The sequence below is a fragment of the Streptomyces sp. NPDC014656 genome, from assembly GCF_043084305.1.
Lineage (GTDB): Bacteria > Actinomycetota > Actinomycetes > Streptomycetales > Streptomycetaceae > Streptomyces.
In genome coordinates, this window is the sequence record NZ_JBIBZN010000003.1 from 511,926 (window position 1) to 565,016 (window position 53,091).

54 protein-coding genes and 1 riboswitch (2 of these 55 running past the window's edge) are annotated in these 53,091 nt (G+C 75.0%); of the genes, 15 read left to right on the top strand and 39 right to left on the bottom strand.

Annotated elements, in window-relative coordinates; translation table 11 throughout:
• The 10 genes from ACF1ED_RS09555 to hsaA (ACF1ED_RS09600) form a co-directional block, all read right to left on the bottom strand.
• Window positions 1–289, bottom strand: partial view of an alpha/beta hydrolase gene (locus ACF1ED_RS09555; RefSeq protein WP_391758301.1) — the 5' end (the start) only. 626 nt of this gene lie to the left of the window's left edge; 289 of the gene's 915 nt are visible here — the first part of the coding sequence; it begins with the start codon at window positions 287–289; its stop codon lies beyond the left edge, outside the window.
• Window positions 286–1,050, bottom strand: a complete 765-nt coding sequence (locus ACF1ED_RS09560) for an SDR family NAD(P)-dependent oxidoreductase (RefSeq protein ID WP_391758303.1) — start codon at window positions 1,048–1,050, stop codon at window positions 286–288. Before ACF1ED_RS09560 ends, ACF1ED_RS09555 begins: the two co-directional genes overlap by 4 nt.
• Window positions 1,050–1,853, bottom strand: a complete 804-nt coding sequence (locus tag ACF1ED_RS09565) for a glucose 1-dehydrogenase (protein WP_391758305.1) — start codon at window positions 1,851–1,853, stop codon at window positions 1,050–1,052. The genes ACF1ED_RS09560 and ACF1ED_RS09565 overlap by 1 nt, the downstream gene beginning before the upstream one ends.
• Window positions 1,850–3,520: an FAD-dependent oxidoreductase gene (locus ACF1ED_RS09570; protein WP_391758307.1), complete on the bottom strand. Its 1,671-nt coding sequence runs from the start codon at window positions 3,518–3,520 to the stop codon at window positions 1,850–1,852. The genes ACF1ED_RS09565 and ACF1ED_RS09570 overlap by 4 nt, the downstream gene beginning before the upstream one ends.
• A 45-nt stretch (window positions 3,521–3,565) precedes the next feature.
• Complete coding sequence (locus ACF1ED_RS09575) at window positions 3,566–4,435, bottom strand: MaoC/PaaZ C-terminal domain-containing protein (RefSeq protein ID WP_391758309.1); 870 nt, start codon at window positions 4,433–4,435, stop codon at window positions 3,566–3,568.
• Window positions 4,435–4,917, bottom strand: a complete 483-nt coding sequence (locus ACF1ED_RS09580; protein ID WP_391758311.1) for a flavin reductase family protein — start codon at window positions 4,915–4,917, stop codon at window positions 4,435–4,437. The genes ACF1ED_RS09575 and ACF1ED_RS09580 overlap by 1 nt, the downstream gene beginning before the upstream one ends.
• A complete protein-coding gene (locus ACF1ED_RS09585) occupies window positions 4,905–5,798 on the bottom strand; it encodes a VOC family protein (protein ID WP_391758313.1) in 894 nt (297 codons plus the stop codon). Before ACF1ED_RS09585 ends, ACF1ED_RS09580 begins: the two co-directional genes overlap by 13 nt.
• Window positions 5,799–5,828: 30 nt before the next feature.
• A complete protein-coding gene (gene hsaD / locus ACF1ED_RS09590) occupies window positions 5,829–6,698 on the bottom strand; it encodes a 4,5:9,10-diseco-3-hydroxy-5,9,17-trioxoandrosta-1(10),2-diene-4-oate hydrolase (protein WP_391758315.1) in 870 nt (289 codons plus the stop codon).
• Window positions 6,699–6,711: 13 nt separating this feature from the next.
• Window positions 6,712–7,878 carry a 3-hydroxy-9,10-secoandrosta-1,3,5(10)-triene-9,17-dione monooxygenase oxygenase subunit gene (gene hsaA, locus ACF1ED_RS09595; protein WP_391758317.1) on the bottom strand — a complete coding sequence of 389 codons (1,167 nt, stop codon included), beginning with the start codon at window positions 7,876–7,878 and terminating at the stop codon, window positions 6,712–6,714.
• Window positions 7,879–7,983: 105 nt separating this feature from the next.
• A complete protein-coding gene (gene hsaA, locus ACF1ED_RS09600; protein WP_391758319.1) occupies window positions 7,984–9,153 on the bottom strand; it encodes a 3-hydroxy-9,10-secoandrosta-1,3,5(10)-triene-9,17-dione monooxygenase oxygenase subunit in 1,170 nt (389 codons plus the stop codon).
• A gap of 193 nt (window positions 9,154–9,346) precedes the next feature.
• Between hsaA (ACF1ED_RS09600) and ACF1ED_RS09605 the strand changes: the two genes are divergently transcribed.
• Window positions 9,347–10,246, top strand: a complete 900-nt coding sequence (locus tag ACF1ED_RS09605; RefSeq protein ID WP_391758321.1) for an IclR family transcriptional regulator — start codon at window positions 9,347–9,349, stop codon at window positions 10,244–10,246.
• Here ACF1ED_RS09605 and ACF1ED_RS09610 read toward each other — a convergent pair.
• The 8 genes from ACF1ED_RS09610 to ACF1ED_RS09645 form a co-directional block, all read right to left on the bottom strand.
• Window positions 10,230–10,676 carry an SRPBCC family protein gene (locus tag ACF1ED_RS09610; RefSeq protein WP_391758323.1) on the bottom strand — a complete coding sequence of 149 codons (447 nt, stop codon included), beginning with the start codon at window positions 10,674–10,676 and terminating at the stop codon, window positions 10,230–10,232. The genes ACF1ED_RS09605 and ACF1ED_RS09610 overlap by 17 nt on opposite strands.
• 25 nt (window positions 10,677–10,701) lie before the next feature.
• A complete protein-coding gene (locus ACF1ED_RS09615; protein ID WP_391758325.1) occupies window positions 10,702–11,478 on the bottom strand; it encodes an SDR family oxidoreductase in 777 nt (258 codons plus the stop codon).
• Window positions 11,479–11,587: 109 nt separating this feature from the next.
• Complete coding sequence (locus tag ACF1ED_RS09620; protein WP_391758327.1) at window positions 11,588–12,646, bottom strand: 2Fe-2S iron-sulfur cluster-binding protein; 1,059 nt, start codon at window positions 12,644–12,646, stop codon at window positions 11,588–11,590.
• Window positions 12,627–12,866 (bottom strand): hypothetical protein, encoded by a 240-nt coding sequence (locus tag ACF1ED_RS09625; protein WP_391758329.1) that lies wholly within the window; start codon window positions 12,864–12,866, stop codon window positions 12,627–12,629. The genes ACF1ED_RS09620 and ACF1ED_RS09625 overlap by 20 nt, the downstream gene beginning before the upstream one ends.
• Before the next feature lies 1 nt (window position 12,867).
• Entirely contained in the window at window positions 12,868–14,025 is a 1,158-nt protein-coding gene (locus ACF1ED_RS09630) for a Rieske 2Fe-2S domain-containing protein (protein WP_391758331.1), read from the bottom strand.
• A 26-nt stretch (window positions 14,026–14,051) separates the two neighbouring features.
• Complete coding sequence (locus ACF1ED_RS09635; RefSeq protein WP_391758333.1) at window positions 14,052–14,192, bottom strand: hypothetical protein; 141 nt, start codon at window positions 14,190–14,192, stop codon at window positions 14,052–14,054.
• A 247-nt stretch (window positions 14,193–14,439) separates the two neighbouring features.
• On the bottom strand, window positions 14,440–15,351 hold the full coding sequence (locus tag ACF1ED_RS09640; RefSeq protein WP_391758335.1) for an SDR family oxidoreductase: 912 nt from the start codon (window positions 15,349–15,351) through the stop codon (window positions 14,440–14,442).
• Window positions 15,352–15,367: 16 nt separating this feature from the next.
• Window positions 15,368–16,147: an SDR family oxidoreductase gene (locus ACF1ED_RS09645; RefSeq protein ID WP_391758337.1), complete on the bottom strand. Its 780-nt coding sequence runs from the start codon at window positions 16,145–16,147 to the stop codon at window positions 15,368–15,370.
• A gap of 79 nt (window positions 16,148–16,226) precedes the next feature.
• On the opposite strand from ACF1ED_RS09645, the gene ACF1ED_RS09650 reads away from it, so the two are divergent.
• The 4 genes from ACF1ED_RS09650 to ACF1ED_RS09665 are packed head-to-tail and all read left to right on the top strand — an operon-like array spanning window position 16,227 to window position 19,685.
• Window positions 16,227–16,982: an enoyl-CoA hydratase family protein gene (locus ACF1ED_RS09650; protein WP_391758339.1), complete on the top strand. Its 756-nt coding sequence runs from the start codon at window positions 16,227–16,229 to the stop codon at window positions 16,980–16,982.
• 14 nt (window positions 16,983–16,996) lie between these two features.
• Window positions 16,997–17,845: a CoA transferase subunit A gene (locus ACF1ED_RS09655; RefSeq protein WP_391758753.1), complete on the top strand. Its 849-nt coding sequence runs from the start codon at window positions 16,997–16,999 to the stop codon at window positions 17,843–17,845.
• Window positions 17,842–18,624, top strand: a complete 783-nt coding sequence (locus ACF1ED_RS09660; RefSeq protein ID WP_391758341.1) for a CoA-transferase subunit beta — start codon at window positions 17,842–17,844, stop codon at window positions 18,622–18,624. Before ACF1ED_RS09655 ends, ACF1ED_RS09660 begins: the two co-directional genes overlap by 4 nt.
• On the top strand, window positions 18,621–19,685 hold the full coding sequence (locus ACF1ED_RS09665; RefSeq protein ID WP_391758343.1) for an NAD(P)H-dependent flavin oxidoreductase: 1,065 nt from the start codon (window positions 18,621–18,623) through the stop codon (window positions 19,683–19,685). Before ACF1ED_RS09660 ends, ACF1ED_RS09665 begins: the two co-directional genes overlap by 4 nt.
• A 174-nt stretch (window positions 19,686–19,859) precedes the next feature.
• Here the strand turns inward: ACF1ED_RS09665 and ACF1ED_RS09670 are convergent, their stop codons facing one another.
• Genes ACF1ED_RS09670 through ACF1ED_RS09685 form a run of 4 tightly spaced genes read right to left on the bottom strand, consistent with a single transcriptional unit; the run spans window position 19,860 to window position 23,588 of the window.
• Window positions 19,860–21,017 carry an acetyl-CoA C-acetyltransferase gene (locus ACF1ED_RS09670; RefSeq protein WP_391758345.1) on the bottom strand — a complete coding sequence of 386 codons (1,158 nt, stop codon included), beginning with the start codon at window positions 21,015–21,017 and terminating at the stop codon, window positions 19,860–19,862.
• Between the two features lie 2 nt (window positions 21,018–21,019).
• On the bottom strand, window positions 21,020–21,640 hold the full coding sequence (locus ACF1ED_RS09675) for a TetR/AcrR family transcriptional regulator (RefSeq protein WP_391758347.1): 621 nt from the start codon (window positions 21,638–21,640) through the stop codon (window positions 21,020–21,022).
• On the bottom strand, window positions 21,637–22,425 hold the full coding sequence (locus tag ACF1ED_RS09680) for an SDR family oxidoreductase (protein WP_391758349.1): 789 nt from the start codon (window positions 22,423–22,425) through the stop codon (window positions 21,637–21,639). The genes ACF1ED_RS09675 and ACF1ED_RS09680 overlap by 4 nt, the downstream gene beginning before the upstream one ends.
• Window positions 22,422–23,588: an acyl-CoA dehydrogenase family protein gene (locus ACF1ED_RS09685; RefSeq protein WP_391758351.1), complete on the bottom strand. Its 1,167-nt coding sequence runs from the start codon at window positions 23,586–23,588 to the stop codon at window positions 22,422–22,424. Before ACF1ED_RS09685 ends, ACF1ED_RS09680 begins: the two co-directional genes overlap by 4 nt.
• Window positions 23,589–23,633: 45 nt before the next feature.
• On the opposite strand from ACF1ED_RS09685, the gene ACF1ED_RS09690 reads away from it, so the two are divergent.
• From ACF1ED_RS09690 to ACF1ED_RS09705, 4 genes are all read left to right on the top strand, one after another.
• Window positions 23,634–24,491: an enoyl-CoA hydratase gene (locus tag ACF1ED_RS09690; protein WP_391758353.1), complete on the top strand. Its 858-nt coding sequence runs from the start codon at window positions 23,634–23,636 to the stop codon at window positions 24,489–24,491.
• Window positions 24,491–25,660 carry an acyl-CoA dehydrogenase family protein gene (locus ACF1ED_RS09695; RefSeq protein ID WP_391758355.1) on the top strand — a complete coding sequence of 390 codons (1,170 nt, stop codon included), beginning with the start codon at window positions 24,491–24,493 and terminating at the stop codon, window positions 25,658–25,660. Before ACF1ED_RS09690 ends, ACF1ED_RS09695 begins: the two co-directional genes overlap by 1 nt.
• Window positions 25,660–26,646 carry an acyl-CoA dehydrogenase family protein gene (locus ACF1ED_RS09700; RefSeq protein WP_391758357.1) on the top strand — a complete coding sequence of 329 codons (987 nt, stop codon included), beginning with the start codon at window positions 25,660–25,662 and terminating at the stop codon, window positions 26,644–26,646. Before ACF1ED_RS09695 ends, ACF1ED_RS09700 begins: the two co-directional genes overlap by 1 nt.
• 120 nt (window positions 26,647–26,766) lie before the next feature.
• Window positions 26,767–27,873: an acyl-CoA dehydrogenase family protein gene (locus tag ACF1ED_RS09705; RefSeq protein ID WP_391758359.1), complete on the top strand. Its 1,107-nt coding sequence runs from the start codon at window positions 26,767–26,769 to the stop codon at window positions 27,871–27,873.
• Here the strand turns inward: ACF1ED_RS09705 and ACF1ED_RS09710 are convergent.
• The 5 genes from ACF1ED_RS09710 to ACF1ED_RS09730 form a co-directional block, all read right to left on the bottom strand.
• On the bottom strand, window positions 27,863–28,519 hold the full coding sequence (locus ACF1ED_RS09710) for a hypothetical protein (protein WP_391758361.1): 657 nt from the start codon (window positions 28,517–28,519) through the stop codon (window positions 27,863–27,865). The two genes, ACF1ED_RS09705 and ACF1ED_RS09710, sit on opposite strands and share 11 nt — an antisense overlap.
• Window positions 28,520–28,603: 84 nt before the next feature.
• Window positions 28,604–29,602 (bottom strand): type I glyceraldehyde-3-phosphate dehydrogenase, encoded by a 999-nt coding sequence (gap, locus tag ACF1ED_RS09715; RefSeq protein ID WP_030757959.1) that lies wholly within the window; start codon window positions 29,600–29,602, stop codon window positions 28,604–28,606.
• A gap of 125 nt (window positions 29,603–29,727) precedes the next feature.
• Window positions 29,728–30,684 (bottom strand): GlxA family transcriptional regulator, encoded by a 957-nt coding sequence (locus tag ACF1ED_RS09720; RefSeq protein ID WP_391758363.1) that lies wholly within the window; start codon window positions 30,682–30,684, stop codon window positions 29,728–29,730.
• Window positions 30,685–30,725: 41 nt separating this feature from the next.
• On the bottom strand, window positions 30,726–31,766 hold the full coding sequence (locus ACF1ED_RS09725) for an NAD(P)-dependent alcohol dehydrogenase (RefSeq protein ID WP_391758365.1): 1,041 nt from the start codon (window positions 31,764–31,766) through the stop codon (window positions 30,726–30,728).
• A 685-nt stretch (window positions 31,767–32,451) separates the two neighbouring features.
• Window positions 32,452–32,865, bottom strand: a complete 414-nt coding sequence (locus ACF1ED_RS09730) for a Fur family transcriptional regulator (RefSeq protein ID WP_391758367.1) — start codon at window positions 32,863–32,865, stop codon at window positions 32,452–32,454.
• Between the two features lie 265 nt (window positions 32,866–33,130).
• Between ACF1ED_RS09730 and katG the strand changes: the two genes are divergently transcribed.
• Entirely contained in the window at window positions 33,131–35,356 is a 2,226-nt protein-coding gene (gene katG / locus ACF1ED_RS09735) for a catalase/peroxidase HPI (RefSeq protein WP_391758369.1), read from the top strand.
• 335 nt (window positions 35,357–35,691) lie between these two features.
• On the opposite strand, the gene ACF1ED_RS09740 is transcribed toward katG, so the two are convergent.
• The 3 genes from ACF1ED_RS09740 to ACF1ED_RS09750 all read right to left on the bottom strand — a co-directional run bounded on the left by ACF1ED_RS09740 (window position 35,692) and on the right by ACF1ED_RS09750 (window position 38,515).
• Entirely contained in the window at window positions 35,692–36,534 is an 843-nt protein-coding gene (locus tag ACF1ED_RS09740) for an SDR family NAD(P)-dependent oxidoreductase (protein WP_391758371.1), read from the bottom strand.
• Between the two features lie 127 nt (window positions 36,535–36,661).
• Window positions 36,662–37,498 carry a ketose-bisphosphate aldolase gene (locus tag ACF1ED_RS09745; protein ID WP_391758373.1) on the bottom strand — a complete coding sequence of 279 codons (837 nt, stop codon included), beginning with the start codon at window positions 37,496–37,498 and terminating at the stop codon, window positions 36,662–36,664.
• 93 nt (window positions 37,499–37,591) lie between these two features.
• Window positions 37,592–38,515, bottom strand: a complete 924-nt coding sequence (locus ACF1ED_RS09750; protein WP_391758375.1) for an SIS domain-containing protein — start codon at window positions 38,513–38,515, stop codon at window positions 37,592–37,594.
• 149 nt (window positions 38,516–38,664) lie between these two features.
• Here ACF1ED_RS09750 and ACF1ED_RS09755 point away from each other — a divergent pair, with 149 nt between their 5' ends.
• The gene (locus ACF1ED_RS09755; protein ID WP_391758377.1) at window positions 38,665–39,471 is read left to right on the top strand and encodes a DeoR/GlpR family DNA-binding transcription regulator; all 807 of its coding nucleotides are present in this window, start codon (window positions 38,665–38,667) and stop codon (window positions 39,469–39,471) included.
• A 185-nt stretch (window positions 39,472–39,656) separates the two neighbouring features.
• On the top strand, window positions 39,657–41,690 hold the full coding sequence (locus ACF1ED_RS09760) for a phosphocholine-specific phospholipase C (RefSeq protein ID WP_391758379.1): 2,034 nt from the start codon (window positions 39,657–39,659) through the stop codon (window positions 41,688–41,690).
• A gap of 18 nt (window positions 41,691–41,708) precedes the next feature.
• Here ACF1ED_RS09760 and ACF1ED_RS09765 read toward each other — a convergent pair whose 3' ends face one another.
• Entirely contained in the window at window positions 41,709–42,308 is a 600-nt protein-coding gene (locus ACF1ED_RS09765; protein WP_391758381.1) for a hypothetical protein, read from the bottom strand.
• Window positions 42,309–42,641: 333 nt separating this feature from the next.
• Window positions 42,642–42,828: riboswitch (cyclic di-AMP (ydaO/yuaA leader) on the top strand.
• A 4-nt stretch (window positions 42,829–42,832) separates the two neighbouring features.
• Here ACF1ED_RS09765 and ACF1ED_RS09770 point away from each other — a divergent pair.
• Entirely contained in the window at window positions 42,833–43,726 is an 894-nt protein-coding gene (locus tag ACF1ED_RS09770; protein WP_391758383.1) for a transglycosylase SLT domain-containing protein, read from the top strand.
• Here the strand turns inward: ACF1ED_RS09770 and ACF1ED_RS09775 are convergent.
• The 3 genes from ACF1ED_RS09775 to ACF1ED_RS09785 all read right to left on the bottom strand — a co-directional run bounded on the left by ACF1ED_RS09775 (window position 43,720) and on the right by ACF1ED_RS09785 (window position 46,965).
• A complete protein-coding gene (locus ACF1ED_RS09775; RefSeq protein WP_391758385.1) occupies window positions 43,720–45,024 on the bottom strand; it encodes a phosphoribosyltransferase family protein in 1,305 nt (434 codons plus the stop codon). The two genes, ACF1ED_RS09770 and ACF1ED_RS09775, sit on opposite strands and share 7 nt — an antisense overlap.
• A 114-nt stretch (window positions 45,025–45,138) precedes the next feature.
• Window positions 45,139–46,053 (bottom strand): universal stress protein, encoded by a 915-nt coding sequence (locus tag ACF1ED_RS09780; protein ID WP_391758387.1) that lies wholly within the window; start codon window positions 46,051–46,053, stop codon window positions 45,139–45,141.
• A gap of 147 nt (window positions 46,054–46,200) precedes the next feature.
• The gene (locus tag ACF1ED_RS09785; protein WP_391758389.1) at window positions 46,201–46,965 is read right to left on the bottom strand and encodes an alpha/beta fold hydrolase; all 765 of its coding nucleotides are present in this window, start codon (window positions 46,963–46,965) and stop codon (window positions 46,201–46,203) included.
• 214 nt (window positions 46,966–47,179) lie between these two features.
• Here ACF1ED_RS09785 and ACF1ED_RS09790 point away from each other — a divergent pair, with 214 nt between their 5' ends.
• Complete coding sequence (locus ACF1ED_RS09790; protein WP_391758391.1) at window positions 47,180–49,789, top strand: SpoIIE family protein phosphatase; 2,610 nt, start codon at window positions 47,180–47,182, stop codon at window positions 49,787–49,789.
• Between the two features lie 143 nt (window positions 49,790–49,932).
• On the top strand, window positions 49,933–50,181 hold the full coding sequence (locus ACF1ED_RS09795; RefSeq protein WP_391758393.1) for a type B 50S ribosomal protein L31: 249 nt from the start codon (window positions 49,933–49,935) through the stop codon (window positions 50,179–50,181).
• Window positions 50,182–50,274: 93 nt separating this feature from the next.
• On the opposite strand, the gene ACF1ED_RS09800 is transcribed toward ACF1ED_RS09795, so the two are convergent.
• The 5 genes from ACF1ED_RS09800 to ACF1ED_RS09820 all read right to left on the bottom strand — a co-directional run.
• The gene (locus ACF1ED_RS09800; protein WP_391758395.1) at window positions 50,275–50,772 is read right to left on the bottom strand and encodes a peptidylprolyl isomerase; all 498 of its coding nucleotides are present in this window, start codon (window positions 50,770–50,772) and stop codon (window positions 50,275–50,277) included.
• Between the two features lie 118 nt (window positions 50,773–50,890).
• On the bottom strand, window positions 50,891–51,103 hold the full coding sequence (locus tag ACF1ED_RS09805) for a hypothetical protein (RefSeq protein WP_242483824.1): 213 nt from the start codon (window positions 51,101–51,103) through the stop codon (window positions 50,891–50,893).
• 81 nt (window positions 51,104–51,184) lie between these two features.
• On the bottom strand, window positions 51,185–51,688 hold the full coding sequence (locus ACF1ED_RS09810) for an NUDIX domain-containing protein (RefSeq protein ID WP_391758397.1): 504 nt from the start codon (window positions 51,686–51,688) through the stop codon (window positions 51,185–51,187).
• An 83-nt stretch (window positions 51,689–51,771) separates the two neighbouring features.
• Window positions 51,772–52,518: a response regulator gene (locus tag ACF1ED_RS09815; protein WP_391758399.1), complete on the bottom strand. Its 747-nt coding sequence runs from the start codon at window positions 52,516–52,518 to the stop codon at window positions 51,772–51,774.
• On the bottom strand, window positions 52,515–53,091 hold the 3' end of the coding sequence (locus ACF1ED_RS09820) for a sensor histidine kinase (protein ID WP_391758401.1). It continues 680 nt past the right edge of the window; 577 of the gene's 1,257 nt are visible here — the last part of the coding sequence; its start codon lies beyond the right edge, outside the window — the gene reads right to left on this strand; it ends in the stop codon at window positions 52,515–52,517. The genes ACF1ED_RS09815 and ACF1ED_RS09820 overlap by 4 nt, the downstream gene beginning before the upstream one ends.

The window sequence follows — 53,091 nt, forward strand, 5'->3', positions numbered from 1 at the left end:
GGCAGAAGGCGTCGTGGCTGTCGAGGTCGCAGAGGACGAAGCCGCCGCCGTGGCAGAAGAGGACCACGGGGGCGTCCTCCCGGGTGCCCGGCTCGTAGACGCGGACGGGCACGCCGTCGGCGTCCCGGTCGGTGACGCGGGCGACGGGGAGCGGGGGGCCGGCGGGCCGGGGGCGGGCGGCGAAGAAGGCCCGCACCTCGGCGATGTCGGTCATGGTGGTGCCCAGCGGGGGGAACTGGCCGGCGGCGAGGTCGATGAGGGCCCGGACCTCGGGGGCGGGCGGGTTCACGCGTCGGTCTCCTTCGGGGCCAGGAGGGGCATGCGGCCGGCCGACGCGCCGCCGTCGACGGCGAGTTCGGCGCCGGAGAGGTACGAGGAGTCGTCGGAGGCGAGGAAGGCGACCAGCCGGGCGACCTCCTCGGGTTCCCCGACCCGGCCGAGCGGCGCGGCGGGGTGGGAGGCGGTGCCCAGGTGGGCGGTCATGGCGGTGGCGACGGCGCCGGGGTGGACGGAGTTGACGCGGATGGAGTCAGGGCCGAGTTCGAGGGCGGCCGTCTTCGTCAGTCCGCGCAGTCCCCACTTGGCGGCGCCGTAGGCGCCGTGGCCCCAGATGCCCTGGAGGCCGGCCTGCGAGGAGATGTTGACGATGGACCCGCCGCCGCTCGCGCGCAGCGCCGGGGCGGCGGCGCGGATGCCGAGGAAGGGGCCGGCGAGGTTGACTCGCAGGAGGGTGTCGAGGCGGGCCGGGTCCTCGTCCTCGATGGGGGACGTGGAGTAGACGGCGGCGTTGTTGACGAGGACGTCGAGCCGGCCGAAGCCGTCGACGGCGGCGGCCACGGCGGCGCTCCAGGACGCCTCGTCGGTGACGTCGTGGCGGACGAAGCGGGCGGCGGCGCCGAGGGACGCGGCGGTCGCCGCGCCCTCCTCCTCCCGCACGTCCGTGAGGACGACGCGGGCGCCGAGGGCGGCGAAGAGGCGGGCCTCGGCCTCGCCCATGCCGCGCGCGGCGCCGGTGATCAGCGCGACCTTGCCGGTCAGGTCGACGGGCATCAGCGGTCCTCCCGGGGAGCGGTGGTGGGGGCGGTCCTGAGCACGGGGCCCGTGGTCCAGCCGCCGTCGACGGCGAGTTCGGCTCCGGTGACGTAGGAGGCGGCGTCGGAGAGCAGGAAGACGACCGCGCGGGCGATCTCCTCGGGTGCGCCGACCCTTCCCATCGGGGCGGCCGGGTAGCCGCCCTCGCCGGTGCCGAGGCCGAGGTGGGCGGTCATGGGGGTGTGGATCATGCCGGGGTGGACGGAGTTGACCCGGACGCGGGCGGCCGCCAGTTCCACGGCGGCGATCTTGGTGAGGCCGCGGACGCCCCACTTGGCCGCTCCGTATCCGGCGGTCCCGGCGAGGCCCATGAGGCCGGCGGCGGAGGAGACGTTGACGACCGATCCGCCGCCGGACTCCCGCATCGCCGGGATCACGGCCCGCAGGCCGAGGAAGACCCCGGTCAGGTCGATGTCGACGACCCGGCGGAAGGCCTCGGCGGTCTGTTCCTCCAGGGCGTGGGAGCCGCCGGAGATCCCGGCGTTGTTGACCAGGCCGTCGACCCGGCCCCAGGTGGCGGAGGCGTGCGCCACGGCCGCCCGCCAGTCGTCCTCGGAGATGACGTCGTGCCGGAGGAACCGGGCGCGGTCGCCGAGCTCCCCGGCGAGCACCCGGCCCTCGTCCTCCAGGATGTCGGTGACCAGCACGCGGGCCCCCGCGGCGACGGCCGCGCGGGCGGCCGCCGCTCCGAGTCCCCGGGCGCCGCCGGTGACGATCACCGTGCGGCCGCGCAGCGCCGTGTCCGTGACCGGGCCGGTCACGCGCGGTGCTCCGCGATGTCGTTGACGGCGAGCCAGCTGAAGGTCATGGCGGGGCCGATGGTGGCGCCGGGGCCCGGGTACGTCTCGCCCATGACGGCGGAGGAGACGTTGCCGGAGGCGTACAGGCCGGGGATGGCGGTGCCGTCCTCGCGCAGGACGCGGGCGGACGCGTCGGTGACGAGGCCGCCCTTGGTGCCGATGTCGCCGGGGTGGACCGGGACGGCGTGGAAGGGGCCCTTCTCCAGCGGCGCCAGGTTGGGGTTGGGCAGGGTCGGGTCGCCGTAGTACCGGTCGTAGACGCTGTCGCCGCGGTGGAAGTCCTCGTCCCGGCCGGCCCGGGCGTGGCCGTTGAAGCGGTCGACGGTGGCGCGCAGCCGTTCGGGGGTGGCGCCGATGAGGGCGGCCAGCTCCTCCACGGTCGCGGCCTGCTTGACGAAGCCGCTCTCCCGCCACGGGGCGGGGAAGGGCTGTCCGGGGAAGAGCCCCATGAAGAGGTACCGGGACTTGGCCGTGGCGTCGAGGATCAGCCAGGACGGCACGGCGGTGGCTCCGCCGCGGGCCTGGTGGGCGTACATGGCGTCGACGAACTCGTGGTAGGGGGCGGCCTCGTTGGCGTACCGCTCCCCCGCCGAGTCGACGATCACCATGCCGGGGATCCCCCGGTCGGCGACGAGGAAGAAGGGCTTGTCCCCCGGGGGCACGACGGTCGGCGCGCCCCACACCCGGTCCATCAGGTCGAGGGCGGCGCCGAGGGCGAGGGCGGGTTCCAGGGCGTCGCCGGTCTGGCCGTCGGCGGCGGCGCTCCAGGCGCCGGAGGTGGGGGCCGGCAGGTACTTCTCGCGCAGGGCCTGGTCGTGGGAGAAGCCGCCGGAGGCGAGGACCACGCCGCCGGTGGCCCGGACGGTGAGCTCGCGGCCGTCCTTGCGGATCCGGATGCCGGTGACCCGGCCGTCCTCCTCGACCAGGCCGGTCAGGGGTGCGGAGAGCCAGAGTTCTCCGCCGAGGCGGTCGAGGGAGTGGCGCATGCGGGCGATCAGCGCCTCGCCGAGGGAGAGCGGCCGGCGGCCGGTGGCGAGGGCCTTGGCGGCGCGGACGCCGACCTTGACGGCGGTCCGGCGGCCGGCCCAGGTGCGGCCGACCATGTTGAGGTCGTGGAAGTCCTTGGAGGTGATGGTGAGGCCGTGGGTGGGGAGGCCGGCGCGGCGCATGGTGGCGCGGCGTTCGGGGGCGAGCTTCTTGAGGTCGAAGACCTCGGGTTCGACGGAGCGGCCCTGCGGGTAGCCGCCGAGGCGCTCCGGGTAGTAGTCGGAGTAGCCGGGGGTGTAGACGAAGCGGACGTCGGTGCGGTCGTGGAACTCCCGGACCATGCGCGGTCCGTACCGCACGTAGGCGTCCTTGCGGGCGTCGGGGACGCGGTCGCCGACGGTGGCGTCCAGGTAGGCGCGGGCCTTCTCCGGGGTGTCGCCGAGTCCGGCGGCGTCCAGGTGGAAGTTGCCGGGCACCCAGACGGCGCCGCCGGACAGGGCGGTGGAGCCGCCGTAGGCGCCGGTCTTCTCCACCACCAGGGCGGTCAGTCCGCGCAGCCGGGCGGTGAGGGCCGCGGCCAGGCCGGCGGCGCCGGAGCCGGCCACGACCACGTCGTAGGTGTGGTCCCAGGTGCTGTTCATCGCGTTCTCCCTCGTGTGGTCTTCGCTCCGGCGGGCGGCGCCGGTTCAGCGGGCGGTGACGCGGGCGTCGGTGAGGACGGGGGCGTCGTCGCGGTCCGCGGCGGTGGCGATCAGCCGGTGTCCGTCGGCGGTGTGCCAGATCCGCAGCCGCAGCGTCTCGCCGGGGAAGAACACCCCGGCGAAGCGGGTGCGGCAGCCGGTGACCGCGCCTGCGTCGCCGTCGAGCAGGTGGTCGGTGACGGCCTTGACGGCCATGCCGAAGGTGCACAGGCCGTGCAGGACGGGCCGGTCGTAGCCGGCCCGGCGGGCGGTGGCGGGGTCGGCGTGGAGCGGGTTCCAGTCGCCGGTGAGCCGGTAGAGCAGCGCCTGCCGGCGGAGCGTGGGGAGCTCCAGGACCAGGTCGGGTTCCCGGTCCGGGGCGGGGAGGCGGTCGGTGGGGCCGCGGTCGCCGCCGAAGCCGCCCTCGCCCCGGGCGAAGACGTGGTTGCGCTGGGTGAGGAGGGGTGCGCCGTCCTCGCCGAGGAGGGTGGACTCCTGGACGAGGACGGCGCCGCTGCCCTTGTCGTACACGTCGGTGAGCCGGGTGACGGCGGTGGCGCGGGCGGCGGGCGGCAGCGGGCGGTGCACGGTGATCTCCTGGCCGCCGTGCAGGACCCGCGCGAGGTCGAGGTCGACGCCGGGCAGGTCGAAGACCTGGAAGCCGACGCCTCCGGTGCCGCCGGCGACGACGCCGAAGGTGGGCAGGGTCCGGAGGCCGTCCGGGTGGCCCTCGTACACGTACCGCAGTTCGCGCGGGTCGGTCTCGGGGAGGCCCGCGCCGAGCGCCAGGTGGTAGAGGCGCACGGCGCGGTCGTCCCAGGAGACCTCGGTCCGCACCGGGGGCGCGGCCTTCGCCCTCTCGGGGTCGAGGGGCATCAGAAGGCTCCGACGGCGTAGCGGCTGCGGTAGTAGAGCAGCGGCCGGCCGTCCTCGCCGGCGTCGAGGGCGACGACGTGGGCGGTGACCAGGTGGTGGTCGCCGGCCTCGTACACCTCGTGCAGGGCGCATTCCACGTGGGCGAGCGCGCCGTCGACGCGGACGGTGCCGTGGTCGCTGACCCGCCAGGGCACGCCGGCGAACTTGTCGGGGCCGCTGCGGCCGAGGGCGGCGCAGGTGGTCCGCTGGTCCTCGGCGAGGATGTTGACGCAGAAGCGGCCGGCCCGTTCGATCCTCGGCCAGCTGGTGGAGGACCTGCCGACGGCGAGCATCACCAGCGGGGGGTCGAGGGAGAGGGAGGCGAAGGACTGGCAGGCGAAGCCGACGGGTCCGCCGTCGTCGAGCCCCGCCACCACGGTGATGCCGCTCGCGAAGCGTCCGAGGACGTCCCGGAAGCGGGCGGGGTCGATCAGCCGTTCCACCGGTGGCCCCAGACGCTGTCGGCGGTGATCTCCTTGGCGACCCAGGTGGCGGGGTCGACGATCAGGCCGTCCCAGCCGTACTCGACCTGGAAGCCGCCGGGGGCCTGGGCGTAGAAGGACACCATGCGGTCGTTGGTGTGGCGGCCGAGGCTGGAGGCGATGGGGATGCCGGCGGCCTGCGTGCGGTCGAGGCCGAGGCCGACGTCGTCGAGGGTCTCCAGCTCCACCATGAAGTGCACGATGCCGGGGGGCAGGGCGCCGGGGTAGAGGCCGAGGCTGTGGTGGCGGCGGTTGGGGCTGAGGAAGTGCATCCAGTGGAAGTCGCGCTGTTCGGCGGCGGTGGGGACGGCCTGCGGCGGCAGCTTCATCGAGTCGCGGAGCTGGAAGCCGAGGAGCTTCTCGTAGAAGTCGAGGGCGGCCTCGATGTCCGGGGCCGGCAGGACGACGTGGCCGAGGCCGAGGTCTCCGGTGACGAAGCGGTTGCCGTAGGGGGTGGCCAGCGGGGTGTGGTCCTGGGCCTGGCCCCAGTAGAGCTCCAGCGGGTTGCCGCACGGGTCCGTGAGGTGGATCAGGCCCTGGACGCGGCGCTCGGCGAGCTCGTCGGCGTCGGCGGTCTTGACGGCGACTCCGGCCGCCTCCAGTGCGGCGGCGGCCTCGGCGAGGGCGGTGGCGTTCGCGAGCTCCCAGCCGGCGGCGAGCAGCCTGTCGCCGTCGCCGGCCCGGATCGCGATGCGGTGGGCGCGGTCGTCGACGCGCAGCAGGAGGGTGGTGTCGGTGGATCCGGGGGCCTCGGCCATGCCGAGGATGTCGAGGGCGTAGCGGCGCCACTCGTCGAGGCGGGTGGTCTCCAGGCGCAGGTAGCCGAGTGCGCGAACGTCCATGGGGCACCTCTGGGTTGGGTGGGAGGGAGGTCAGTGGGTGAAGAAGTCGACGGCGAGGCGGTTGAACTCGTCGGCCCGTTCGGTCTGGGCCCAGTGGCCGCAGTGCGGGAAGACGTGCAGGCGCGCGTCGGGGATGGTCTTGAGGGCGACGAGGGCGCCGTCGAGCGGGTTGACGCGGTCCTCGCGGCCCCAGGTGAGCAGCACCGGCCGGGTGATCCGGTGGGCCTCGCGCCAGAGCATGGCGGCCTCGGCCCACTCGGGTTCGGCGAAGGAGGCGGCCATGCGGGCGGCGCCGAGCCGGGTCTCGGGGTCGGTGGCGGAGGCCCACCGCTCCTCGACCAGCGCGTCGGTGACGACGGACTGGTCGTGGGCCATGACGGAGAGGAAGGCGCGGAGCTGTTCCTTCGTCGGCTCGGGGGCGGCGTTGAACTCGAAGAGCCGCTTGATGCCTTCGGTCGGGTCCGGGGCGAAGAGGTTGACGGAGACGCCGCCGGGGCCCATGAGGAGGAGCTTGTCGGTCTTCCCGGGATGGTCCAGGGCGAGCCGGACGGCGGTCCCGCCGCCGAGCGAGTTGCCGACGAAGTGGGCGCGCTCGATGCCGAGTTCGTCCATGAGGGCGGCGACGGCGTGCGCGCTGTAGCTGAAGTAGTCCCGGTCGAGCACGGGCTTGTCGGAGCGGCCGTAGCAGGGCTGGTCGACGAGGAGGGTGCGGAAGTGCCGGGCGAGGACGGGGAGGTTGCCGCCGAAGTTGCTCCAGCCGGAGGCGCCGGGCCCGCCGCCGTGCAGCATGATCACGACGGGGGCGTCGGGCCGGCCGGGGGGCGCGGCCTCGTGGTAGTGGAGGGTGAGGCCGGCGGCCTCGGCGGTGCGGGAGGTCGACGCGTGGGTGAGCTCGGTCATCTGCGGCTGCCCCTCAGGCCATGGTGTCTTGGATGTCGATGCCGAGGGCGCACTGTCCGTACATGAGGAGGGCGCGCTCGGGGTCGTTGGCGGCGTGGCCGCGGCCGGTGTGGGCGTCGCGCCAGGCGCGCTGGACGGCGTGCGGGCCGGTGCGCATGGCGTTGCCGCCGGCGTTCTCCATGAGGAGGTCGACCGCGCCGACCGCGCGTTCGGTGGCGAGGACCTGGTCGCGGCGGGTGCGGGTGCGCAGCTCCATGGGGATCTCCTCGCCGCGTCCGGCCAGGTCGTACATGGCGCCGACGTTGCGGGTGAGCTGGAGCCAGGCGGCGTCGATGTCGCCGGCGGCGCGGGCGATGCGGACCTGGGCGAAGGGGTCCTCGGCGACCTGCTGGCCGTAGGAGACGCGGAAGCGCTTCCGGGTGGCCTCGGCATAGGCGTCGTAGGCGCCCTCGGCGATGCCGACGATCGGGGTGGCGATGGTGGTGGTGAAGACGCCGGCGTAGGGCAGCCGGTAGACGGGTTCGGGGTTGAGCGCGTGGCCCGGCACGTCCAGGGCGGTGACGGGGCCGAAGCTGAGGGCGCGGTGCCTGGGGACGAAGACGTCGTCGACGACGATGTCGTTGCTGCCGGTGCCGCGCAGGCCGACGGTGTCCCAGACGTCGTCGATCCGGTACTCGGCCCGCGGGATCAGGAAGGTGCGCATGTCGACCGGCTTGCCCTCGGCGTCGGTGACGAGGCAGCCGAGGAGGGCCCAGCGGGCGTGGTCGCAGCCGGAGGAGAAGTGCCAGCGGCCGGAGAGGCGGAAGCCTCCGTCGACGGCGGCGGCCTTGCCGGTGGGGGCGTACGAGGAGGCGATCCGGGTCCGGGGGTCGGTGCCCCAGACCTCCTGCTGGGCGCGGGGGTCGAAGAGGGCGACGTGCCAGGGGTGGACGCCGACCACGGAGGCGACCCAGCCGGTGGATCCGCACGCCTTGGCGATCTCCTTGACGGCCGTGTAGAAGACCACCGGGTCGGCGGCGGCGCCGCCGAAGGCCTTCGGCTGGAGCAGCTGGAAGAAGCCGGTGTCCTCCAGTTCCTTGACGGAGGCGTCGGGCACGCGGCGCGACTCCTCGGCCTCGGCGGCGCGTTCGCGCAGGACGGGGGCGAGGTCGCGGACGGCTGCCAGGACGTCGTCGGCCATGGGGGCATCCCCTTTCGGGTCGTGGTGGGGGAATGCCAGGACCGTACGGGGAGCCGTCGCCGGGGTGAACGCGCCGCTCCCACTGAGCGGGAAGGGCGCGCGGGTTCAGAGCATGGGGTCCTGGACGTCGAGGCCGACGGCGTCCCGGCCGAAGAGCGCGAGGGCGCGCTCGACGTCGTTGGCGGCCTGGCCGCGGCCGGTGTGCAGGTCGCGCCAGGCGCGGGCGAGGACGTCGCCGCCGCTGCGCAGGGGGCTGCCGCCGGCGTTCTCGCGCAGCAGGTCGACGGCGGTGAGGGCGCGTTCGGTGGCGAGGGCCTGGTCCCGGCGGGTGCGGGCGCGCAGCGCGCGGGAGGGGTCGCGGCCGGCGCGGGCCGTCTCGTACAGCTCGGCGGTGTTGCGGGCGAGCTGGAGGCGGGCGGCGTCGATCTCGCCGGCGGCGCGGGCGATGCGGACCTGGGCGAAGGGGTCCTCGGCGACGCGCCGGCCGTGCGGGAGGGCGGGGTGGGCGCGGGCGCCGTCGACGTGGTGCTCGTAGGCGCCCTCGGCGATGCCGACCATGACGGTGGAGACGGTGGTGGTGAAGAGGGCGGCGTAGGGCAGCCGGTAGACGGGCTCGGGGTTGGCCTCGTGCCCGGGGCAGCGGAGCGAGGTGACGGGGGCGTAGCCGAGGGTGCGGTGGGCGGGGACGAGGGCGTCGGTGACGACGAGGTCGTTGCTGCCGCTGCCGCGCAGGCCGACGGTGTCCCAGACGTCGTCGATCCGGTAGTCGGTGCGGGGGACGAGGAAGGTCCGCATGTCCAGCGGGCGGCCGTCGGCGTCGCTGACGAGTCCCCCGAGCAGGGCCCAGCCGGCGTGGTCGGCGCCGGCGGCGAAGTGCCAGCGGCCGGCGAGCCGGTAGCCGCCGTCGACGGGGGTGACGGTGCCGGTGGGGGCGTGCGAGGAGCAGATCAGGGCGGAGGGGTCGTCGCCCCACACGTCGTGCTGGGCGCGGGGGTCGAGCTGGGCGACGTACCAGGGGTGGACGCCGAGGAGGGCGGCGGTCCAGCCGGTGGAGCCGCAGGCCCGGGCGAGTTCGTGGACGGCGGTGTGGAAGACGTCGGGGGCGGCGGCGAGTCCGCCGTGGGCGCGGGGGCGCAGCAGCCGGAAGAAGCCGGTGTCCGCGAGTTCCTTGACGGAGGCGTCGGGCAGTCGGCGCAGCTCCTCGGCCTCGGCGGCGCGCTCGCGCAGGGCGGGGGCGAGGGCGCGGACCGCCACGAGGACGTCGTGGTCGCGCATGGGGTGCCTCTCGGATCCGGGGCCCGGACCGTGGGCTCCTCCTGGGGTGACGAGAGGGAACCTACGCGTTACCGTTCCGAGACGGAACACCCCCTTCCCGTACCCGCGCCCCTCTGGCAATCTCCACGCAATACCGGAGATTACGGACGCGGCTCGGCCTCGGGCCGCCGCGCCGTCCGTGGGGGAGGTGTCGATGACGACCCGTGCCGCCGAGCCCGTCCTGGCCGCCCAGGACGACGGTGCCGCCGTGCCGCCGCTGTCGCTGCTGGAGAAGGCGGCGAAGGTGCTCAGCGCCTTCCAGAGCGCGGGCCCGCGCCTGACGCTCACCGAGGTCGTGCAGCGGTCCGGGATCCGGCGGTCCTCCGCGCACCGCATCCTGGACCAGCTGGTGCAGCTGCGCTGGCTGGAGCGCGAGGGGCGCGACTACCGGCTGGGCATGGGCATGCTGGAGCTCGGCGCGACGGCCTCGCACCACAACCGGCTGCGCCGCGCCGCCCTGCCCCATCTGCACGCCCTGCACGAGGCGACCGGGCACCTGGTGCACCTCACGGTGCTGGACGGCCCCGAGGTGGTCTATCTGGAGCGCATCGGCGGCTCGGACGACTCCGTCGTGCCCTCGCGGACGGGCGGCCGCCAGCCGGCGTACTGCACCGCCTCGGGCAAGGCGATCCTGGCGTTCAGCGACGCCGCCGTGGTGGAGCAGGTCATACGCGGTGGGCTGCGGCCCCGCACCCCCCGGACGATCACCCGCCCCGACCCCTTCCGGGCCGAGCTGGCCCTGGTCCGCGAGCGCGGGGTGGCCTTCGACCAGGAGGAGGGGTTCCGGGGGGTCTTCTGCGTGGCGGCGCCGCTGCGCGGCGCGGGCCGGGCGGTCGCGGCGGTCTCGGTCTGCGGGCACGGCGTGCACCGGGAGCTGGAACGGATCGCGCCGGTGGTGCGCGGCTGCGCGCGCTCGGTGTGGCAGTCGATGTTCGGTCCCGGCCGGCTGCCGGAGCAGCGGCCGCAGCCGGTGGGGGCGACGGCCGCGGCGGGTGTGCCGCAGCCGTCGATGGACAACATGATGGCCTGGCTGCGGTTCAGCGAGTGGATGTGAGGCGTTCTCGGAGCGCGGCGAGGCCGGCGGCGTAGACGCCGTCGCCGAAGCCGGCCTCGACCCGGGCCGCCACCTCGTCCGGGGCGGTGTAGACGGCGGACCAGCGGACCTCGGCGCCGTCGGGGTGCGGGACGACGGCGAGCGTCGCCACGTACTCCTCCACGGGCAGCGCCCGCGGGTCGAGGAGCCGGTAGCGGTAGTGGCGGGCGGCGGGGTCGTGGGCGAGCAGCAGCTCGCGGGCGACCACCGCGCCGTCCAGGGCGAAGGCGCGGACGGCGCCGGGGACTTCGGGGTCGGCACCGTCCTCCACCGTGAGCGGCGGCAGGTGCGGGTGCCAGTCGGCGAGGCCGGCGAAGCCGCCGGCCACCGCCCAGACGGCGTCCGGGTCGGCGGCGATCACGACGGAGCGTTCGAGGGTGCGGGGACGCATGGGTGCCTCCGGGGCGGGGTCGCCGTCACCAGCCGCGGTCGCCGCGCAGGACGGCGTCGGCGCCGCCGTCCGCGAAGACGATCTGGCCGGTGACGAGGGCGTTCTCGGGCGAGGTGAGCCAGGCGATGAGCGGGGCGAGCTGTTCGGGCCGGGAGTGGCCGTGCAGGGGCATGGGGACGGCCCGTTCGACGAGGGCCAGGGTGGCGGGGTCGTCGAGGAGGGGGCGGGTCAGCGGGGTGAGGACGACGCCCGGGGCGACGGCGTTGAGCGGGATGCCCGCGCCGGCCCAGGCGTCGCCGGGGGCGGTGCGGCGGACCCAGCGGGAGACGGCCGCCTTGGAGGAGGAGTAGACGAGGTGGCCCTCGCCGCGGTCGACGGCAGCCCGGGCGGCGGCCACCGCCGCGGTCTCGTCGTGCGCGTCGGCCGCCGCCACGATCGCCGGGTCCGTGGGGTGCACGGCGTCGACGGAGCCGACGACGAGGGCCCTCGGCCGGCTGCCCCCGGCGAGGAGCGGGCGCAGTCCTTCGAGGGTGGCGACGGCACCGAAGTGGTTGACCCGGAGGGTGACCGGGTCGAAGTGGGCGACGCCCGCGCAGGCGACGACGGCGTCGAGCCGGCCGCCGGTGAGTTCCCCGGCCCGGGTCACGAGCGCGGCCCGGCCTTCGGGGGTGGACAGGTCGGCGGCGATGTCGCCGCCCGCCAGGTCGGCGGCGAGGACGGTGTGGCCCTGGCGCCGCAGCAGGGCGGTGGTCGCCGCTCCGATGCCGGAGAGGGCTCCGGTGACCAGATAGGTACGGGACATGGGGACGCTCCTCGTCGGGGGCGGGGGTTGGGGTTGGGGTGGGGGCAGGGGTCCGGGCGTCCGTCGGTTTCCGGAGGCCGGGAGCTCCGGGCGCTCCGGGCCCGGGGGTTCAGGAGTAGGTGATCCCGACGCGGTCGGTGAGCGGGAGGGACTGGCAGGCGAGGACGTAGCCGTCGGCGAGGTCCCGGTGGTCCAGGACCTCGTTGCGGGCCATCCCCACCTCGCCGGTGACGACCCGGCAGGTGCAGGCGCTGCACGCGCCCTCGCGGCAGGAGTACGGCGCGTCCACCCCGGCCGCGAGGAGCGCGTCGAGCAGCGGGGTGCCCGGCGGCCAGGGGACCGTACGGGTCTCGCCGTCCAGCTCCACGGTCACCTCGCCGCCGCCCCCGTCCGGTGCGGCGACCGGGCCGGGGGCGTCGAAGACGTCCCCGGACAGGGAGAAGAACCGCTCCCGGCGGATGCGTTCGCCCGGTGCGCCGAGCGCGCGCAGCGCCCGCTCCACGGCGTCCATGAGCGGGCCCGGCCCGCAGACGAAGGCCTCCCGGCCGGCGTACGGCACGAGCGCGGCGGCGAGCCGGTCCGGCACCGGCAGGCCCTGGAGCGTCTCCAGCCAGTGGAGCACCAGGAACCGCTCGGGGTGGGCGGCGGTCAGGGCGCGCAGTTCGTCGCGGAAGATGACCGAGGTCTCGTCGCGGTTGGCGTACAGCAGGGTGACCCGGCCTCGGCCCGCCGCGAGCACCGATTTGGCGATGGAGAGGACCGGGGTGATGCCGCTGCCTCCGGCGACGAGCAGCAGGTCGCGGTCGAGGGAGTCCGGGGTGAAGGTGCCGGCCGGGGGCAGCGCCTCCACCTCGTCGCCCGCGGCCAGGTGGTCGCAGACCCAGTTGGAGCCGTATCCGCCGGCCACCCGCTTGACGGTGACCTTGAGCGGTTCGCCGGTGTGCGGCGAGCTGGCCAGGGAGTAGCAGCGGGCGACGGGGCCGCCGTCCGGGCCGGGCAGCCTCAGGGTGAGGAACTGCCCGGGCCGGTGGGCGAAGCGGTCCGCGCTCTCCGGGGCCGGCTCCAGGACCAGGCTGCGGGCGTCGGGCGTCTCGGCGACGACCTCGACGATCCGCAGCCGGTGGGTGCGGCCGGCCGGGGCCTCCGGCTCAGACGTCGACACGGACATCGCCGGCCTCCAGGGTCCCGTCGGCGACCGCGCGGTCGATGCTCGCCCGCAGCGACCGGCAGGTCCGTATCCGGGCGCTGCTCGCGCCCTGTCCGACGCGTTCGCGGAACTCCGCGCAGACGACGGCCGCGTCGGCGGTCCACTGCACGGACGTGTGGGCGGGGCTGAACTTCTCGCACAGGACCTGGTTGCCGCAGGCCGCGCACTGGACCGGTCGCATGTCAGGGGGCTCCGGCTTCCGTCTCCGCCGCCGCGCGGCGGGCCAGGTTCTCGTCGACCTCGGCGCGCCAGGCGGTGTTGGCCCGCCGGGTGTCGATCTCGAACTCGAAGCGCCGGACCATCTCGTCCTTGACGTCGGCGACGTCGACGTAGAACTGCTCGTACCAGCGGCGCAGCTGGTAGACGGGCCCGTCCTCCTCGGTGAGGAGCGGGTTGTCGATCCGGGTCTTGTTCCGCCAGATCTCGATGTCCTGCTCGAAGCCGGTCTCCAGTCCCCCGATCAGGCTCCGGGCGGCCTCGGCGGCCTCCTGGTCCGTCATGCCGGGCAGCTTCTTGACGATCGCCCCGTACTGGAGGACGAAGCTGTCGGGGCTGACCGGGTAGTGACTGTTGATCAGCACCATCTCCATCTCGACGCCGGGAGCCACCTCGGTCCACACGTGGTCGATCATGTAGGACGGGCCGTGGTACGAGGCGTCGGAGCGCAGCGGGGAACTGAGGTTGCCCAGATCCATGTCCCCGCGCGGGGCGCTTTCCATGTACTGGGTGGCGACGTGCCCGTCGAAGACGTTCTTGAAGTACGTCGGGAAGGCGTAGTGGACGTAGAAGAAGTGCGCCATGTCCACGACGTTGTCCACGATCTCGCGGCAGTTCGAGCCGTCCACCCGTGCCGTCTTCCAGGTCCAGTCGCTCCACTCGCCCGCGTCCGGGCCGTGGACGCCCTCGATCTCGGGAAGGGTGACGTCGTCCGGCGGCGGGTTGCCCTCGGGGTCGTGCCAGACGAAGAGCTGGCGGTTGCGCTCCAGGGTGGTCCAGGAGCGGGTGCGGGCGCGCGGCGGGACGCGGCGGGCGTACGGGATGCCGGCGCAGCGGCCGTCGCCGGACCAGCGCCAGTCGTGGAAGGGGCAGGCGACGGCGTCGCCCTTGACGGTGCCGTGGGCGAGGTTGCCGCCCATGTGCGGGCAGTAGGCGTCGAGGACGTGCAGGGCGCCGTCGTCCCGGCCCCGGAAGACCACGAGCTTGGTGCCGAAGGCCTCGATCTCGTGCGGTTCGCCGTCCTTGAAGGCGTCGGCGAGGCCGAGGCAGTGCCAGCCCCGGGCGAAGCGGGTGGGCGGGCGGCCGGCCTCGATGACCCTGGCCTCGTCGTTGAGAGCAGTCATCACGTTCTCCCTGGTGTGTCGTGGGTTCAGCCGCGCGCGGCGGCGGGTTCGAGGGCGAGGCCGTCGCTGCCGGGGTGCGCCTCGCTCGGCGGGACGGTCGGCGTGGCGTCGCGTTCGGCGGAGCGGAGCAGCTCGGCCGCCTCGTGCCGCCGGCGGTCCGTGAGCATGACGGGTCCCTCCCGGGGGCGGTTGGGGCCGTGTCCGGCGAGGCTAGGCCGCCCCCGCCGCCCCCCGGGAGCCCCCGCTCCCACTGACCGGGAAACCCCGCGCGGGCCGCGCCCCGGGAGGGGACGGGGGCGCGGGGCACGACGGGACGGCGGAGCGCGACGGGGCCGCAGCGGGGGCGGTGCGCCACGGTACGGCGGGGCGCGACGGGGCGGCAGCGGGGGCGGTACGCCACGGGGCGGCGGGACGTCAGCGTACGCCGTACACCGGCTGGGGCGTTTCGGAGGCGGCGAGGAGGTCGAGGGCGGCCTCGCCGGCCTCCGCGGGGGTCCAGCGCGCGGACTTGTCGGCCGTGGGGCCGGGCCGCCAGCCCTCCATGACGGTGATGCGACCGCCCTCCGCCTCGAAGACCCGCCCCGTCACCCCCGCCGCCGCGTCGGAGCCGAGCCAGACGACGAGGGGCGAGACGTTCTCGGGGGCCATGGCGTCGAAGCCGGGGCCCGAGGGGGCGGCCATCGTGTCGGCGAAGGTCTGCTCGGTCATCCGGGTCCGCGCGGCGGGCGCGATGGCGTTGACCTGGACGCCGTAGCGGCCCATCTCGGCGGCGGCGACGAGCGTGAGGCCGAGGATCCCGGCCTTGGCGGCGGCGTAGTTGCCCTGGCCCACGCTGCCGAGCAGTCCCGCGCCCGAGCTGGTGTTGATCACCCGGGCCCGGCGGCCGCGCCCCGCCTTGGACTCGGCGCGCCAGTAGGCCGCGGCGTGCCGCAGCGGCAGGAAGTGGCCCTTGAGGTGGACGCGCATGACGGCGTCCCAGTCGTCCTCGCCGAGGTTGACGAGCATCCGGTCGCGGAGGAAGCCCGCGTTGTTGACGAGGGTGTCGAGGCGGCCGAAGCGGTCGACGGCGGCGGCGACCAGCGAGGCCGCCCCGTCCGTCGTGGCGATGTCGCCGCCGTGGGCGATCGCCTCCCCGCCGGCCGCGGTGATCTCGTCGACGACGTCCTGGGCGGGGCCGGTGCCGGCACCCGTGCCGTCGAGGCCGACGCCGAGGTCGTTGACGACGACCTTCGCCCCTTCGGCGGCGAAGGCGAGCGCGTGGGCGCGGCCGAGTCCGCGGCCCGCTCCGGTGACGACGACGACGCGTTCCGCGCAGAGTCCGGTCATGTGGGGGTCCTGCCTTTCAGGGCTGGTTGACGGTGGCGGCGTCGAGGAACGCGGGGCGCTCCCCTCCGCCGTGGACGTGCAGGGCCGCGCCGCTGATGTAGGCGGCGCGGTCGGAGGCGAGGAAGACGCAGGCGTCGCCGATGTCGGCGGGGGCGGCGAGCCGGCCGAGCGGCACGGTGCGGCCGACAGCGGCGACGCCGTCCTCGTCTCCGTAGTGCAGGTGGGACAGTTCGGTGCGGACCATGCCGAGGACGAGGGTGTTGACCCGGACGAGCGGGGCCCATTCCACGGCCATGGAGCGGGCCAGGTTCTCCAGTCCGGCCTTGGCGGCGCCGTACGCGGCGGAGCCCGGTGACGGGCGGGTGCCGCTGACGCTGCCGACCATGACGATCGAGCCGCCGCCGTCCTGCCGGGTCATCACCCGGTGGGCGGCGAGGGAGGCGGTCAGCGGGGCGACCAGGTTCAGGGCGACGACCCGGGCGTGCTGGTCGGCGTCGCCGTCGGCGAGGGTGCGGTAGGGGGTGCCGCCCGCGTTGTTGACGAGGGTGTCGAGGCGCCCGTGGTCGTCGCGCACCCGGTCGAAGAGGGCGTCCACGGCGGCCGGGTCGCGCAGGTCGACGGGGAGGAAGCGGGCGGTGCGGCCCGCCGCCGTGACGGGCCGGTCGGGGGCCCGCCGGGCGCAGGTCACGACCTCCGCCCCGGCTTCGAGCAGGGCCCGGGTGATGCCGGCGCCGACGCCCCGGGTGCCGCCGGTGACGACGGCGACGGAGCCGGACAGATCGATGGTCACTGCCAAGGGACACCTCCCGCAGCGGGCGAACCGCTGCTACCTTTCCACCTAACAAACGTTTGGTGGAAAGGTAGCTGATCTGCTCATGGGTGTCTCCACCTCCGCACCGGACGACGGCGTCGCCGTCGTCACCGTCGACTTCCCCCCGGTCAACGCCCTCCCCGTCCGGGGCTGGCACGACCTCGCCGCCGCCGTCCGCGCCGCGGGCGCCGACCCGAAGACGCGCTGCGTGGTGCTCACCGCAGAGGGCCGCGGCTTCAACGCCGGCGTCGACATCAAGGAACTCCAGCGCGCGACCGGCCCCGAGGCGATCCTCGGCGCCAACCACGGCTGCGCCGAGGCCTTCGCCGCGGTCTACGAGTGCGAGGTGCCGGTGGTCGCGGCCGTGCACGGCTTCTGCCTCGGCGGCGGCATCGGCCTGGTCGGCAACGCCGACGCGATCGTCGCCTCCGAGGACGCGGTCTTCGGCCTGCCCGAGCTGGACCGGGGCGCCCTCGGCGCCGCCACCCACCTCGCCCGGCTGGTCCCCCAGCACCTCATGCGGACCCTCTACTACACCTCCCGCACGGTCACCGCCGAGGAGCTGCGCCGGCACGGCTCGGTGTGGCGGGTCGTCCCGCGCGCCGGGCTGCGCGAGGCGGCCCTGGAGCTGGCCCGGGAGATCGCCGCCAAGGACGGGCGGCTCGTCCGCCTCGCCAAGGCGGCCATCAACGGCATCGACCCGGTGGACGTCCGGCGCAGCTACCGCTTCGAGCAGGGCTTCACCTTCGAGGCCAACCTCAGCGGGGTCGCCGACGAGGTCCGCGACACCTTCGGCACGGACGGGGAGGAGCAGTCGTGAGCGGGGACAAGACGATGACCGCCGAGGAGGCCGTGGGCCGGCTCCGCAGCGGCATGGCCATCGGCATCGGCGGCTGGGGCTCCCGGCGCAAGCCGATGGCCCTGGTCCGCGCGCTGCTGCGCTCGGACCTCACGGACCTGACCGTGGTCTCGTACGGAGGGCCGGACGTCGGCCTGCTCGCCGCCGCGGGCAAGATCCGCAAGCTGGTCGCGGCCTTCGCCACGCTCGACTCCGTCCCGCTGGAGCCGCACTTCGTCGCGGCCCGCCAGCGCGGCGCGTTCGAACTGGTGGAGCTGGACGAGGCGATGATGATGTGGGGGCTGACGGCGGCCGTGCACCGGCTGCCCTTCATGCCGATCCGGGCCGGGCTCGCCTCCGACGTCATGACCGTCAACCCCTCGCTGCGGACCGTCACCTCGCCGTACGCGGACCGCGAGGAGCTCGTCGCCGTCCCCGCCCTGCGCCTGGACGCGGCGCTGGTCCACCTCAACCGCGCCGACGTCCACGGCAACGGCCAGTACCTGGGGCCCGACCCGTACTTCGACGACCTGTTCTGCGAGGCCGCCGACACGGCGTACGTCTCCTGCGAGCGGATCGTGGAGACCTCCGACCTGCTCAAGGACGCGGGGCCGCAGACGCTGCTGCTCAAGCGGGCCTTCGTCGACGGGGTCGTCGAGACGCCGAACGGCGCGCACTTCACCTCCTGCGCCCCCGACCACGACCGGGACGAGGCCTTCCAGCGCCACTACGTCGCGGCCGCCCGCGATCCCGAGGCGTGGCGGGAGTTCACCGCACGGTTCCTGTCCGGCGACGAGGACGCGTACCAGGCCGCGGTGGCGGCGTTCCACGAGGAGGAAGCATGAACGGCACCGACACGCCCACGGCGGCCCCGGCCGTCACCCGCGCCGAGTACTGCGTGGTGGCCTGCGCCGAGGCGTGGCGCGACGCGGGCGAGGTGCTGGCCAGTCCCATGGGCACGGTGCCGGTGATCGGCGCCCGGCTGGCCCGGCTCACCTTCGCCCCCGGCCTGCTGCTCACCGACGGCGAGGCGCTGCTCATGGGCGACGTGCCGGCGGTCGGCGCGGCGCCCGGCGTGGTGGAGGGCTGGCTGCCCTACCGGCAGCACCTGGCCCTGGTCGCCACCGGGCGGCGGCACGTGATGATGGGCGCCAGCCAGCTCGACCGGCACGGCAACCAGAACATCAGCTGCATCGGCGACTGGGAACGGCCGGCCCGCCAACTCCTCGGCGTCCGCGGCGCCCCCGTCAACACCCTGAACAACCCCACGAGTTACTGGGTCCCCCGGCACTCGCCCCGGGTCTTCGTCGAGCGCGTCGACATGGTCTGCGGGGTCGGTTACGACCGCGCCGCGGCGGCCGGGCCCTCCGCCACCCGCTACCACCGTCTCCCGGGCGTCATCACGGACCTGGGCGTCTTCGACTTCGAGACCCCCGACCGCACGATGCGGCTGCGCTCGCTGCACCCCGGCGTCACCGTCGCACAGGTGCGGGAGGCGACCGGCTTCGCGCTCGCCGTGCCCGAGGAGGTGCCGTACACCCGGGCCCCCACGGCGGAGGAACTGCGGCTGATCCGCGAGGAGATCGACCCCCGCGGGCTGCGGGACCGCGAGGTCCGCGCATGAGCGACGCCGCCCTCGCCACCCCCCTCACCGCGCTGACCGGGGTGCGGCACCCGATCGTGCAGACCGGCATGGGATGGGTCGCGGGACCGAGGCTGGTGTCCGCCGCCGCGAACGCGGGCGCGCTGGGCGTCCTGGCCTCGGCGACCATGGGCGTCGAGCAGCTGCGGTCCGCCGTGCGCGAGGTCAGGTCCCGTACGGACGCGCCGTTCGGCGTGAACCTGCGGGCCGACGCGGGCGACGCCGGCGAGCGGGTCCGGATCATCATCGACGAGGGGGTGAGGGTCGCCTCCTTCGCGCTCGCCCCCTCGCGGGAGCTGATCGCCCGCCTCAAGGACGCCGGGGTCGTCGTGATCCCCTCCGTCGGCGCCCGCCGGCACGCGGAGAAGGTCGCCGCGTGGGGCGCCGACGCGGTCGTGGTGCAGGGCGGGGAGGGCGGCGGGCACACCGGAAGCGTCGCCACCACCGTCCTGCTCCCCCAGGTGGTGGACGCCGTCGACATCCCGGTGATCGCCGCCGGCGGCTTCCACGACGGCCGGGGGCTGGTCGCCGCGCTGGCGTACGGCGCGTCCGGGATCGCCATGGGCACCCGCTTCCTGCTCACCTCCGACTCGACCGTCCCCGACGCGGTCAAGGCCCGCTACCTGGCGGCGGCGGTCGCCGACGTCACCGTCACCACGAAGGTCGACGGGCTGCCCCACCGGATGCTCCGCACCGAACTGGTCGACGCGCTGGAGCGCTCCGGGCGGGCCGCGTCGCTGCTGCGGGCCGTCCGGCACGCCGCCGCCTTCCGGCGGGAGTCCGGCACGAGCTGGTCCCGGATGGTCAGGGACGGCCTCGCGATGAAGCACGGCAAGGAACTGACCTGGGGTCAGGTCCTGCTCGCCGCCAACACCCCGATGATGCTCAAGGCGTCGATGGTGGACGGCCGGACCGACCTCGGCGTGATGGCCTCCGGCCAGGTCGCGGGCCTGATCGACGACCTGCCCTCGTGCGCGGAGCTCGTCGACCGCGTCATGGCCGAGGCGGCGGCCGCGCTCCGCGCGCTGCCCCGCGCCGGCTGAACGGGCCCGCGCGCACGATGCGTCCGCCGGGGTGGGGCCACCCCGGCGGACGCATCGCGCGCCTGCCTCCCGCACCGCGCACCGCCCCGCCACCGCCCCGCTCCCAGGGGGCCGGCCGGGCTGCGGGCGCCCGCACCGGCCTCCGGCCGGCCGGTGGGGAGCGCCCACCGTTCCCTACAGCCGCTCGATGACCGTCACGTTCGCCTGCCCGCCGCCCTCGCACATCGTCTGGAGGCCGTAGCGGCCTCCGGTGCGCTCCAGTTCGTGGAGGAGGGTGACGGCCAGCTTGGTGCCGGTGGCGCCGAGGGGGTGGCCCAGGGCGATGGCGCCGCCGTTCACGTTGACCTTCTCCGGGTCGGCGCCGGTCTCCTTCAGCCAGGCGAGGACGACCGGGGCGAAGGCCTCGTTGATCTCGACGAGGTCGATGTCGTCGAGGGTCATGCCGGCCTTCTTCAGCGCGTACGCCGTCGCCGGGATGGGGGCGGAGAGCATCCGGATCGGGTCCTCGCCGCGCACCGAGAGGTGGTGGATCCGGGCGCGCGGGGTGAGCCCGTGCTCGCGCACGGCGCGCTCGCTCGCCAGGAGCATCGCGGAGGCGCCGTCGGAGACCTGGGAGGAGACGGCGGCGGTGATCCGGCCGCCCTCCACCACCGGGTTCAGGCCGGCCATCTTCTCCAGGGAGGTGTCGCGGCGCGGGCCCTCGTCGGTGGTGACGTCGCCGTACGGGACGACCTCGCGCGCGAAGCGGCCCTCGTCGATGGCGCGGACCGCCCGCCGGTGCGAGCGGAGCGCGAACTCCTCCATGTCCCGGCGGGTGATGCCCCACTTCTCGGCGATGAGCTCGGCGCCGTGGAACTGGTTGACCGGCTGGTCGCCGTAGCGCGCCCGCCAGCCCGCGGAGCCGGCGTACGGGCCCTCGGTGAGGCCGAGCGGGGCGGCGGCCTGGCGGCTGGCGAAGGCGATGGGCACCATCGACATGTTCTGCACGCCGCCGGCGACGACGAGGTCCTGGGTGCCGGACATGACGCCCTGGGCGGCGAAGTGCAGGGCCTGCTGGGAGGAGCCGCACTGCCGGTCCACGGTCACGCCCGGCACCTCCTCGGGGAGTCCGGCGGCGAGCCAGCAGGTGCGGGCGATGTCTCCGGCCTGGGGGCCGACGGTGTCGAGGCAGCCGAGGACGACGTCCTCCACGGCGGCCGGGTCGACGCCCGAGCGTTCCATCAGGGCCCTGAGGGCGTGCGCGCCGAGGTCGGCGGGGTGCACGGCGGAGAGTCCGCCGCCTCGCCGGCCGACCGGGGTGCGTACCGCTTCGACGATGTAGGCCTCGGCCATGGTCACTCCTTGGTCGTGTGGTCGTGCGTCCGGTGGCTGTCGCGGAGGGCGACCCCCTCCAGCACCATGGACAGGTACTGGCGGGCGATCTCCTCCGGGCTGTGCCGTCCGCCCGGCCGGTACCAGGACGCGGCGACCCAGACGGTGTCGCGAACGAAGCGGTAGGCGAGCCGGACGTCGAGGTCGGTGCGGAAGTCCCCGGAGGCCACGCCGGACTCCAGGGTCCTGAGCCAGGCCCGCTCGAACCTCCGCTGGGCGCCGGCGAGGTAGCCGAAGCGCGGCTGGTCGGTGAGGTGCCGGGACTCCTTCTGGTAGATGGCGACGGCGGCGCGGTGCCGGTCGATCTCCCGGAACGATTCGGTGACGAGGGCCGCCAGGCTCTCCCGGGGGCGGAGCGCCGCGGCGAGCACGGTGTCGTACCGGCTCCACAGGTCGTCCAGGAAGCCGGAGAGGATCTCGTCGAGCATCGACTCCTTGGAGTCGAAGTGGTGGTAGAGGCTGCCGGCGAGCAGGCCGGCGGCGTCCGCGATCTGGCGGACGGTGGTGGCGTCGTACCCCTGGGCGGCGAACACCTCGGCCGCCGTGTCCAGGATCTGGCGGCGCCGTCCGGGTGCCGGTCTCACGGGTGCTGGCTGCTGACCGAGAGGACCTCGCCGGTGAGGTAGGAGGAGTACCCGCTGGCGAGGAAGACGATCACGTTCGCCACCTCCCACGGCTCGGCGTAGCGGCCGAAGGCCTCGCGGGAGGTGAGTTCCTCCAGGAGTTCGGGGGTGGTGACCTTCACCAGGTGGGGGTGCATGGCGAGGGACGGGGAGACGGCGTTGACCCGCACGCCGTACGCGGCGGCCTCCAGCGCGGCGCAGCGGGTGAGGGCCATGACGCCGGCCTTGGCGGCGGCGTAGTGGGCCTGGCCCTTCTGGGCGCGCCAGCCGACCACCGAGGCGTTGTTGACGAGGACGCCGCCGGTGCCCGCGGCCTTCATCCGGCGCAGGGCGGCCCGGGTGCAGCGGAAGGTGCCGTCGAGGGTGACGCCGAGGACCTTGTCCCATTGCTCGTCGGTCATGTCGACGAGGTCGGCGGTGCCGCCGAGTCCGGCGTTGTTGACGACGATGTCGAGGCGTCCGTGCCGTTCCTCGGCGAGGTCGAGGAGGGCCGCGACCTGGGTCTCGTCGGTGACGTCGCAGGGCAGGGAGGCGACCCGGTCCGTGCCGAACTCCGCGGTCAGCGCGGCCTCGGACTCCTTGAGGCGGCGGGCGTGGGCGTCGGAGAGGACGACCCGGGCGCCTTCCTCCAGGAGGCGGCGGGCGGTGGCGCCGCCGATGCCGGCGCCCGCGGCGGCGGTGACGACGGCGGTCCGGCCGGCGAGCAGTCCGTGGCCGGGGACGTAGGGGGGCGGGGTGCCGGTCACGGGCGGGCCTCCTTGGGCAGGCCGAGGACGCGCTCGGCGATGATGTTGCGCTGGATCTCGTTGGACCCGGCGTAGAGGGTGTCGGCGCGGGAGAAGAGGAAGAGGCGCTGCCAGTCGGTGAGGTCGTACGGTTCCCCGGCGGCGAGCATGCCGTCGGCGCCGCAGACGTCCATGGCGAGTTCGCCGAGTTCGCGGTGCCAGGTGGCCCAGAAGATCTTGTTGATGGAGGCTTCGGGGCCCGGGGCTCCGGCGGCGACGCCGCCGAGCATCCGCAGGGCGTTGAAGCGGATGGTCTCCAGGCCGGTCCAGGCGCGGGCGATGCGGTCGCGGACGACCGGGTCGGCGGCGGCGCCGTTGCGCCGGGCCAGTTCGACGACGGCTTCGAGTTCGCGCCGGAAGCCGACCTGCTGGCCGAGGGTGGAGACGCCGCGTTCGAAGCCGAGGGTGGCCATGGCGACCTTCCAGCCCTCGCCGGGCGCGCCGACGAGGTGGCCGGCGCGGGTCCTGGCCCCGTCGAAGAAGACCTCGTTGAACTCGGAGGTGCCGGTGAGCTGGACGATGGGCCGGACCTCGACGCCGGGGGCGTCCAGCGGGACGAGCAGGTAGGAGAGGCCGTGGTGGCGGGTGGAGCCGGGTTCGGTACGGGCGACGACGAAGCACCAGTCGGCCTCGTGGGCGCCTGAGGTCCACACCTTCTGGCCGGTGACCACCCAGTCGTCGCCGTCGCGCTCGGCGCGGGTGCGGACGCCCGCGAGGTCGGAGCCGGCGTCGGGCTCCGAGTAGCCCTGGCACCACAGTTCGTCGACGGCGACGATCCGGGGCAGGAAGCGGGCCCGCTGGGCGGGGGTGCCGAAGGCGATGAGGGTGGGCCCGAGGAGCTGTTCGCCGATGTGGCCGACGCGCGCGGGGGCGTCGGCGAGGGCGTACTCCTCGTGGAAGGCGACCTGTTCCTCCAGGGTCGCGCCGCGGCCGCCGTACTCCTTCGGCCAGCCGACGCAGGTCCATCCGTGGGCGGCCATGTGCCGTTCCCAGGCGAGGCGTTCGGTGTGTGCCTCGTGCTCGCGTCCGGGGCCGCCGCGGCCCCGCAGGGACGCGAACTCGCCGGTGAGGTGGGCCCGCAGCCAGCCGCGGACCTCCCTGCGGAACTCCTCGACGTTGCTCATGGCGGTACGTTAACCTACCAAACACTTGTTAGGGAAGGAGGGCGGATGTCCGCTGCCCGCACCACGTCCACCGAGCCCGTCCGCTACGAACGGCGGGGCCCCGTCGCCGTCGTCACCATGGACCGGCCCGAGTACCGCAACGCCCAGAACTCCGCGATGACCTACGCCCTGGACCGCGCCTTCTACCGCGCGGCCGACGACGGCGAGGTCAAGGTCGTCGTCCTCGCCGGGGCCGGCGAGCACTTCTCCGCCGGCCACGACATCGGCACCCCCGAGCGCGACGCCCACCTGCCGTTCGAGCGCAGGGCAGGCCTCTGGTGGGACCACTCGGACAAGGAGGGCGCCGAGAGCCGCTTCGCCCGCGAGTCCGAGGTCTACCTCGGCATGTGCCGCCGCTGGCGCGAACTGCCCAAGCCGGTCGTCGCCTCCGTGCAGGGCGCCTGCGTCGCCGGCGGCCTGATGCTCGCCTGGATCTGCGACCTCGTCGTCGCCTCCGAGGACGCCTTCTTCGCCGACCCGGTGGTCCGCATGGGCATCCCCGGCGTCGAGTACTTCGCCCACCCCTGGGTGATGCCGCCCCGGATCGCCAAGGAGTTCCTCTACACCGGCGACCGGATGAGCGCCCGCCGCGCCCACGAGGTCGGCATGGTCAACCGCGTCGTCCCCCGCGCCGAACTCGACGCCCGGACGATGGAACTGGCCCACCGGATCGCCGAGATGCCCCGGATGGGCCTCGCCCTCACCAAGCGCGCCGTCAACCAGGCCGAGGACCTCCAGGGCCTGCACACCGGCATGGACGCGGTCTTCGGACTGCACCACCTCGCGCACGCGCACAACGCCGAGACCGCCCGGGATTCGCTCGGCGGCATGGACGTCCACACCATGAAGGCGGCGGGAGCCTGATGGACCTCGACTTCTCACCGGCGGACGACGCCTTCCGCGCCGAGGCCCGCGCCTGGCTCGCCGAACGGGTGCCCCCCGCCCCCCTGCCCTCCCTGGAGACCGCCGAGGGCTTCGCCGCCCACCGCGCCTGGGAGCGCGAACTCTCCGCCGACCGCTGGTCGGTGGTCTCCTGGCCCGAGGAGTACGGCGGCCGGGGCTCCTCCGTGCTGCGCTGGCTGGTCTTCGAGGAGGAGTACTACGCCGCCGGCGCGCCCGGCCGGGTCAGCCAGAACGGCATCAACCTCCTCGCCCCCACCCTCTTCGAGCACGGCACCGACGAGCAGCGCGCCCGGGTCCTGCCCCCGATGGCCTCCGGCGAGGTCATCTGGGCCCAGGCGTGGTCCGAGCCCGAGTCCGGCTCCGACCTCGCGAGCCTGCGCTCCACCGCCGTGCGCACCGACGGCGGCTGGCTGATCCGCGGCCAGAAGACCTGGTCCTCCCGGGCCGCCTTCGCCGACCGCGCCTTCGGCCTCTTCCGCAGCGACCCGGGCGCGGACCGGCCGCACCGGGGCCTGACGTACCTCATGTTCCCGCTCGACGCGGAGGGGGTGACCGTGCGGCCCGTCGGACGGCTCGACGGCAAGCCCGCCTTCGCCGAGCTCTTCCTCGACGACGTCTTCGTCCCCGACGAGGACGTGATCGGCGCCCCCGGCGACGGCTGGCGGGTCGCCATGAGCACGGCGGGCAACGAACGCGGCCTCACCCTGCGCAGCCCGGGCCGGTTCTCGGCCGCCGCCGACCGGCTCGCGGCGCTGTGGCGGGAGCGGGCCGACCCGTCCGACACCGCCGTGCGCGACCGGGTCGCCGACGCCGTCATCGGCGCCCGCGCCTACCGCCTCTTCACCTACGCCAACGCCTCCCGGCTCGCCGCCGGAGGCTCGATCGGCGCCGAGTCCAGCCTCAACAAGGTCTTCTGGTCCGAGCTGGACATCGCCCTGCACGAGACCGCCCTCGACCTCCTCGGGCCCTACGGCGAACTCTCCGACGAGGCCGCCGAGGCGCCCGCGCACGGCGGCTGGGCCGAGGGCCACACCTTCTCCCTGGCCGGGCCGATCTACGCCGGGACCAACGAGATCCAGCGCGACATCATCGCCGAGCGGCTGCTCGGCCTGCCGAAGGGACGCCGGTGATGCGGTTCCTGCTCGACGACGGACAGCGGGAGTTCGCCCGCACCCTGGACGCGATGCTGTCGGCGGCCGACACGCCCCGGGCCGTGCGGGCCTGGGCGGCCGGCGACCACGCCCCCGGCCTCGCGCTCTGGTCCCGGCTCGCGGAGGCCGGCGTCTTCGCGCTGGCCGTGCCGGAGGCGCACGAGGGACTGGGGCCGCTTCCGGTGGAACTGGCCGTGGCCTTCACCGAACTGGGCCGGCACGCCGTCCCCGGCCCGCTGGTCGAGACGGTCGCCGCGGCGGCCCTCCTGGACCGGCTCGGCGACGACGGCGCCGCCTCCGCCTGGCTGCCGCGCGTCGCCGCGGGCAAGGCGACCCTCTCCCTGGGCGTCCCCGCGCTCACCGGCCCCTACGCGCTGGACGCGGACGTGGCCGACGCCGTGCTGGTCGCCGAGGACGGCGCGGTGCGCCTCGCCGGCTCCGTCGGCCCCGTCCAGCCCTCGGCCGACCCGGCGCGCCGGCTGTCCCGCCCGCTGGACGGCACCGTCCTGGCCCACGGCCCCGACGCGGCCGCCGCGACCGCGTACGCCGCCGAGGTCGCGGCCCTCGCCACCGCCGCGCAGTCCCTGGGCCTGGGCCTGGCCCTGCTCGACCGGACGGTCGCCCACGTCAAGCAGCGCACCCAGTTCGGCGTCCCCATCGGTTCCTTCCAGGCCGTGAAGCACCGCCTGGCCGACACCCTGATCGCCCTGGAGTTCGCCCGGCCCCTGCTGCACGCCGCCGCCCTGGCCCTGGCCGAGCGCGGCACGGCGCCGCGGGAGATCGCCGCCGCCAAGGTCACCGCGGGCGAGGCCGCCCACGCCGCCGCCCGCACCGCCCTCCAGCTGCACGGCGCCGTCGGCTACACCGAGGAGCTGGACCTCTCCCTGTGGATCCGCAAGGCCCGCCCCCTCCGGGACGCCTGGGGCACCCCCGCCGCCTGCCGCGCCCGCGTCCTCGCCCCCTGACCCCCTCCCCACCGCACCCGGGAGCACCATGTCCGCCGCACCGCCCCCGCGTCCCCAGGCGCCGCCGAGCCCGCTCGGTACCGACACCGACCACGACGACCCCCGGAAGGGAGCAGAGGCATGAGGTTCACCGAGGAGCAGGAGGAACTGCGCGCCGCCGTGCGGCAGTCGCTCGGGCGTCACGCCGGGGAGGCGGCCTGGCGGCCGCTGGCCGGGCAGATCGGCGTCGCGGGGCTCGCCGTCCCCGAGGAGTACGGCGGCGCCGGCCGCGGGGCGGTGGAGGTGCACATCGTGATGGAGGAGCTGGGGCGCGAGCTGAGCCCCGTCCCGTACCTCGGCTCCGCCGTGCTGGCCGCGCAGGCGCTGCTGGCCGCCGGCGCCGCCGAGGAGTGCGCCGCGCTGCTGCCCGGCCTCGTCTCGGGCGGCACGACCACGGCCCTCGCCTGGGCCGAGGCCGGCTCCTGGGACCCGGAGGCGGTACGGGCCGGGGCCGTCGCCGGGCCGGACGGCGGCTGGCTGCTCACCGGCGTGAAGGAGCACGTCCTCGACGGGACGCGCGCCGGGACGCTGCTGGTCGCCGCGCGCACCGGCGCCGGGGTGTCGCTCTTCGCGGTGCCCGGCGACGCGCCCGGGGTCGGTCGCGAGGAGACGGTCCCGATGGACGCCAGCCGGGCGCAGGCGCGGGTGGTGCTGGCCGGGGCGCCGGGCCGCCTGGTCGGGGTGGACGGCGACGGCGGCCGGGTGCTGCGGCACGTCCTCGACCTGGCCTGTACGGCGCTGGCCGCCGAGCAGGTCGGCGCCGCCGCGCGCTGCCTCGAACTCACGGTGGCGTACGCCGGGGAGCGGGTGCAGTTCGGGCGCCCGATCGGCTCCTTCCAGGCGGTGAAGCACCGGCTCGCGGACGCCTACGTGCGGGTCGAGTCGGCCCGCTCCGCCGCGCTGGGCGCCGCCTTCGCCGCCGCGGACGGCGCCGAGGGGCCGGAGCTGACCCGGCTCGCGGCCTCGGCCAAGTCCGTCTGCTCGGAGGCATTCTCCGAGGTGGCGGGCGAGATGATCCAGCTGCACGGCGGGATCGGCATCACCTGGGAGCACGACGCCCACCGCTACTTCAAGCGGGCGCACGGCTCCGCGGCGCTCTTCGGTCCGCCCCACTGGCACCGGTCCCGTCTGGCCACCGCCCTCGGCCTGCCGGACCCGGTCCCCGCCGGCCGCCGGCTCAGCCGTTGATGGAGAAGAAGATCGTGTCGTGCCGGTACCAGTCGTAGCCCCGCGCCTTGGTCGACTCCCACTCCTCGTGCTCGAACTCCAGCTTCTCGGTGAGGAGGTCGAGGTCGTACACGAAGTCGGGGTCGATCCTGTCGCGGACCGCGCGGTAGGCGTCGACGGCGTCCTTCGCCCTGGCGAGCGGCAGCATCCCGATGTCCGGGCCGTCGACGGCGTACGGGACGGGGAAGGGGATCTCGTCCGGCGGGCCGGAGAAGAGGTAGCCGTGCGGCAGCAGGTCGGCGGGCACGCCGTGCTGCCTCAACTGCTCGTCGAGGAGGCTGAAGAAGGTGCTGGGCCTGGAGTAGACGCCCAGGTCGGAGGGGTCGGAGCCGCAGTGGTCGATGACGTGCTGGAGCGCCCGGGCGTAGGCCTTGCCCGCGTACGCTCCCTCCGCGTCGGCGCGGCCCTCGATCAGGTGCTGGAGGGCCTCGGGGATCGACAGCCCCCAGTCGAGGCCCTGGTGATCCAGGTCGCGCTGGCTGGCCTCGGCCCGCTCCCGCATCATGACGAGCACGCGCCGCTGTTCGTCGGTGAGGCGCTCCGCCGCCCCGAGGTAGGCGACGGCCCCGGCGCGGTCGCCGGTGGTGTACGAAATGATTCGGCTCATGATCGGCATGCTGTCACGCGGCACTGACAACGCCCCCTCGGCCGGAGCCGAGGGGGCGTTGCGCGGGGAGGTGGTGACGGTAGGTCAGCTCGCGGCGAGCATCTCCAGCGTGTCGATGACGCGGTTGGAGAAGCCCCACTCGTTGTCGTACCAGGCGACGACCTTGACGTGGCGGCCGTCGACGCGGGTGAGGGCGGCGTCGAAGATGGAGGAGTGCGGGTTGCCGGTGATGTCGGAGGAGACCAGCTCGTCCTCCGAGTACTCCAGGACGCCGGCGAGCTTGCCCTCGGCGGCCGTGCGGTAGGCGTCGAGGATCTGCTCGCGGGTGACCTCGCGGGAGACGGTCGTGTTGAGCTCGACGATCGAGCCGACCGGCACGGGCACGCGGATCGAGTCGCCGGAGAGCTTGCCGTCCAGCTGCGGCAGGACCAGGCCGATGGCCTTGGCGGCGCCGGTGCTGGTCGGGACGATGTTGACGGCGGCGTTGCGGGCGCGGCGGGCGTCGCGGTGCGGGCCGTCCTGGAGGTTCTGCTCCTGGGTGTAGGCGTGCACGGTCGTCATGAAGCCGTGCTCGATGCCGGCCAGCTCGTCGAGGACGGCGGCGAGCGGCGCGAGCGCGTTGGTGGTGCAGGAGGCGTTCGAGACGATCGTGTGCAGCTCGGCGTCGTACGTGTCGCTGTTCACGCCGTAGGCGAGGGTGACGTCGGCGCCGTCGGAGGGGGCGCTGACCAGGACCCGCTTGGCACCGGCGTCGAGGTGGAGGCGGGCGTCCTTGGCGCTGGTGAAGCGGCCGGTGGCCTCCAGGACGATGTCCACGCCCAGCTCGGCCCAGGGGAGCTTGGCCGGCTCGCGCTCGGCGAGGACCTTGATGCGGCGGCCGTCCACGACGAGCGTGTCGCCGTCGACGGAGACCGGGCGGCCGAGGCGGCCGGAGGTGGAGTCGAAGGCGAGAAGACGGGCCAGCGCCTTCGGCTCGGTGAGGTCGTTGACGGCGACGACCTCCAGCGTGGTGTCGCGCTCCAGGAGGGCGCGGAGCACGTTGCGGCCGATGCGACCGAAACCGTTGATGGCGATGCGAGTCATGAGTGGTGTCCCTTCCGTTTTCTCGTCACCCAGCCTCGCTCGTCGGCGCATCCCGCGGCAGGGGCGAGATCGCCATGGTCCGCAAGGATCGTGCCAAGATCCTGGCCGGTGGCGGCCGGGGGCGCTCAGTCGCCCCGGGTGAAGGTGCGCCGGTAGTCGCTGGGGGTGGTGCCGAGGATGCGCTGGAAGTGCATCCTCAGGTTGGCGCCGGTGCCGAGGCCGGTCTCCGCGGCGATCTGCTCGACGCCGAGCTCGGAGCGTTCGAGCAGCTCGCGCGCCCGGTCGACGCGGGCCCGCAGCAGCCACTGCATGGGGGTGTAGCCGGTCTCCTCGACGAAGCGGCGGGAGAAGGTGCGGGGCGAGACGGCGGCGTGGCGGGCGAGGACGTCGAGCGTGAGGGGCTCGTCGAGGTGGTGCAGGACCCATTCGCGGGTGGCGGCGAAGCGCTCGCCGTGGGGTTCGGGGACGCTGCGGGGCACGTACTGGGCCTGGCCGCCGCTGCGGTAGGGGGCGGCGACGAGCCGGCGGGCGGCGTGGTTGGCGGCACCGACGCCGAGGTCGCCGCGGAGGATGTGGAGGCACAGGTCGATGCCGGAGGCGGCGCCCGCGGAGGTGAGGACGCTGCCCTCGTCGACGAAGAGGACGTTCTCGTCGACCCGCACCAGGGGCCGCTTCTCGGCGAGGGCGCGGGCGTAGTGCCAGTGCGTGGTGGCCCGCCGGCCGTCGAGGAGGCCGGTGGCGGCGAGGGCGAAGGCGCCGGTGGAGATGGCGGCGAGCCGCGCCCCGCGCGCGTGGGCGGCGATCAGGGCCTCGACGACGGCCGGCGGCGGGTCCTCGCGGTCGGGGAAGCGGTAGCCGGGGACGAAGACGATGTCGGCCCAGGCGAGGGCGTCGAGGCCGTGGTCCACGTTGTACGACAGTCCGTCGCCCCCGGCGACGAGGCCGGGGGTGGCGCCGCAGACGCGCACCTCGTAGGGCATGCTCGCGCGGGTCGTGAAGACCTGCGCGGGGATGCCGACGTCGAGGGGTTTGGCGCCTTCGAGGACGAGGACGGCGACGCGGTACAGACGGATGGGTGGCACGTCACGAGCCTACGCGGCGCCGCTCCCCCGCCCTCCGGGGCTCAGCCGTTCGGGAGGATCACCGCGCGGCCGTCGATCCGGCCCGCGTGCAGCCGCTCGTACGCCTCGGGGCCCTCGTCCAGGCCGTAGGTCTCGACGTGCACGTCGAGGGCGCCGGCGCGGGCCAGGTCGAGCACCTCGATGAGCTCGGCGCGGGTGCCCCAGTAGGGGGAGGCGACGCTCACCTCGTACGGGAGGACGCCGAAGCCGACGGGGAGGGTGCCGCCGCCGAGGCCGACGATGGTCACGTCGCCCTCGACGGCGGCCATGGCCCCGGCGGAGGCGGTGGTGGGCGGCGCTCCGACGAAGTCGAGGACGACCTCGGCGCCGCGCCCGCCGGTGAGGTCGCGGACGGTGGCGGCGGCGGAGGCGTCGGACAGGACGGTCTCGTGGGCGCCGACGGTCCGGGCGAGGGCGAGCTTCTCCTCGGTGACGTCGAGGGCGACGACCCGGGCGGCGGTCATGGCGCGCAGCAGCTGGATGGCGACGTGGCCGAGGCCGCCGGTGCCGATGACGACGGCGGTGGAGCCGGGGACGAGCTTCGGCAGCGAGCGCTTGATGGCGTGGTACGGGGTGAGGCCCGCGTCCGTCAGCGGCACCGCCTTCACCGGGTCGAGGCCGCCCAGCGGGACGAGGTGGCGGGGGCTGTCGACGAGCAGGTACTCGGCGATGGCGCCCGGCGCGCCGAGCCCGGGCGGGCGGATGCCGAGTTCGGCGGCGCGCGGGCAGTAGTTCTCCTTGCCCTGGGCGCACATGAAGCAGTTCCCGCAGCCCCAGGGGCCGTAGACGGCGACGGCGTCGCCCTCGGCGAGGCCGGTGACGCCGTCACCGAGGGCCGCGACGGTGCCGACGCCCTCGTGGCCGAGGGTGAGGGGCAGCGGGAAGGGCAGCTGTTCGGCGGGCCAGCTCATGACGGCGATGTCGGAGTGGCAGACGCCCGCGGCGGTGACCTTGAGGAGGACCTGGCCGGGGCCGGGCTCCGGGTCGGGGACGGTGACGACTTCGGGGGCGGCACCCACGGTGCGGTATTGCAGGGCCTTCATGGCGCTTTCCTTTCCGGCGTCGCTGGGGCGCCTCGGCCGCGGGGCGGGCGGCCACGCCTTCTCCAGGGTGCGGCCGGACCACCGCACGCGCGCGGTGGTCCCCGTCCGGCGGATATAGATGCAATCTACACCTACTCCGTCCGCTCAGGCGCGCGGCTCGCACCAGGGTCGGTCGGCGCGCTCGGCCGCGGTGCCGTCCAGGATCCGCGCGGTGCGGGCGGCCGGGCCCAGGAGGACGGTCGCGAGTTCTGCGCCGGGAGAACCGGGAGTGCCGCACGCGGGCCGCGCCGCCCGACGCGGCGCGACGCGCGTCGCCTCGACGCGGAGCACGGGGACGCCGCGCCCACGGAAGCACCGTGGGCGGCGGGCGGGGCGGGTCCGGAGGAATCCCCGCCCGCGCCTTTCAGGGACCGGGAGCGACACCGGGCCCACCGGGCCCGACAGAGCTCCGGACCGAGGCGGGCCCGGCCACCGGAACCGGAGGCGCCACCGGACCGAGACGGACGGGCGCCCGCCCCCGCACGCCCGCACGTCACCGCCCGGACGCGACCGCACGGCACTCCCCCAGGACGCACGCCCGGCGCCACCCCGGCACACCCACTCGGCGCCACCCCGGCACACCCGCACACACCCACTCGACGCCGCCCCGGCACGGCCGCCCCGGCCGGGGCGAAGGGGCTCGGTCTCAGGCCGCGCAGGCCGGGCAGCGGCCCCGGTAGGTGACGTCGGCCTTGGAGACGGTGAAGCCGTAGCGCTCGGAGTCGGGGAGGACGGCCAGCGGGTCGCCGGTGGGACGGACGTCGCGGATGGTGCCGCACTCCGTGCAGACCAGGTGCTGGTGGGGGTGGCGGGCGTTGGGGTCGTACCGCTTCGCGCGCCCGTCGGTGGAGAGCTCCACCACCTCGCCGAGGGAGACCAGTTCGCCCAGGGTGTTGTAGACGGTCGCCCGGGCGATCTCGGGCAGTCGCTCCACGGCGCGGGCGTGGACCTCGTCGGCGGTGAGGTGCACGTGCTCGCCGTCGAGGACCTCCGCGACGACGCGGCGCTGCGACGTCATCCGCCAGCCTCGGGCGCGCAGTCGCTCCAGCAGGTCACTCATAGGGGCCTACCTGTTTCCTTCCCGGCGAAGACCAGGGGCGCAGAGTGTCATACCCCCGGTCCCGGCGTCTCCACTTTGGCGTTGTTCTTGACTTGGACTTAGTCCATTGTAGGATCAGTTTTGTTGATGGCCAAGGGACAGGAAGAGTCCGGCACGGCGGGAGACGAGGGCGTGGCGCACCGCTTCCGGGGGGATCCCCCGGCGGTGCCTCTTCGCCGGGTCTCCGCGTCCGCGACCTTCCCGCGCGTGTCCGGAAGGAATACCCATGTCTGAGAACCTCGATGCACCCGGCGGCGACGTGAAGGCCGAGGGCGCGGGCGGCTGCCCCGTCGCCCACGGGCGTGCCGCACACCCCACCCAGAGCGGCGGCAACACCCAGTGGTGGCCGAACCGGCTCAACCTGCGGATCCTGGCCAAGAACCCGGCCGTGGCCAACCCGCTCGGCGCGGACTTCGACTACGCCGAGGCGTTCAAGTCGCTCGACCTCGCCGCCGTGAAGCGGGACATCGCCGAGGTCCTCACCACCTCGCAGGACTGGTGGCCGGCCGACTTCGGGCACTACGGGCCCTTCATGATCCGCATGGCCTGGCACAGCGCGGGCACGTACCGCATCAGCGACGGCCGCGGCGGCGCCGGCGCCGGCCAGCAGCGCTTCGCCCCCCTCAACAGCTGGCCGGACAACGGCAACCTGGACAAGGCCCGCCGTCTGCTGTGGCCGGTCAAGAAGAAGTACGGCCAGTCCCTCTCCTGGGCCGACCTCATGATCCTCACCGGCAACGTGGCCCTGGAGTCGATGGGCTTCGAGACCTTCGGCTTCGCCGGCGGCCGCGAGGACGTGTGGGAGGCGGACGAGGACGTCTACTGGGGCCCCGAGACCACCTGGCTCGGCGACGAGCGCTACTCCGGCGACCGCGAGCTGGAGGAGCCCCTCGGCGCGGTCCAGATGGGCCTCATCTACGTCAACCCCGAGGGCCCCAACGGCAACCCGGACCCGGTCGCCGCCGCCCGCGACATCCGCGAGACCTTCCGCCGGATGGCGATGAACGACGAGGAGACCGTCGCCCTCATCGCCGGCGGCCACACCTTCGGCAAGGCGCACGGCGCCGGCCCGGCCGACAACGTCGGCGCGGACCCGGAGGCGGCCCCGATCGAGGCGCAGGGCTTCGGCTGGGCGAGCAGCTACCGCTCCGGCAAGGGCGCCGACGCCATCACCTCCGGCCTGGAGGTCACCTGGACCACCACGCCCGCCCAGTGGGGCCACGACTTCTTCAAGCACCTCTTCGAGTACGACTACGAGCTGTCCAAGAGCCCCGCGGGCGCCCACCAGTGGGTCGCCAAGAACGCCGAGGCGATCATCCCGGACGCGTACGACCCGGAGAAGAAGCACCTCCCGACCATGCTCACCACGGACCTGTCGCTCCGCTTCGACCCGGTCTACGAGCAGATCTCCCGCCGCTTCTACGAGCACCCGGAGCAGTTCGCCGACGCCTTCGCCCGCGCCTGGTACAAGCTCACCCACCGTGACATGGGCCCGGTCGTGCGCTACCTCGGCGCCGAGGTGCCCTCCGAGGAGCTGGCCTGGCAGGACCCGCTGCCGGCCCGCACCCACGAGCTGGTCGACGCGGCCGACATCGCCTCCCTCAAGGAGAAGGTCCTCGCCTCGGACCTGACGGTCGCCCAGCTGGCCGGCGCCGCCTGGGCCGCCGCCTCCTCCTTCCGCGGCAGCGACAAGCGCGGCGGCGCCAACGGCGGCCGCATCCGCCTGGAGCCGCAGCGCGGCTGGCAGGTCAACAACCCGGACGACCTCGCCCAGGTGCTGCGCGTCCTGGAGGGCGTCCAGGAGTCCTTCAACACCGGCCGGGCCGACGGCAAGCAGGTCTCCCTCGCCGACCTCGTGGTCCTCGCGGGCTCCGCGGCCGTCGAGAAGGCCGCCGCCGACGCCGGCCACGCCGTCGAGGTGCCCTTCGCCCCGGGCCGCGTGGACGCCTCCCAGGAGCAGACGGACATCGAGTCCTTCGCCGCCCTGGAGCCGCAGGCGGACGGCTTCCGCAACTACCTCGGCAAGGGCGTCCGCCTCCCCGCCGAGTACCTGCTGATCGACCGCGCCAACCTGCTCACGGTCAGCGCCCCCGAGCTGACGGTCCTCGTCGGCGGCCTGCGCGCCCTCGGCATCACGGCGCCGCAGACCTCCCTCGGTGTCCTCACCTCGACCCCCGGCACGCTGACGAACGACTTCTTCGTCAACCTGCTGGACCTGGGCACCACCTGGTCGGCGACCTCCGGCGACGCGAACACCTTCGAGGGCCGCGACGACGCGACCGGCGAGGTCAAGTGGACCGGCACCCGCGCCGACCTGGTCTTCGGCTCGAACTCGGAGCTCCGCGCCCTCGCCGAGGTCTACGCGAGCGACGACGCCAAGGAGAAGTTCGTGACGGACTTCGTCGCGGCCTGGACCAAGGTCATGGACCTGGACCGCTTCGACCTGCGCTGAGCCCACCAGGACCCCGCCGGGGCCGGCCCCCGAACACCCGCCGGCCCCGCCGCCCCGCGCCCCCGAGACCTTCCCCCGGTCCCGGGGGCGCACCCCTGTCCGGCCCCGCCCCGCGCCCGCTTCCGACGGCCGCCGCGCCCCGGGACCCGCCCCTCCGCCCCCGGGCCGGAGCGCCTCGTGGCCGACCGGGCCGCGCCCACCGCGACCGCCGGCGGCACCCCCTGGACCTCAGCCCGCTCGCGTCCGACCTGCCCGCCGCCGGACCGGCGCCGCGCGGCCCCGTCCCCGTCGTCCGCGGCGGCGGCCCGGGCCGGCGCTCCTGACCGGGTCCGGGCTCAGGCGCCCGGCGTCCCCGCCCCGACCCAGAGGTCCGTCAGCGCCATGAGGCGCCGGCGGGCCCCGGGGTCGTACGCCTGCTCGTGCGCCCGGGCGTCGGTGAACCGGTCGAAGTACCGCCCGGTGACCCCGGCCCGCTCCGGGTCGACGACGAGGCCCACGGTGGGGCGGACTCCCTCCTCGACGCCGACGAGCGGGGTGAATCCGTGATCCCGGACGCCCGCGGTGTCCATGAGGTGGGCCGGGTGGAGGGCGTTGACGGTGACCCCGCTGCCGTCGAGCTCCTCGGCGAGGGCGAAGGTCGCCATGATCAGGGCGAGTTTGCTGCGGCAGTAGGCGCGCAGCCCCTCGTACCCCTTCTCGAACATGGGGTCGTCGAAGTCGACGGCCTCCTGCCCGATGGAGGCGACGTTGACGACGCGGGCCGGGGCCGAGGCGGTGAGCAGCGGCAGCAGGCCCCGGGTGAGGGCGTACGGGGCGAGGTGGTTGACGGCGAGGCGCAGCTCGTGGCCCTGGGCGGAGACCTCGCGCACGAGGGGGCTGGACCCGCCGCCCGCCACGGCGTTGTGCACGAGGGCGTCGAGGCGGGGTTCGGCGTCGCGGACCCGCCGGGCCAGTAAGCCGACCTGGTCGAGGTCGGAGAGGTCCGCCAGGTAGGTGCGGACCTCTCCGCCGGCGCCCAGGGCGCGGATCTCGTCGGCCACGGCGGCGAGGCGTGCGGCGTCGCGGCCGTGCAGCAGGACGGTGCCGCCGCGGGCGGCGAGGTCGAGGGCGACGCCCCGGCCGAGGCCCTGGGTCGCCCCGGTGACGAGGGTGGTGTGGTGGTGCGGGAGCCGGTTCATGGAAGTGATCATGGCCGGGCGGGCGTCCGGTGGGGAGGGCGCGCCGCACCTGGTGTCGCCACCACCAGGCTCGGCGGCCGGGCGGGGCCCGGTCCCGATCGGGGCCGGGGCCACCACCACGACCGGGTCAGTGGGGGTCGAGGAGGCCGAGGAGCCGGGCGACGGCCTCCGTGACGGCGGTGCGGGCCGGGGCGAGGTAACGGCGGGGGTCCACGTCGGCGGGGTGGGCGGCGAGGTGGTCGCGGACGGCGCGGGTGAAGGCCTTGTTGAGGTGGGTGGAGACGTTCACCTTGGTCATGCCGGCGGCCACGGCCCGCGCGAGCAGCGGGTCGGGGACGCCCGAGGAGCCGTGCAGCACGAGGGGGACCTCGACGGCGGCCCGGAGCCGGGCGATGAGGCCGAGGTCCAGGACGGCGTCCCGGGTGACCATCTGGTGGACGCTGCCGACGGCGACGGCGAGGGCGTCCACGCCGGTGGCGGCGACGAAGGAGCGGGCCTCGTCGGGGTCGGTGCGGACGCCGGGGTCGTGGGCACCGCCCTTGCCGCCGATCTCGCCGAGTTCGCCCTCGACCCAGACGCCCTGCCGGTGGCAGTGCTCGACGACCGCGCGGGTCGTGGCCACGTTCTCGTCGTACGGCAGCCGCGCCGCGTCGAACATGACGGAGCCGAGGCCGAGTTCGACGGCCTCGTGGACGAGGTCCGCGCTCTCCGCGTGGTCGAGGTGGACGGCGACGGGGGTCTTGGCGGCGCGGGCGAGCGCGAGGCAGGCAAGCGCGACGGGTTCGAGACCGCCGTGGTAGCGGACGGTGTTCTCGCTGATCTGGAGGACGACGGGCCGGTCGGCCCGCTCGGCGCCGGCCACGATGGCCTGGGCGTGCTCCAGCTGGAGGACGTTGAAGGCGCCCGTGCCGGCGCCGGCGGCGTGGGCCCGCCGGACGATCTCGTGGGTCGGGGTCAGTGGCATGGTCCTGCTCCGGGTGCGGGTCGGGGGCGGGTCGCTGCGAGGGCCGGGACGCGGGCCGGGGCCGGGCCCGGGCGTCGGCGGCGGACGGGCGGCTCAGGCGCCCGCGTCGGCGAGGACGACGGAGCGGGTGAGGTTGCGGGGCCGGTCCGGGTCGAGGCCGCGGGACCCGGCGACCGCGACGGCGAGCCGCTGGGCCAGGACGAGTTCGGCGAGCGGGTCGAGCCCGCCGGCGACGAGGGTGCCGCCGACCGCGCGGATCTCCTCGGCGAGGCCGCCGGGCAGGGGTCCGAAGCTCCAGGCGACGCGCCCGGGGCCGGTGACGCTGATGGGGCCGTGGCGGTACTCCATCGCCGGGTACGCCTCCGTCCAGGCGCCGGCCGCCTCGCGCATCTTGAGCCCGGCCTCCTGGGCGAGGCCGTAGGTCCAGCCGGTGCCCAGGAAGGTGAACTGCTCCGCCTCGCGGACGGCGGCCTCCAGCGGGCGGGCGAGGGCGAGTTCGGCGTCCTCGGCGGCGCGGGCGACGGTGGCCACCCCGTCGGGCAGGGCGGCCTCGGCCTCCAGGTGGGCGCGCAGAAGGGCGAGGGCCGTGGTGGCGAAGCGGGTCTGGACGACCGACTCCTCGTCGGCGAAGTCGAGGACGGCGACGGCGTCGGCGAGGTCCATGACGGGAGTGGCCGGGTCGGCGGTGATCGCTCCGGTGGCGACCGTTCCGGACAGCCGGGCGAGGACCGCGAGGACCTCGCTGGTGGTGCCGGAGCGGGTGAGGGCGATGACCCGGTCGTAGCGGCGGGAGAAGGGGAAGCGGGAGGCGGCGAAGGCGTCGGTCTCGCCGTGCCCGCCGGCCTCGCGCAGGTCGGCGTAGGCCTGCGCCATGAACCAGGAGGTGCCGCAGCCGATCACGGCGACGCGCTCGCCGCGCCGGGGCAGCGCGGGCGCGTGGCGCGGCAGCGTGCGGAGCGCCTCGCGCCAGACGGCGGGCTGGGTGGCGAGTTCGGTGGTGGTACGGGAGGGGACCATGCGCACTCCTTGCACGAAAGGGACGGCATTGATGCGTGAAGATGCTCGAAGCGAGCATCATTCAAGCAGACCCGCGCATCAGCCGACCAGATTTCCCCCGGAGGGGCGGCATAGGATCGGAGCCGTACCCACGGAAGGACCGGTCCGGCATGTCCAAGCACGAGCGGTGGAACGCGCTCCTGGAACTCCTGGCGTCCGCGGGCAGGCTGGAGGTCGAGGAGGCGGCGGCGGGCCTCGGCGTCTCCGCGGCCACGATCCGCCGCGACCTGGACGAACTGGCCGAGCAGCGCCTGCTCGTCCGCACCCGCGGCGGGGCGCTCGCGCACGGCGTCTCGTACGAGCTGCCGCTCCGCTACAAGTCGGGCCGGCACGCCGCCGAGAAGGCCCGGATCGCCGCCGCCGCGGCCGAACTGATCGCGCCGGGCGAGGTCGTCGGCCTGAACGGCGGGACGACGACGACCGAGGTCGCGCGGGCGCTCGCCGTACGGTTCGCGGGCGAGCGCGCCGACGCCGGGCATCCGGCCGCCCCCTCCGGCCCCGCCCTGACGGTGGTCACCAACGCGCTCAACATCGCCGCCGAGCTGGCGGTGCGCCCCCAGATCAAGCTCGTGACGACGGGCGGGGTGGCCCGCCCGCAGACCTACGAGCTGGTGGGCCCGCTCGCCGCCGGCGTCCTGGGCGAGGTGGTCCTCGACACGGTGGTGCTCGGGGTCGACGGGGTGGACCCGGCACTGGGGGCGATGGCGCACCAGGAGGAGGAGGCGAGCATCAGCCGGCTCTTCGCCGAGCGCGCCGGCCGGGTCGTGGTGGTGACCGACTCGTCGAAGCTGGGGCGGCGCGCCTTCGCCCGGATCTGCGGCCTCGAACAGGTCGGCCTGCTGGTGACCGACACCGGGATCGACCCGGGGACGGCGGACCGGCTGACCGAGGCGGGACTCCAGGTCCACACCGTCTGACGGCGGCCCGGCCCGGCCATTGGTCGCACCGCACACCAATTCCCGTACTGGTCGGACCAGGTGGAACGCATCCGGTACGGCCGTTCACCAAGCCCTTGCCGCACCGGCGTATACCTTTGGGCGCCGCTCCCCCATCATGACTGCCGACGTGCCCGCGGGGCACACCGTGACAGGAGGGGCGGAGCATGCTTCCCATCAGCCGCAGGGGGTTCGTCGGGATCGGCGCGGGGCTCGGTGCCGGACTCGTCACGGGGGCCGCGCCGCCCACGGCGGCCTCGGCCGCCGCCCGGGCCGCGACCGGCACCCTGACCGACGTCCGTCACGTGGTGATCCTGATGCAGGAGAACCGCGGCTTCGACCACTACTTCGGCACGCTCCGCGGCGTGCGCGGCTTCGGCGACCGGGCGGCGGGCAACATCCCCGGCGGCTGGAGCACCTTCCAGCAGCCGAACTGGGGCGGCCGGCAGTTCCCGTGGAAGCTGAGCGACACCCCGCCGGCCGGCGGGGTCGACGGCGAGACGCTCGCCCAGTGCAACGGCGACCTGCCGCACAGCTGGACCTCCCAGCACGCCGCCTGGAACAAGGGCCGGCTCGACAACTGGGTGACGGGCGTGGGCAACACCCGCACGCTGGGCCACCTGGACCGCGAGGACATCCCCTTCCACCACGCGCTCGCCGACCACTACACGGTCTGCGACGCGTACTTCTGCTCGGCGCTCAGCGCCACCGGACCGAACCGCACCTTCCTGTGGAGCGGGAGGATCGACGCCTCCAGCAAGGACGGCGGGGACGAGTCGGGCCTGACCTGGGAGACGTACGCGGAGGCGCTCCAGCGGGCCGGGGTGAGCTGGAAGGTCTACCAGAACGCCCAGGACAACTACGGCGACAACGGCCTCGCCTACTTCAAGAGGTTCGCCGACGCCCGGCCCGGCGACCCGCTGCACGACCGGGGCATGGCCTCGGTCCCGAAGGTCACCGGCTCGACCCCGGACGACATCGCCGCCGCGATCCGCGCCGACGTCCTCGCCGGGACGCTGCCGCGGGTGTCGTGGGTGGTGGCGAACGAGGCGTTCTCCGAGCACCCGTACGCCCCTCCCGGCGACGGCGCCCACTTCGTCGACCTGGTCTACCGCGCCCTGACGGCGAACCCCGAGGTCTTCGACTCGACCGTGATGATCCTCAACTACGACGAGAACGACGGCTTCTTCGACCACGTGCCGCCGCCCGTCGCCCCGCCCGGCACCCCGGGCGAGTACCTCGACGGCGCACCGATCGGCCTGGGCTTCCGGGTCCCCATGCTGGTCATGTCGCCGTGGACGCGCGGCGGCTGGGTCAGCTCGGAGGTCTTCGACCACACCTCGGTGCTCCGCTTCCTGGAGACCTGGACCGCCGCCCTCGGCACCCCGGCGGCCTGCCCGAACATCAGCGCCTGGCGGCGGAAGGTGACCGGCGACCTCACCGGCGTCTTCGACTTCGCCCATCCGGTGTACGGGGTCCCCGCCGGCCTCCCGTCGACGGCGAAGGTCATCGGCATGTCCACCTGCGGCCCGCTCCCTAACCCCGTGCCGCAGAACAACGCGCTGCCCGTCCAGGAGTCCGGCACCCGCCCGGCGCGGGCCCTGCCCTACCAGCCGAACGGCAACCTCGACCGCTTCGAGTTCGGCGCGGCGGGCAAGATCCTCGCCTGGTTCTCCATGACCAACCAGGGCCCGCAGGCCCGGCGGGCCGCCCACTTCTCGATCCACCCGCACCAGCACCGGGACACCGCGGCCTGGCAGTACACGGTCGACCCCGGGGCCACCGCCACCGACTACTTCAACATCGGACTCGGTTCGGGCTCGGGGAAGTACGACCTGTCGATGATGGGCCCGAACCGCTTCCTGCGCCGGTTCGTCGGCGACGCCTCCAAGGCCGGCAGGGCGATCGAGGTGGCGGCGCGCTTCGCCGCCGGACCCGGCACCGGGAAGACGGCGATCTGGTTCGCGCTGACCAACGCCTCCGCCGGTCCGGTCACCTTCACCATCCGCTCCGACGCCTACCGCGCGGACGGTCCGTGGACGTACACCGTCCCGGCGGGCTCCACCCGCGAGGACCACTTCGACGCGGTGGCGCACCAGGACGGCTGGTACGACTTCACGATCCTGGCCGACGTCGACGGCACCTGGTCGCGCCGCTACACCGGCCACATCGAGACGGGGGCGCCGAGCGTCACCGGCTGACCGCTCCGGCGCGCGCCCTCACCGCCCGGCCAGGGCCGCGCGCCGGATCGTGGCGTCGAGGAGCCCGAGCGCGTCCTGGGCGGTGCGGCCCGGGGCGCGGTTCCAGGGGCCGATGAGCCCGTGCCACCCGCGGGACCTCAGCTCGGCCATGATCCAGGCGCCGGCCTCGTTCATGGTGGACGCGCTGCCGTGGCCGAGCCGGTGGGCGGCGAGCAGGGCGCCGCAGAGACACCGGGCGCCCCGCGCGTCGCGCAGCTTGTACGGCGTGTTCTGCCAGCCCCATTCGGTCAGCACCCGGCGGGCGTAGGCCAGGTGGACGGAGGGGCGCACGTCGGAGCGGCCGATCCCGCGCCAGACGTGCAGCCGGTCCGGGAGGACGGCCCCGATCCGGCCGGGCAGGGGGCGCTCGGCGGGCGGGACCGGAGGCAGCGCGCCGAGCGCGTCGGCGACCAGCCGGTCCACGGGGACGGTGAGCAGGCTCCGCCACGCCTCGGGGGCGGGAGCGGGCGGCGGCGGGAGCGCGGACGGGAGCAGGTGCTCCCGGGCGGCGCTCTCGTAGAGGCGGGCCGCCTCCCGGTCGAGCGCGTCGGGGTCGCGCAGCAGGGCAGGGGATGACATTCCCCCATCATGAGCAGGAAATGTCTGGTTTGCGACTTATGTACCGCTCGTGTCGACCACCCCTTCCGTCGCGCGAGAATGATGCATTACGCCGCAGAATTCCCCGAAATGCATGAGCCGCCCTATTCGGACATTGCACACCTCGTGACGCGACTCACTTTCCCCCGGCCCGCGGCACTCCCCCTTCCAGCACGAGCCGTGTGCCGCAAGGGATTCCCCGGGGCGCACCGGAACGTTCGATCTTGAATTCCACCGATTCGATCTCCACCACCCCTTTTCCCGCGCATTCGCATCTTGTTCCCGCCCGCATTTCTCGCCTACGGTCACCTCCATTCGAGCGGATCGCCGAATCCTGCCACCGCCCGAAAGACCTCCCATTTCACCCGACGGCAGGAGCGGGGGACCCACCACACCGCCGGTCCGGCGCCACCGGAACGGCTCGGGGTGAAGCCGCGTGCGCGCGGCCGGACAGCTCCAGTCCGAACCCGACAGCTCACCTCGCAGGCGCCGGAGAGGAAACCGCCATGGCCGCTCACGGCAAGCACCGCCGCCCCCGACGCCGCCCCGTCTCCCGAGGTCTCGCCTTCGCGGGCACCGGCGGAGTCGCCCTCGCCCTGCCGCTGGTCGTGCCCGCCGCGGCCGGCGCCGCACCCCTCCCCGAGTCCGCCGCGCCGGCCGCCGCCGTCGCCGCCCCGACCGTGCGGACCGCCGCCGTCACGAAGGCGCCTGCCGCTCCCGCCGCCACCCGCGCGTACACCGTGGTGAAGGGCGACTCGCTTTCCCTGATCGCCCACCGAAAGGGAATTCAGGGCGGCTGGCAGTCGCTTTACCAGGCGAACAGGACGGCCGTGGGTGACAATCCGTCACTCATTCACCCCGGTCTCGAACTGACGATTCGTCGGGATTCCGCGAAGGCCGCTCCGGCACCCGAGCGGACGGCACCGAAGAGCGCCGCGAAGCCCGCCTCCGCCGGTTCGGCCGAACGGGCGAGCCGCTCCTCCGCCCGCGCGGCGGTCCCCGCCGTGCAGACCCAGACCCAGACCCAGGCCCGGCCGGTCGCCGTCCGGGCCGCGGCCCCCGCCGCCGCCCCGCGGTACGGCGACAACCTCGACGGCTGGATCCGCGAGTCGCTGGACGTCATGGCCCGCTACGGCATCCCCGGCTCGTACGACGGCATCCTCCGCAACGTCATGCGCGAGTCCTCCGGCAACCCCCGCGCCGTCAACCTCTGGGACTCCAACGCCGCGAAGGGCACCCCCTCGAAGGGCCTGCTCCAGGTCATCGACCCGACGTTCTCGGCCTACCACGTGCCGGGCACCTCGCTCGACCCGTACGACCCGGTCGCGAACATCACCGCCGCCTGCAACTACGCGGCCGACCGGTACGGCTCCATCGACAACGTCAATGGCGCCTACTGATCCCGCCCGTTCGCGGCCGCCCCGAAGTGGCCGGTGAACCAGTCCGCGGCGAGCGCCGCCACCTCCTCCAGGGCCCCCGGCTCCTCGAAGAGGTGGCCGGCGCCCGGCACGACCTCCAGCCGGTTCTCGCAGCGCAGCAGCGCCCCGGCCCGCCGGTTGAGGTCCAGGACGAGCCCGTCGCTCCCGCCGACGACCAGCAGGGTCGGGGCCCGGACCTCAGCGAGCCGCTCCCCCGCCAGATCCGGCCGGCCGCCCCGGGACACCACGGCGGCCACGTCATCGCCCGGTTCCGCCGCCGCCCACAACGCGGCGGCGGCGCCCGTACTCGCCCCGAAGTAGCCGCGCGGCAGGCCCCCGGTACCGGACCACCCGGCCGACCAGGCGGCGGCGCGGCCGAGCCGCCCGGCGAGCAGCGGGGTGTCGAAGACCCGCGCCCTGTCGGCGGCCTCGGCCTCCGTGAGCAGGTCGAAGAGGAGCGTCCCCAGCCCCGCCCGGTTCAGGGCCTCGGCCACCGCGCGGTTCCGGGGGCTGTGCCGGCCGCTGCCGCTGCCGTGCGCGAAGAGGACGAGCCCGGCCGCCCCGTCGGGCAGCGCCAGGTCACCCGGCAGCACCGGTCCGCCGGCCGGGATCCGCACCGCCGTGTGCCGGACCACCGGGCCGTGCGCCGCCCGGCTCCGGTCGAGCCGGTCCACCACCTCGGCGTCCGGCGTCTGCCCGAACTCGCGGTAGAACTGCCCGACCGCGTGGAACCCCTCCGGGGTGTGGACGGCGACCGTCTCGTCGGCCTCGCCCCCGAGCCGGTCCGTCCAGCCGTACGGCGCCACCGGCACCGCCAGCACGATCCGGGCCGCGCCCCCCGCGCGCACCGCGCGGCAGGCGGCCAGCGCGGTCGCGCCGGTGGCGAGCCCGTCGTCGACGACCACCACCGTCCGCCCCTCCAGCGGCACCGGCCGACGGCTGCCCCGGTAGAGCCGGGCCCGCTCGGCCAGGACGGCCCGCTCCCGCTCCTCGACCGCCGCCAGGTCCCGCTCGGCCACGCCCGCGTCCGCCACGATCCGCTCGTTGACCACCCGGACGCCGCCCTCCCCGATGGCCCCCATGGCCAGCTCGGGCCGGCTCGGCACGCCCAGCTTCCGCACCAGGCAGATGTCCAGCGGCGCGCCGAGCGCCTCGGCCACCTCGGCCGCCACGGGCACGCCGCCGCGGGGCAGGCCGAGGACGACGACGTCACGCCCCTGGAGATGGCCGAGCCGGGCGGCGAGCTGCCGTCCCGCGTCGGCACGGTCGGCGAAATACATGGCACGCCGCCTTTCCGATGGGCGAACCCCCGCGGCGAGAGGGCCGTCCGGCCCGCCCTCCCCCTCCAGGGTCCCACCGGGCCGGGCCCCGGGGCCCGGCGGGCGCGTCCCGCCTCAGCCCGCGGCGTCGCGCACGACGGCGACGGGGCACCGGGCGTGGTGCAGGAGGGCCTGGCTCACCGAACCCAGCAGCAGCCCGGCGAAGCCGCCGCGCCCCCGTGCGCCCATGACGACCAGCTGGGCGTTCTCGCTCTCCTCCAGCAGGACCTCCCGGGGGCGGCCGCGCACCAGCCGGGGTTCGGCCTCGACCCCGGGGTGGCGTCCGGCGGCCCGGGCCAGCGCCGCGTCGAGCACCCGGGCCGCCTCCTCGTGCACCTGCTCGGCACTGTGGAAGAGGCCCGTGAGGTCCCCCGGCCCGGAGCGCGGGGTCCACGCGTGGACGGCGACGAGCCCGGCCCCGCGCACCCGCGCCTCCGTGAAGGCGAAGTCGACGGCCGCGTCGGAGTCCGGGGAGCCGTCGACCGCCAGGAGCACCGGTCCGTCGGGCTCGCCCCGGCCGCGCACGACGAGGACGGGACACTCGGCGTGGGCGGCGAGGTGGACGGCGACCGAACCGAGCACCAGACCGCCGAAGCCGCCGGTGCCCCGGCTGCCGACGACGACCAGCTCGGCGCCCCTGGAGCGGGTGGCGAGGACCACGAGCGGTTCGCCGGAGATCAGCTCGCCGGAGACCTCGGTGTCCGGGGCGACCGCCCCGGCCCGGGCGACGGCCGTGTCCAGGACGATCTGCGCCTGCCGCCGCAGCCCGCTCTCGGTCGGCCCGTACACGGAGGGTTCCAGGTCGACCCGGAACAGCGGCCAGATGAAGGCGTGCACGACGACCAGCCGCGCACCGCGCCGTCCGGCCTCCCGCGCCGCCGCCTCGACCGCCCCGAGCGCCGACGACGAGCCGTCCGTCCCGACGAGGACGAACGGCCCGCCGGCCGTCGTGGTCTCCGGTGCCGCCGCCCGTTCCTCGCTGCGCCCCATCGCTGTTCCTGCCTTCCGGTCGTGCTCCGCCGATCGCGGGTGCCCTCGTGATCGAGTACACCCGTCGACTGCCCGCCGGGCGGGGCGCCACGCGGACCGGAAGTCCCGCACGGCCCCGCGGAAGGTCCCGGCCGCGGACCGCGCGGGTCAGGCCGCGAGGAACGCCTCGATGGCCCGGGCCAGGTCCTTCGGGGTCTCCTCCGGCGGGTGGTGCCCGGCGTCGGCCAGGACTTCGAGGCGGGCGTTGGGGTACCAGCGCAGCCAGGTCGCCTCCATCGCCTCGGCGCCGAGCGCCGGGTCGTGCGCGCCGACGACCAGCAGCACGGGCGTCGGGTTGTCGCGGACCCGCTCGTGGAAGTCGGTGCCGGACCACGAGTCCAGGTAGGCGCGGAAGGCGGCCGCCGAGGAGCGGCTCACCGAGCGGTCGACGACCGCGTCCAGCCACGGGCCGGTGTGCCGGCCGCCGGTGGTGTGGTCGATGATGACCCGCCGCAGCGCCGGGTCGTCGGCGGCCCCGGCGAACAGCCGCCGGCTGTCCTCGTCGAGCGGGAAGCCCGCCGCGGAGACCGGCGAGATCCCGACGATCGAGCGGACCCGGCCGGGCGCGTCGAGCAGCATCAGCTGGGCCGCCTTGCCGCCCATGGAGTGGCCGATGACCGAGAAGGAGTCCCAGCCGAGGTCGTCGGCGACCGCCAGGGCGTCCGCGGCGACCTCCTCCATGGTGTAGGCGCCCTCGGTGTCCCAGGCCTCGCCGTAGCCGCGGCAGTCGAGGAAGGCGTAGCTGCCCGCCGCCTCGTCGAGGTGGGCGCGGAGCGGGTCGAAGCTGCTGCGGTCGCCGAACCAGTTGTGGAGGACGAGGGCCCTCCCCGGGCCGTCGCCGTGGACGTCGTACGGAAGGACCCGACCGGTCATGCTGCCCCCTGCGCGAGGTGGTGACGAGAGTGGTGGTCACGCCCGCGGCGCGCTCACGGCGGCGGACGACGACCGAGTGTGACGGCCCGGAAGCTCCGGGTCAACAGGCCGGGAGCCGTGTGGGCGACGTCTACACGCGCGCACGCGCGCGCGGCACCCGCCACGCGCGCGTGCGGGCCGCCGGGCGCCGGGGCCCTCGGGACCCGGTGCCGGGATGCGGCGGGTTTCACGGCGGGCGCATCCTGACTGTGTGACCCCGCACGGCCCGCCCCCCGGCACCCCGCCGCAAGCCCTGACGCAGGCACTGGCGGAGGCGGCCACGGACGCCGTGGAGGCGGTCGCCGGGTACGCCGGCGGGGTGTACCTGCGCTCCGGCACGGAGGGCCTGCTGCGGCTCTCGGTCCTGGCCGGGCTGCCGGGCGAGCTGTTCCGGCCCTGGTCGCGGATGCACACCAACCGGCCCTTTCCGGTCGCCGAGGTCCACCGGTCCGGGCAGTCGGTGCACCTGTCGGACGTCGAGGAGTCGATGCGGCGGTTCCCGCAGCTAGTGGCGAGCCTCCCCTTCCCGTTCGCGTCGCTGTACTCCCCCGTGGCCGCCGGCCGGGAACGCTTCGGGGTCCTCGTGGTGCTGCGGCCCCCGGCGCCGGGCCTGCCGGTCGGCCCGCGGGACCGGGAGCGGATGACCCGCGCCGGGCTGCGGCTCGGAAAGGTCCTCGCGGAGCTGGAGGCGCGCGGGACGGGCGTGCGGTGGCCCGGCGATCCGCTGTGCGTGCAGCTGCCGTCGGGCGCGGTGCCGCCGGTGCGGTTCGGCTCCTTCGACTGGGACCTGGCGGCCGGGACCGTGACCATGGACGACGGGCTGCGGTCGATCCTCGGCGTGGCCGGCCCGTCGCCGATGCCCATCGACGCGCTGACCTCGCGGCTCGAACCGGAGGACGGCTTCGCGCTGTGGGCGGCGGCCCGCCGGACGGGGTCCGCGGACGGCCGGGGCTCAGTCCGCCGGCTGCGGCTCAAGGGGCCGGACGGCGGGCTGCACCTGCTGGAGGTGTCGGCGCGCTCCCGGTTCGTCGGGGCCGACGGCCACGGGCACCTGACGGGCGCCCTGGTGGACCTGGGCACGGGGCTGGTCGGTTCGGACGCCACGGACCGGCTGCCGCGGGCGATCCTGGCGATCGACCGGCTGGGCCGCGTCACCTATGTGAACGAGCGCACCGAGCGTCTCCTCGGACGGCCGCGCGGGGCGCTGGCCGGGCGGCCTCTGTGGGAGGCGCTGCCGTGGTTCGCCCACCCGTTCCACGAGGAGCAGCTGCGGGCCGCGCTGATGTCGACGGAGCCGGTGCGCTTCCTGGCCCGCCCGGAGGACGGCGGCTGGCTGTCGGTGTCGCTGCACCCGGGCCGGGACGGCGTGACCATGGTGCTCGTCCCGGAGGAGGACCCGGCCGCGGAGCGGGGCCCGGCGCCGGGGGCCGTCCCCGCGTCCGCCGCCGCGCCGCCCCCCGTACCGCCCCCGCCCCCGTCCCCGTCCCCATCCCCGCCGCCTGTGCCACCGCCGACGCCGCCGATGCCGTCCACGCGCGCCGGGGACGGGCTGGGCCCGGAGGCCGCGCGGGCGGCGTCGCTCTACCGGCCGGTGGCGCTGGCGATCGCGCTGACGGAGGCGATGACGGCCCGGCAGGTCTCGGCGGTGGTGACCGAGGAGCTGCTGCCGGCCTTCGGCGGCCGGCAGCTGGCGATCTACCTGCTCAGCGACCGGCGGCTCTATCTGGCGTGGGAGACGGGCTTCCCGCCGGGCTTCCTGGACCGCTTCGACGGGGCGGCGCTCGACGCGCACCTGCCGGGGGTGGACGTGCTGACGTCCGGCCGGGCGATGTTCTTCGAGTCGATGGAGATCCTGGGCCAGGCCTATCCGGAGCTGCCGCTGGACGCGGAGACGGGCGCGCGGGCCTTCCTGCCGCTGATCGCCTCGGGCCGGCCGGTGGGCTCGTGCATCCTCGGCTTCGACCGGCCGCGGGACTTCGACCCGGAGGAGCGGGCCGTCCTCACCGCGCTGACCGGCCTGATCGCGCAGGCGCTGGAGCGGGCCCAGCGGTACGACACCGAGGCCGCCGTGGCGCGGGGGCTCCAGGACGCGCTCCTCCCGCACCGGCTGCCGGTGCGGGAGGGCCTGGAGACGGTGGGCCGCTATCTGCCGGGCACGCAGGGCATGGACGTGGGCGGTGACTGGTACGACGTGGTGGAGACGGCCCGGGGCGAGCTGGCGCTGGTGATCGGGGACGTGCAGGGGCACGGGGTCGCGGCGGCGGCGACGATGGGGCAGCTGCGGAGCGCGGTGCGGGCCTTCGCGCTGAGCGGGCTGCCGCCGCAGGACGTGGTGCGGGGCACCAACCGGCTCCTCATCGATCTGGACCCGGGGCAGTTCGCGAGCGCCTGCTACGTGCTCCTGGACGCGCGGACGGGGGAGGCCCAGGCGGTCCGGGCCGGGCATCCGCAGCCGCTGCTGCGGCATCCGGACGGGACGGCGGAGCTGCTGGACATCGCGGGCGGCGTGGTGCTGGGGGTGGACGGCCGCGCCGGGTATCCGGTGACGCGGCTGCGGCTGGCCGAGGGCGCGGTGCTCGCGCTGTTCACGGACGGTCTGGTGGAGCGGCCGGGCGCCGACATCGACGAGGGGGTGGAGCGGCTGCGGCGGACGCTGGCGTCGACGGGCTCGCTGCCGCTGGCGGAGGCGGCGGACCGGCTGATGCACGAGGCGGCGCGGGCCTCGGACCGGCCGGACGACATCGCCCTGCTGCTCGCCTCGCGGTGGCGGCGGCACGGCGGGTAGTTCACCCGGTCGGCGCTCACCCGGTCGGGCCGGCGGCACTGGTCGGCGGGGGTGGGCGCGGCGAGGCTGGGGAGGGTCCGTGCCGTTCGGGCCGGACGAGACGGGGCGGGCCGCGCGACGGCCGCCCGAGGCGAGGAGGTCCCGTGCAGCAGGACAAGCAGCCCGACTACCGGCCCGTGGTCTTCCGTGACCGCTCGGCGGGGTACGCGTTCCTGACGCGGTCGACCGCGACGAGCGAGCGGACCATCGAGTGGGACGACGGCAACACCTATCCGGTGATCGACGTCGAGATCTCCTCGGAGAGCCATCCGTACTTCACCGGCAAGGCGCGGAGCGTCGACCCGGAGGGCCGGATCGCCCGGTTCGAGCGCCGGTACGGCGAAGGCGACTGAGGCTCCCGGAGGCGGCCGGGAGCGGCGGGAGCGGGAATCCGGTGGATTTCCGCTCCCGCCGCCCCGTGCCGCGACGTGCCGGGTGGAGTCGGGTCAGCCCTCGACGACGCCGGACTTGGCGATCGTGATCTTGGCCTTGGTGGCGCCGGAGCCGGAGCCCAGGGCCTCGACCTGCTTCACGACGTCCTGGCCCTGGACGACCTCGCCGAAGACGACGTGCTTGCCGTCCAGCCAGTCGGTGACGACGGTGGTGATGAAGAACTGCGAACCGTTGGTGTTCTTGCCCGCGTTCGCCATCGAGAGCAGGAACGGGCGGTCGTGCTTCAGCTTGAAGTTCTCGTCCGCGAACTTCTCGCCGTAGATGCTCTTGCCGCCGGTGCCGTTCCCCGCGGTGAAGTCGCCGCCCTGCAGCATGAACTGGGGGATGACGCGGTGGAAGGAGGAGCCCTCGTAGCCGAAGCCGTGCTGGCCGGTGGCGAGCTCACGGAAGTTCTTGGCCGTGTCGGGGACGACGTCGTCGAACAGCTGGAACTCGATCCGGCCGGCCGGCTTGCCGTCGATGGTGATGTCGAAGAAAACGTTGTTGCTCATGGGGACATCCTGTCATTACCCGCGCGCGTCGCGCGCACGGGCCGCCCTCCGGCGGGTCATGACGCGCCGGTGCCCCGCGCCGTGCGGCGCGGGGCACCGGCGGCGGTGGGGTCCGGGGTCAGCGGAGTCCCTGGGCGGAGCTGTCGGCGACGGTGCTCTCCACGGTCGTGACGGTCTCGTGGAGGACGGTCGCGGCGCCCTCCTCCTGGAGGAGTCCGGTGGCCCCGCCGAGCGGGCTCTCGGCGGCGCTGGCCTGCGGCGGCGGGGTGACGAGGGCGGTGACGACGCCTGCGGCGAGGGAGGCGATGGCGAGCATGCTGCGCTTCTTCATGCCCTGGTCAACTGCTGGGGAGGGAAAGGGTTACGGGTCCCGGCCCGCCGCCCGTGTTCCGGCGGGCGGGCCGGGAGCGGGTCAGGCGCCGGCCGGAGCGGTCTCCAGGTGGACCGGGGTGCCCGTCCTGCGGGCCCGGTCGACCGCGGCGAGGCGGGCGAACTCGCCGGGGTGCATCTCCCGCCGCCATTTGTCGACGGTGCGCAGCGCGTAGGCGGTGTGCTCCGCCGGGTCGAGGACGAGGGAGGCGATCTGTTCGTCCGTCAGCTCGCCGCCGTCGAAGATGAAGCCGATGTGGTTGGCGGGCCAGTCGGCGCCGCGGTCGCCGACGAAGTGGGTGCCGAGGAGTCTCGGTTCCCCGCCGAAGACCAGGCCGGTCTCCTCCCGGCATTCCCGCACCGCCGTCTCCCAGGGGGTCTCCCCGGGGTCCATGTTCCCGCCGGGCCACTGCCAGACGTCCTCGCCGCGGGTGGCGCGGAGCTGGAGTGTGCGGCCTGCGGTGTCGGTGAAGTAGAGGCAGGAGTAGGCGGTCGCTCTGGGCAGCGTCGCGACGTACTCGACGGGCGGCAGCCAGGTGTGCGTCATGGAGGTTTCTCTCTCGACGGACCGATGGGGGCGTCCTCCATCCAAGCGGTCCGCCGCGGGCCGCCCGGCCGCTCCGGGGCCGATCACCGGATCGTGTGATCGGCTCCGGTGGTGACGAGTCCGGTCTCGTAGGCGAGGATGACGAGCTGGACCCGGTCGCGGGCTTCGAGCTTGGCGAGGAGCCGGGTGACGTAGGTCTTGACGGTGGCGAGCGTGATGTGGAGTTCGTCGGCGATCTCGGTGTTGGAGAGGCCGCGGCCGACGAGGGTGAGGACCTCCTGTTCGCGCTCGGTGGTGCGGTCGGCGACCCGGAGGGCGGCGGGCGAGGGACCGGTCCCGGGGCCGCCCCGTCCTTCGCGCGGGCGGCGGGTGAACTGCTTGATGAGGCGTCCGGTGACGCCGGGGGCGATGAGGGCGTCGCCGGAGGCGACGACGCGGACGGCGGCGAGGATGTCGGCCACGGACATGTCCTTGACCAGGAAGCCGGAGGCGCCGGCGTCGAGCGCGCCGAAGACGTCCTCGTCGGCGTCGAAGGTCGTGAGGACGACCACGCGGGCGCCGGTCTTCCCCGAGGTGATCCGCCGGGTGGCCTCGATGCCGTCGACGCCGGGCATGCGCAGGTCCATGACGACCACGTCTGCTCCGGTCTCCTCGACGAGCCGGACGGCCTCGGCGCCGTCGGAGGCCTCGCCGGCGACGAGGAGGTCGTCGGTCTCGGCGATGACCATGCGCAGGGCGGTGCGCGCCAGCGGCTGGTCGTCGGCGAGGACGACCCGGACCGGGGGCGCGGGGGCGGGGGCGGGGGCGGGGGCGGTGGTGGTGTCGCTCATGCGGGGGTGGCTCCTGGTGGGACGGGAAGGTGGGCGGTGACGCGGAACCCTCCGCCGGGGCGGGGCCCGGCGGTGAACTCCCCGTGCAGCAGTCCGACGCGCTCGCGCATGCCGACGAGGCCGTAGCCGGAGCCCGCGCCGGCCCGGTCGCGGTGGCGATCGGGGTGACGGCCGGGAGCGGGTCCGGGGTCTTCGACGGTGAGGGCGAGGGTCTCGGGGTCGCGGTGGTCGACGGTGATGGTGCAGCGGTCGGCCCCGGAGTGACGGACGACGTTGGTGACGGACTCCTGGAGGACGCGGAAGGCGGAGAGGTCGATGTCGGGCGGCAGGGGACGCGGCGCGCCGACGCGCCGGACGGTGACGCGGACCCCGGCGGCGCCGGTCGTCTCGGCGAGGCGGTCGAGCGCGGCGAGGCCCGGCGGGTCGGGCTCGGCGGGGGCGCCGGACGGTATGTCCGGCGGGGTGGCGGGCGCGTCGGCGGCGCGGAGGGCGCCGAGCATCCGCCGGAGGCCCGCGAGGGTCTCGCGGCTGGCGGTCTCGATCTCGCCGAGGGCTTCGCGGGCCAGCTCGGGC

What these genes read in the sequence shown, in the direction of transcription:
- ACF1ED_RS09560 (WP_391758303.1), bottom strand. Translation starts at nt 1,050, where the DNA reads ATGCCCGTCGACCTGACCGGCAAGGTCGCGCTGATCACCGGCGCCGCG.
- ACF1ED_RS09570 (WP_391758307.1), bottom strand. Translation starts at nt 3,520, where the DNA reads ATGAACAGCACCTGGGACCACACCTACGACGTGGTCGTGGCCGGCTCC.
- ACF1ED_RS09575 (WP_391758309.1), bottom strand. Translation starts at nt 4,435, where the DNA reads ATGCCCCTCGACCCCGAGAGGGCGAAGGCCGCGCCCCCGGTGCGGACC.
- ACF1ED_RS09585 (WP_391758313.1), bottom strand. Translation starts at nt 5,798, where the DNA reads ATGGACGTTCGCGCACTCGGCTACCTGCGCCTGGAGACCACCCGCCTC.
- hsaD (WP_391758315.1), bottom strand. Translation starts at nt 6,698, where the DNA reads ATGACCGAGCTCACCCACGCGTCGACCTCCCGCACCGCCGAGGCCGCC.
- hsaA (WP_391758317.1), bottom strand. Translation starts at nt 7,878, where the DNA reads ATGGCCGACGACGTCCTGGCAGCCGTCCGCGACCTCGCCCCCGTCCTG.
- hsaA (WP_391758319.1), bottom strand. Translation starts at nt 9,153, where the DNA reads ATGCGCGACCACGACGTCCTCGTGGCGGTCCGCGCCCTCGCCCCCGCC.
- ACF1ED_RS09605 (WP_391758321.1), top strand. Translation starts at nt 9,347, where the DNA reads ATGACGACCCGTGCCGCCGAGCCCGTCCTGGCCGCCCAGGACGACGGT.
- ACF1ED_RS09610 (WP_391758323.1), bottom strand. Translation starts at nt 10,676, where the DNA reads ATGCGTCCCCGCACCCTCGAACGCTCCGTCGTGATCGCCGCCGACCCG.
- ACF1ED_RS09615 (WP_391758325.1), bottom strand. Translation starts at nt 11,478, where the DNA reads ATGTCCCGTACCTATCTGGTCACCGGAGCCCTCTCCGGCATCGGAGCG.
- ACF1ED_RS09620 (WP_391758327.1), bottom strand. Translation starts at nt 12,646, where the DNA reads ATGTCCGTGTCGACGTCTGAGCCGGAGGCCCCGGCCGGCCGCACCCAC.
- ACF1ED_RS09625 (WP_391758329.1), bottom strand. Translation starts at nt 12,866, where the DNA reads ATGCGACCGGTCCAGTGCGCGGCCTGCGGCAACCAGGTCCTGTGCGAG.
- ACF1ED_RS09630 (WP_391758331.1), bottom strand. Translation starts at nt 14,025, where the DNA reads ATGACTGCTCTCAACGACGAGGCCAGGGTCATCGAGGCCGGCCGCCCG.
- ACF1ED_RS09635 (WP_391758333.1), bottom strand. Translation starts at nt 14,192, where the DNA reads ATGCTCACGGACCGCCGGCGGCACGAGGCGGCCGAGCTGCTCCGCTCC.
- ACF1ED_RS09640 (WP_391758335.1), bottom strand. Translation starts at nt 15,351, where the DNA reads ATGACCGGACTCTGCGCGGAACGCGTCGTCGTCGTCACCGGAGCGGGC.
- ACF1ED_RS09650 (WP_391758339.1), top strand. Translation starts at nt 16,227, where the DNA reads ATGGGTGTCTCCACCTCCGCACCGGACGACGGCGTCGCCGTCGTCACC.
- ACF1ED_RS09655 (WP_391758753.1), top strand. Translation starts at nt 16,997, where the DNA reads ATGACCGCCGAGGAGGCCGTGGGCCGGCTCCGCAGCGGCATGGCCATC.
- ACF1ED_RS09660 (WP_391758341.1), top strand. Translation starts at nt 17,842, where the DNA reads ATGAACGGCACCGACACGCCCACGGCGGCCCCGGCCGTCACCCGCGCC.
- ACF1ED_RS09665 (WP_391758343.1), top strand. Translation starts at nt 18,621, where the DNA reads ATGAGCGACGCCGCCCTCGCCACCCCCCTCACCGCGCTGACCGGGGTG.
- ACF1ED_RS09670 (WP_391758345.1), bottom strand. Translation starts at nt 21,017, where the DNA reads ATGGCCGAGGCCTACATCGTCGAAGCGGTACGCACCCCGGTCGGCCGG.
- ACF1ED_RS09685 (WP_391758351.1), bottom strand. Translation starts at nt 23,588, where the DNA reads ATGAGCAACGTCGAGGAGTTCCGCAGGGAGGTCCGCGGCTGGCTGCGG.
- ACF1ED_RS09690 (WP_391758353.1), top strand. Translation starts at nt 23,634, where the DNA reads ATGTCCGCTGCCCGCACCACGTCCACCGAGCCCGTCCGCTACGAACGG.
- ACF1ED_RS09695 (WP_391758355.1), top strand. Translation starts at nt 24,491, where the DNA reads ATGGACCTCGACTTCTCACCGGCGGACGACGCCTTCCGCGCCGAGGCC.
- ACF1ED_RS09700 (WP_391758357.1), top strand. Translation starts at nt 25,660, where the DNA reads ATGCGGTTCCTGCTCGACGACGGACAGCGGGAGTTCGCCCGCACCCTG.
- ACF1ED_RS09705 (WP_391758359.1), top strand. Translation starts at nt 26,767, where the DNA reads ATGAGGTTCACCGAGGAGCAGGAGGAACTGCGCGCCGCCGTGCGGCAG.
- ACF1ED_RS09710 (WP_391758361.1), bottom strand. Translation starts at nt 28,519, where the DNA reads ATGAGCCGAATCATTTCGTACACCACCGGCGACCGCGCCGGGGCCGTC.
- gap (WP_030757959.1), bottom strand. Translation starts at nt 29,602, where the DNA reads ATGACTCGCATCGCCATCAACGGTTTCGGTCGCATCGGCCGCAACGTG.
- ACF1ED_RS09725 (WP_391758365.1), bottom strand. Translation starts at nt 31,766, where the DNA reads ATGAAGGCCCTGCAATACCGCACCGTGGGTGCCGCCCCCGAAGTCGTC.
- ACF1ED_RS09730 (WP_391758367.1), bottom strand. Translation starts at nt 32,865, where the DNA reads ATGAGTGACCTGCTGGAGCGACTGCGCGCCCGAGGCTGGCGGATGACG.
- katG (WP_391758369.1), top strand. Translation starts at nt 33,131, where the DNA reads ATGTCTGAGAACCTCGATGCACCCGGCGGCGACGTGAAGGCCGAGGGC.
- ACF1ED_RS09740 (WP_391758371.1), bottom strand. Translation starts at nt 36,534, where the DNA reads ATGAACCGGCTCCCGCACCACCACACCACCCTCGTCACCGGGGCGACC.
- ACF1ED_RS09745 (WP_391758373.1), bottom strand. Translation starts at nt 37,498, where the DNA reads ATGCCACTGACCCCGACCCACGAGATCGTCCGGCGGGCCCACGCCGCC.
- ACF1ED_RS09750 (WP_391758375.1), bottom strand. Translation starts at nt 38,515, where the DNA reads ATGGTCCCCTCCCGTACCACCACCGAACTCGCCACCCAGCCCGCCGTC.
- ACF1ED_RS09755 (WP_391758377.1), top strand. Translation starts at nt 38,665, where the DNA reads ATGTCCAAGCACGAGCGGTGGAACGCGCTCCTGGAACTCCTGGCGTCC.
- ACF1ED_RS09760 (WP_391758379.1), top strand. Translation starts at nt 39,657, where the DNA reads ATGCTTCCCATCAGCCGCAGGGGGTTCGTCGGGATCGGCGCGGGGCTC.
- ACF1ED_RS09765 (WP_391758381.1), bottom strand. Translation starts at nt 42,308, where the DNA reads ATGTCATCCCCTGCCCTGCTGCGCGACCCCGACGCGCTCGACCGGGAG.
- ACF1ED_RS09770 (WP_391758383.1), top strand. Translation starts at nt 42,833, where the DNA reads ATGGCCGCTCACGGCAAGCACCGCCGCCCCCGACGCCGCCCCGTCTCC.
- ACF1ED_RS09775 (WP_391758385.1), bottom strand. Translation starts at nt 45,024, where the DNA reads ATGTATTTCGCCGACCGTGCCGACGCGGGACGGCAGCTCGCCGCCCGG.
- ACF1ED_RS09780 (WP_391758387.1), bottom strand. Translation starts at nt 46,053, where the DNA reads ATGGGGCGCAGCGAGGAACGGGCGGCGGCACCGGAGACCACGACGGCC.
- ACF1ED_RS09785 (WP_391758389.1), bottom strand. Translation starts at nt 46,965, where the DNA reads ATGACCGGTCGGGTCCTTCCGTACGACGTCCACGGCGACGGCCCGGGG.
- ACF1ED_RS09790 (WP_391758391.1), top strand. Translation starts at nt 47,180, where the DNA reads ATGCGGCGGGTTTCACGGCGGGCGCATCCTGACTGTGTGACCCCGCAC.
- ACF1ED_RS09800 (WP_391758395.1), bottom strand. Translation starts at nt 50,772, where the DNA reads ATGAGCAACAACGTTTTCTTCGACATCACCATCGACGGCAAGCCGGCC.
- ACF1ED_RS09805 (WP_242483824.1), bottom strand. Translation starts at nt 51,103, where the DNA reads ATGAAGAAGCGCAGCATGCTCGCCATCGCCTCCCTCGCCGCAGGCGTC.
- ACF1ED_RS09810 (WP_391758397.1), bottom strand. Translation starts at nt 51,688, where the DNA reads ATGACGCACACCTGGCTGCCGCCCGTCGAGTACGTCGCGACGCTGCCC.
- ACF1ED_RS09815 (WP_391758399.1), bottom strand. Translation starts at nt 52,518, where the DNA reads ATGAGCGACACCACCACCGCCCCCGCCCCCGCCCCCGCCCCCGCGCCC.